49 protein-coding genes (1 of these 49 running past the window's edge) are annotated in these 57,671 nt (G+C 71.4%); 16 read left to right on the top strand and 33 right to left on the bottom strand.

The genetic code is table 11. The features are described from left to right. From ACFQUZ_RS23925 to ACFQUZ_RS23910, 4 genes are all read right to left on the bottom strand, one after another. On the bottom strand, window positions 1-372 hold the 5' portion of the coding sequence (locus ACFQUZ_RS23925; RefSeq protein WP_377446030.1) for a carbohydrate ABC transporter permease. 540 nt of this gene lie to the left of the window's left edge; 372 of the gene's 912 nt are visible here — the first part of the coding sequence; the start codon lies at window positions 370-372; its stop codon lies beyond the left edge, outside the window. A 15-nt stretch (window positions 373-387) separates the two neighbouring features. Beyond that, a complete protein-coding gene (gene ngcE / locus ACFQUZ_RS23920) occupies window positions 388-1,824 on the bottom strand; it encodes an N-acetylglucosamine/diacetylchitobiose ABC transporter substrate-binding protein (RefSeq protein ID WP_377446029.1) in 1,437 nt (478 codons plus the stop codon). 101 nt (window positions 1,825-1,925) lie between these two features. Next, window positions 1,926-2,846 carry a MurR/RpiR family transcriptional regulator gene (locus tag ACFQUZ_RS23915; RefSeq protein WP_377446027.1) on the bottom strand — a complete coding sequence of 307 codons (921 nt, stop codon included), beginning with the start codon at window positions 2,844-2,846 and terminating at the stop codon, window positions 1,926-1,928. Window positions 2,847-3,362: 516 nt separating this feature from the next. Next, window positions 3,363-3,992 carry a hypothetical protein gene (locus ACFQUZ_RS23910; RefSeq protein WP_377446025.1) on the bottom strand — a complete coding sequence of 210 codons (630 nt, stop codon included), beginning with the start codon at window positions 3,990-3,992 and terminating at the stop codon, window positions 3,363-3,365. A gap of 96 nt (window positions 3,993-4,088) precedes the next feature. Between ACFQUZ_RS23910 and ACFQUZ_RS23905 the strand changes: the two genes are divergently transcribed. Further along, a complete protein-coding gene (locus ACFQUZ_RS23905) occupies window positions 4,089-5,072 on the top strand; it encodes an N-acetylglucosamine kinase (protein WP_377446102.1) in 984 nt (327 codons plus the stop codon). 80 nt (window positions 5,073-5,152) lie between these two features. Here ACFQUZ_RS23905 and ACFQUZ_RS23900 read toward each other — a convergent pair whose 3' ends face one another. After that, window positions 5,153-5,995 carry an NAD(P)H-binding protein gene (locus tag ACFQUZ_RS23900; protein WP_377446024.1) on the bottom strand — a complete coding sequence of 281 codons (843 nt, stop codon included), beginning with the start codon at window positions 5,993-5,995 and terminating at the stop codon, window positions 5,153-5,155. An 81-nt stretch (window positions 5,996-6,076) separates the two neighbouring features. On the opposite strand from ACFQUZ_RS23900, the gene ACFQUZ_RS23895 reads away from it, so the two are divergent. Further along, the gene (locus tag ACFQUZ_RS23895; protein WP_377446023.1) at window positions 6,077-6,484 is read left to right on the top strand and encodes a winged helix-turn-helix transcriptional regulator; all 408 of its coding nucleotides are present in this window, start codon (window positions 6,077-6,079) and stop codon (window positions 6,482-6,484) included. On the opposite strand, the gene ACFQUZ_RS23890 is transcribed toward ACFQUZ_RS23895, so the two are convergent. The 3 genes from ACFQUZ_RS23890 to ngcE (ACFQUZ_RS23880) form a co-directional block, all read right to left on the bottom strand. Then, a complete protein-coding gene (locus ACFQUZ_RS23890; protein WP_377446021.1) occupies window positions 6,477-7,388 on the bottom strand; it encodes a carbohydrate ABC transporter permease in 912 nt (303 codons plus the stop codon). The two genes, ACFQUZ_RS23895 and ACFQUZ_RS23890, sit on opposite strands and share 8 nt — an antisense overlap. Beyond that, window positions 7,385-8,299, bottom strand: a complete 915-nt coding sequence (locus ACFQUZ_RS23885; RefSeq protein WP_377446020.1) for a carbohydrate ABC transporter permease — start codon at window positions 8,297-8,299, stop codon at window positions 7,385-7,387. Before ACFQUZ_RS23885 ends, ACFQUZ_RS23890 begins: the two co-directional genes overlap by 4 nt. 115 nt (window positions 8,300-8,414) lie before the next feature. Further along, window positions 8,415-9,827, bottom strand: coding sequence for an N-acetylglucosamine/diacetylchitobiose ABC transporter substrate-binding protein (gene ngcE, locus ACFQUZ_RS23880; protein WP_377446018.1), 1,413 nt, complete (start codon window positions 9,825-9,827; stop codon window positions 8,415-8,417). Window positions 9,828-10,022: 195 nt separating this feature from the next. Between ngcE (ACFQUZ_RS23880) and ACFQUZ_RS23875 the strand changes: the two genes are divergently transcribed. Then, on the top strand, window positions 10,023-11,351 hold the full coding sequence (locus ACFQUZ_RS23875) for an acyltransferase (RefSeq protein WP_377446100.1): 1,329 nt from the start codon (window positions 10,023-10,025) through the stop codon (window positions 11,349-11,351). Window positions 11,352-11,360: 9 nt separating this feature from the next. Here ACFQUZ_RS23875 and lepB read toward each other — a convergent pair whose 3' ends face one another. The 7 genes from lepB to ACFQUZ_RS23840 all read right to left on the bottom strand — a co-directional run bounded on the left by lepB (window position 11,361) and on the right by ACFQUZ_RS23840 (window position 19,501). After that, window positions 11,361-11,789, bottom strand: a complete 429-nt coding sequence (gene lepB, locus ACFQUZ_RS23870; RefSeq protein ID WP_377446017.1) for a signal peptidase I — start codon at window positions 11,787-11,789, stop codon at window positions 11,361-11,363. Window positions 11,790-11,791: 2 nt separating this feature from the next. After that, on the bottom strand, window positions 11,792-13,681 hold the full coding sequence (locus ACFQUZ_RS23865; protein WP_377446016.1) for an ABC transporter ATP-binding protein: 1,890 nt from the start codon (window positions 13,679-13,681) through the stop codon (window positions 11,792-11,794). A gap of 1 nt (window position 13,682) precedes the next feature. Next, window positions 13,683-14,252: a TlpA family protein disulfide reductase gene (locus ACFQUZ_RS23860; RefSeq protein ID WP_377446015.1), complete on the bottom strand. Its 570-nt coding sequence runs from the start codon at window positions 14,250-14,252 to the stop codon at window positions 13,683-13,685. Between the two features lie 48 nt (window positions 14,253-14,300). Next, window positions 14,301-17,141 (bottom strand): FtsX-like permease family protein, encoded by a 2,841-nt coding sequence (locus ACFQUZ_RS23855; protein WP_377446013.1) that lies wholly within the window; start codon window positions 17,139-17,141, stop codon window positions 14,301-14,303. Window positions 17,142-17,233: 92 nt separating this feature from the next. Beyond that, window positions 17,234-17,437 (bottom strand): hypothetical protein, encoded by a 204-nt coding sequence (locus tag ACFQUZ_RS23850; RefSeq protein ID WP_377446011.1) that lies wholly within the window; start codon window positions 17,435-17,437, stop codon window positions 17,234-17,236. Between the two features lie 103 nt (window positions 17,438-17,540). Continuing rightward, on the bottom strand, window positions 17,541-18,236 hold the full coding sequence (locus ACFQUZ_RS23845) for an ABC transporter ATP-binding protein (protein WP_377446010.1): 696 nt from the start codon (window positions 18,234-18,236) through the stop codon (window positions 17,541-17,543). A gap of 308 nt (window positions 18,237-18,544) precedes the next feature. Then, window positions 18,545-19,501: an ArsR/SmtB family transcription factor gene (locus ACFQUZ_RS23840; RefSeq protein WP_377446009.1), complete on the bottom strand. Its 957-nt coding sequence runs from the start codon at window positions 19,499-19,501 to the stop codon at window positions 18,545-18,547. A 60-nt stretch (window positions 19,502-19,561) separates the two neighbouring features. On the opposite strand from ACFQUZ_RS23840, the gene ACFQUZ_RS23835 reads away from it, so the two are divergent. The 3 genes from ACFQUZ_RS23835 to ACFQUZ_RS23825 all read left to right on the top strand — a co-directional run bounded on the left by ACFQUZ_RS23835 (window position 19,562) and on the right by ACFQUZ_RS23825 (window position 24,269). Next, window positions 19,562-20,779 carry an MFS transporter gene (locus tag ACFQUZ_RS23835; RefSeq protein WP_377446007.1) on the top strand — a complete coding sequence of 406 codons (1,218 nt, stop codon included), beginning with the start codon at window positions 19,562-19,564 and terminating at the stop codon, window positions 20,777-20,779. A gap of 137 nt (window positions 20,780-20,916) precedes the next feature. Further along, window positions 20,917-21,357, top strand: a complete 441-nt coding sequence (locus ACFQUZ_RS23830; RefSeq protein ID WP_377446006.1) for a hypothetical protein — start codon at window positions 20,917-20,919, stop codon at window positions 21,355-21,357. 5 nt (window positions 21,358-21,362) lie between these two features. Continuing rightward, entirely contained in the window at window positions 21,363-24,269 is a 2,907-nt protein-coding gene (locus ACFQUZ_RS23825; protein WP_377446004.1) for a M64 family metallopeptidase, read from the top strand. A 157-nt stretch (window positions 24,270-24,426) separates the two neighbouring features. On the opposite strand, the gene murD is transcribed toward ACFQUZ_RS23825, so the two are convergent. Then, complete coding sequence (gene murD / locus ACFQUZ_RS23820; protein WP_377446003.1) at window positions 24,427-25,776, bottom strand: UDP-N-acetylmuramoyl-L-alanine--D-glutamate ligase; 1,350 nt, start codon at window positions 25,774-25,776, stop codon at window positions 24,427-24,429. Window positions 25,777-25,827: 51 nt separating this feature from the next. Between murD and ACFQUZ_RS23815 the strand changes: the two genes are divergently transcribed. Then, window positions 25,828-27,183 (top strand): hypothetical protein, encoded by a 1,356-nt coding sequence (locus ACFQUZ_RS23815; protein WP_377446002.1) that lies wholly within the window; start codon window positions 25,828-25,830, stop codon window positions 27,181-27,183. A gap of 104 nt (window positions 27,184-27,287) precedes the next feature. On the opposite strand, the gene ACFQUZ_RS23810 is transcribed toward ACFQUZ_RS23815, so the two are convergent. Further along, entirely contained in the window at window positions 27,288-28,982 is a 1,695-nt protein-coding gene (locus tag ACFQUZ_RS23810; protein ID WP_377446001.1) for a PucR family transcriptional regulator, read from the bottom strand. A gap of 179 nt (window positions 28,983-29,161) precedes the next feature. Between ACFQUZ_RS23810 and ACFQUZ_RS23805 the strand changes: the two genes are divergently transcribed. Together ACFQUZ_RS23805 and ACFQUZ_RS23800 are read left to right on the top strand one after the other, a co-directional pair. Continuing rightward, window positions 29,162-29,728, top strand: coding sequence for a MarR family winged helix-turn-helix transcriptional regulator (locus ACFQUZ_RS23805; protein ID WP_377446000.1), 567 nt, complete (start codon window positions 29,162-29,164; stop codon window positions 29,726-29,728). Then, window positions 29,725-31,047 (top strand): MFS transporter, encoded by a 1,323-nt coding sequence (locus ACFQUZ_RS23800; protein WP_377445999.1) that lies wholly within the window; start codon window positions 29,725-29,727, stop codon window positions 31,045-31,047. Before ACFQUZ_RS23805 ends, ACFQUZ_RS23800 begins: the two co-directional genes overlap by 4 nt. A gap of 54 nt (window positions 31,048-31,101) precedes the next feature. Here the strand turns inward: ACFQUZ_RS23800 and ACFQUZ_RS23795 are convergent, their stop codons facing one another. From ACFQUZ_RS23795 to ACFQUZ_RS23785, 3 genes are all read right to left on the bottom strand, one after another. Then, complete coding sequence (locus ACFQUZ_RS23795; protein WP_377445997.1) at window positions 31,102-31,911, bottom strand: TrmH family RNA methyltransferase; 810 nt, start codon at window positions 31,909-31,911, stop codon at window positions 31,102-31,104. Between the two features lie 55 nt (window positions 31,912-31,966). Then, window positions 31,967-32,752 carry an rRNA methyltransferase gene (locus ACFQUZ_RS23790; protein WP_377445996.1) on the bottom strand — a complete coding sequence of 262 codons (786 nt, stop codon included), beginning with the start codon at window positions 32,750-32,752 and terminating at the stop codon, window positions 31,967-31,969. A 76-nt stretch (window positions 32,753-32,828) separates the two neighbouring features. Beyond that, a complete protein-coding gene (locus ACFQUZ_RS23785) occupies window positions 32,829-33,116 on the bottom strand; it encodes a hypothetical protein (protein WP_377445995.1) in 288 nt (95 codons plus the stop codon). Between the two features lie 127 nt (window positions 33,117-33,243). On the opposite strand from ACFQUZ_RS23785, the gene ACFQUZ_RS23780 reads away from it, so the two are divergent. Both ACFQUZ_RS23780 and ACFQUZ_RS23775 read left to right on the top strand, forming a co-directional pair. After that, a complete protein-coding gene (locus ACFQUZ_RS23780) occupies window positions 33,244-33,831 on the top strand; it encodes a GNAT family N-acetyltransferase (protein ID WP_377445994.1) in 588 nt (195 codons plus the stop codon). 208 nt (window positions 33,832-34,039) lie between these two features. Continuing rightward, window positions 34,040-34,885, top strand: a complete 846-nt coding sequence (locus ACFQUZ_RS23775) for a class I SAM-dependent methyltransferase (RefSeq protein ID WP_377445993.1) — start codon at window positions 34,040-34,042, stop codon at window positions 34,883-34,885. 47 nt (window positions 34,886-34,932) lie between these two features. On the opposite strand, the gene ACFQUZ_RS23770 is transcribed toward ACFQUZ_RS23775, so the two are convergent. The 8 genes from ACFQUZ_RS23770 to ACFQUZ_RS23735 form a co-directional block, all read right to left on the bottom strand. Further along, window positions 34,933-35,364, bottom strand: a complete 432-nt coding sequence (locus ACFQUZ_RS23770; protein ID WP_377445992.1) for a uridine kinase — start codon at window positions 35,362-35,364, stop codon at window positions 34,933-34,935. 308 nt (window positions 35,365-35,672) lie between these two features. Then, the gene (locus ACFQUZ_RS23765; RefSeq protein ID WP_377445991.1) at window positions 35,673-36,347 is read right to left on the bottom strand and encodes a cytidylate kinase family protein; all 675 of its coding nucleotides are present in this window, start codon (window positions 36,345-36,347) and stop codon (window positions 35,673-35,675) included. A gap of 52 nt (window positions 36,348-36,399) precedes the next feature. Next, window positions 36,400-36,618, bottom strand: coding sequence for a hypothetical protein (locus ACFQUZ_RS23760; RefSeq protein WP_377446108.1), 219 nt, complete (start codon window positions 36,616-36,618; stop codon window positions 36,400-36,402). Window positions 36,619-36,953: 335 nt separating this feature from the next. Beyond that, window positions 36,954-38,243, bottom strand: a complete 1,290-nt coding sequence (locus ACFQUZ_RS23755; RefSeq protein WP_377445989.1) for a TniQ family protein — start codon at window positions 38,241-38,243, stop codon at window positions 36,954-36,956. After that, the gene (locus ACFQUZ_RS23750; protein ID WP_377445988.1) at window positions 38,243-41,314 is read right to left on the bottom strand and encodes a TniB family NTP-binding protein; all 3,072 of its coding nucleotides are present in this window, start codon (window positions 41,312-41,314) and stop codon (window positions 38,243-38,245) included. The genes ACFQUZ_RS23755 and ACFQUZ_RS23750 overlap by 1 nt, the downstream gene beginning before the upstream one ends. Then, window positions 41,314-42,069, bottom strand: a complete 756-nt coding sequence (locus tag ACFQUZ_RS23745) for a TnsA-like heteromeric transposase endonuclease subunit (protein WP_377445986.1) — start codon at window positions 42,067-42,069, stop codon at window positions 41,314-41,316. The genes ACFQUZ_RS23750 and ACFQUZ_RS23745 overlap by 1 nt, the downstream gene beginning before the upstream one ends. Then, window positions 42,066-42,509 (bottom strand): relaxase/mobilization nuclease domain-containing protein, encoded by a 444-nt coding sequence (locus tag ACFQUZ_RS23740; protein WP_377445984.1) that lies wholly within the window; start codon window positions 42,507-42,509, stop codon window positions 42,066-42,068. Before ACFQUZ_RS23740 ends, ACFQUZ_RS23745 begins: the two co-directional genes overlap by 4 nt. Window positions 42,510-42,601: 92 nt before the next feature. Continuing rightward, complete coding sequence (locus tag ACFQUZ_RS23735) at window positions 42,602-42,991, bottom strand: hypothetical protein (protein WP_377445983.1); 390 nt, start codon at window positions 42,989-42,991, stop codon at window positions 42,602-42,604. A gap of 208 nt (window positions 42,992-43,199) precedes the next feature. Between ACFQUZ_RS23735 and ACFQUZ_RS23730 the strand changes: the two genes are divergently transcribed. Continuing rightward, a complete protein-coding gene (locus ACFQUZ_RS23730) occupies window positions 43,200-43,850 on the top strand; it encodes a hypothetical protein (RefSeq protein ID WP_377445982.1) in 651 nt (216 codons plus the stop codon). A gap of 93 nt (window positions 43,851-43,943) precedes the next feature. Here the strand turns inward: ACFQUZ_RS23730 and ACFQUZ_RS23725 are convergent, their stop codons facing one another. The 3 genes from ACFQUZ_RS23725 to ACFQUZ_RS23715 form a co-directional block, all read right to left on the bottom strand. After that, window positions 43,944-45,863, bottom strand: coding sequence for a multicopper oxidase family protein (locus ACFQUZ_RS23725; protein ID WP_377445980.1), 1,920 nt, complete (start codon window positions 45,861-45,863; stop codon window positions 43,944-43,946). 185 nt (window positions 45,864-46,048) lie between these two features. Then, the gene (locus ACFQUZ_RS23720) at window positions 46,049-46,909 is read right to left on the bottom strand and encodes an endonuclease domain-containing protein (protein WP_377445978.1); all 861 of its coding nucleotides are present in this window, start codon (window positions 46,907-46,909) and stop codon (window positions 46,049-46,051) included. 349 nt (window positions 46,910-47,258) lie between these two features. Beyond that, window positions 47,259-47,633 (bottom strand): cytidine deaminase family protein, encoded by a 375-nt coding sequence (locus ACFQUZ_RS23715; protein WP_377445976.1) that lies wholly within the window; start codon window positions 47,631-47,633, stop codon window positions 47,259-47,261. A gap of 195 nt (window positions 47,634-47,828) precedes the next feature. Here ACFQUZ_RS23715 and hrpA point away from each other — a divergent pair, with 195 nt between their 5' ends. Beyond that, the gene (gene hrpA, locus ACFQUZ_RS23710; RefSeq protein WP_377445974.1) at window positions 47,829-51,938 is read left to right on the top strand and encodes an ATP-dependent RNA helicase HrpA; all 4,110 of its coding nucleotides are present in this window, start codon (window positions 47,829-47,831) and stop codon (window positions 51,936-51,938) included. Here hrpA and rfbB read toward each other — a convergent pair. Next, the gene (rfbB, locus tag ACFQUZ_RS23705) at window positions 51,905-52,975 is read right to left on the bottom strand and encodes a dTDP-glucose 4,6-dehydratase (RefSeq protein WP_377445973.1); all 1,071 of its coding nucleotides are present in this window, start codon (window positions 52,973-52,975) and stop codon (window positions 51,905-51,907) included. The two genes, hrpA and rfbB, sit on opposite strands and share 34 nt — an antisense overlap. A 246-nt stretch (window positions 52,976-53,221) precedes the next feature. After that, window positions 53,222-54,151, bottom strand: a complete 930-nt coding sequence (locus ACFQUZ_RS23700; RefSeq protein WP_377445971.1) for a LysR family transcriptional regulator — start codon at window positions 54,149-54,151, stop codon at window positions 53,222-53,224. 78 nt (window positions 54,152-54,229) lie between these two features. Here ACFQUZ_RS23700 and ACFQUZ_RS23695 point away from each other — a divergent pair, with 78 nt between their 5' ends. Genes ACFQUZ_RS23695 through ACFQUZ_RS23685 form a run of 3 tightly spaced genes read left to right on the top strand, consistent with a single transcriptional unit; the run spans window position 54,230 to window position 57,610 of the window. Continuing rightward, on the top strand, window positions 54,230-54,916 hold the full coding sequence (locus ACFQUZ_RS23695; protein ID WP_377445969.1) for a succinate dehydrogenase cytochrome b subunit: 687 nt from the start codon (window positions 54,230-54,232) through the stop codon (window positions 54,914-54,916). A gap of 1 nt (window position 54,917) precedes the next feature. Next, window positions 54,918-56,852 (top strand): fumarate reductase/succinate dehydrogenase flavoprotein subunit, encoded by a 1,935-nt coding sequence (locus ACFQUZ_RS23690; protein ID WP_377445968.1) that lies wholly within the window; start codon window positions 54,918-54,920, stop codon window positions 56,850-56,852. Beyond that, window positions 56,849-57,610: a succinate dehydrogenase/fumarate reductase iron-sulfur subunit gene (locus tag ACFQUZ_RS23685; RefSeq protein WP_377445966.1), complete on the top strand. Its 762-nt coding sequence runs from the start codon at window positions 56,849-56,851 to the stop codon at window positions 57,608-57,610. The genes ACFQUZ_RS23690 and ACFQUZ_RS23685 overlap by 4 nt, the downstream gene beginning before the upstream one ends. The last annotated feature ends 61 nt before the right edge of the window (window positions 57,611-57,671 follow it).

The raw sequence follows: 57,671 nt of genomic DNA, 5'->3' as shown, positions 1-57,671 counted from the left end.
GGCCACGGCGAGGACCTGGGGAAAGAAGAACACCACCCGGTAGAACGACGAGCCCCACACGCCTCGCCGGTCTCCCCCGCTGCCGCCGCCACCGACGTTGAGCAGGAACGAGAAGAACAACGCGATGGCGATGGTGATCAGCGGCAGGGCGAGCAGCAGGATCCCGTGGTGCTGGATCGCCTTCCAGAAGGCGGTGTCGTCAAGCAGCCGCCGGAAGTTGTCCAGCCCCACCCAGTTCGGCGCCGACAACCCGTGCCAGTCGGTCAACGCGATGTAGAACGCCTGGCCGTACGGCCCCACCACGAAAACCGAGTACAACACCACCGGTACGAAGAGGAAGCCGATGATGAAGGGATACCTGCCGTGCCGCATGGGTGACCGCCCCGATCAGCGCGTGAACTTGGTGACGGAGTCGTCCTTGGCGATGGCGTCGGCCCGCTGCTGCATCCGCTCGCAGAACTGGTCAGCCTTGATCCGACCGAACATCAGCTCGTTGGTGGCGGTCCGCGCCTCCTTGTCCAGCTCCTTGTACCAGCCGTCGAAGAAGAGGTTTACGACGTTCTGCCCGGCCGCCGCGAGCGCGTCCTGGGAACTCTTCACCCCCGGTGGGAAGGCGTAGCCGGCCGTGGCGGCGGGCACCACGGTGGCCGCCCGGACCGTCTCGGTGAAGCCCTTCGCGCCCTCCGTGGAGAGCATCTGGCGCATGTACTCCAGGCCACCGCGCGGATTCTTGCTCTTGGCCGAGACGAAATACCCCTCGGCGGCGGTGGCGCGCAGCGTGCCGGCCGGCAGCTTGTCCGAGGACGTCAGGCCGGGCAGCGTCGCCATCTGGTACTGGAAGTCCGGCGGGGTGTTCTGCTTCTGCTCGTTCTCCAGCCAGTCGCCGCTGGGGTAGAGCCCCACCTTGTACTGGTTCTGCAGCAGTTGGACGTCGGTGTGCTTGAGCCCTTCGAAGCTCTTGTCGCTGTACTTCGCGCCCACCTCGGCCCAGGCGGCGGCGGCCTGCCGGACCGGGTCCGCCGTCCACGCCCCGGCCGCCAGGTTGTCGATGTTCTTCAGCACCTCCTCGCCACCGATCTTCGCGGCGTGGGTGAGGATGACGTTCCACTGGTAGTAGGCCGCGTTGGCGCCGGCGTAGCCGTACGGGGTGACGCCCTTGGACTTCAGCTTGTCGAGCAGTGACATGAACTCGTCCCAGGTCTTCGCCGGCTGCAGCCCGCTGCCGCTGAAGAGCTTGCCCGAGTACCACAGCCCGAACACCGTCGAGACGTAATACAGGACGTACGGCTTGCCGTTGAACGAGCCGACATCGACGGTGCCCGGCACGACGGTGTCGCGGACCTTCTTGTTCGGGTCGTCGACCGACGGCGCGTCCCACAGCTCGGTGAGGTCCAGCAACTGGCCGTCGGCGACCAGCGCACCGAAGTCCATCGACTTCTCGCCGGAGTTGTTGACGAACTCCGGCGGGTTTCCCGAGGCGAACCGGGGCTGGAGCACCGTCGAGATCGCCTGGCTGGCCTGGTGTTTGACCTCCGCGTTGGGGAACTTCTTCCGGTACAGCGGCTCGTGCACGTCGGTGGCGTACTTGTCGCCGTACCCGCCGTTGAAGATGACCACCTCCAGCGGCGCGTCCTCCTTGACGCCGAAGGGGTTCTCGGCCGACTTGGTGCCGGTCGCCTGCTCGGTGTCGCCGCCGTCGCCGCCGCTGGTGGCGCAGGCGCCGAGCAGGCCGGCGGCGGGGGTGGCAAGCAGGCCGGCGGCGGCGGTGCGGCCGAGCAGCGTACGGCGGCTCAGCTCCGCCGGCCGGTCGGGGATAGCGGACATCATGGTCTCCTCAAGGTGGGATCCGGGTCGGGCGGCGGACCGCGGCCGGCCGCGGTCGTCCGGTTGCGGGACTGTCTGGTACGGCAACAGCGGCGGGTTCGTCACGACGGCGCCCCCCGCAGCGACTTGTGGCCGTCGACGGCCTGCGCGGTGCGCTGGAAGGCGGCGTGTGCCCGGGCGTGGGTGCGCTGCGCGACGGCGATGTAGAGCAGATCGAGCACCACCAGCTGCGGGTGCCGGGCGGAGAGCGCGTCCGGCCGGAAGGTGGTGGCCTGGCTGGCGGTGAGCAGCACGATGTCGGCGAGTTCGGCCAGCGGCGACCGGGGGAAGCCGGTCAGCGCCACGGTGGTGGCGCCGTGGCCGCCGGCCTCGGCGAGCAGTTCGATGGTTTCCCGGGTCTCGCCACTGTGCGACACGCCCAGCGCCACGTCACCCGGGCCGAGCAGCGCCGCCCCGGCCAGTCCTTCGTGAAGGTCCCGCCAGGCCCACGCGGCAACGCCGATGCGGTGCAGGCTGAACCGCATCTCCTCACCGACCAGGGCGCTCCCGCTGGCGCCGAAGACGTTGACCCGGGCCGCGGCGGCGATCGCGGCCGCCGCCCGTTCGACCGCGCCGAGGTCGAGCAGCGCGGCGGTGTCGTGCATGGCGCGGGTGTCGGCCGCCATGATCTGGTCGAGCACCCGGTCGAGGGGGTCTCCGGGCTGGATCTCCCGGCCGATGTCCACCGTCCAGCCCGCCAACCGGGCCCGGCCGGTCTCGGCCGCGATGGCCAGCCGCAGCCCGGCGTAGCCCTCGAAGCCGAGCGCCCGGCAGAACCGGGTGACGGTCGCGGGCGAGGTTCCGCTGCGTTCGGCAAGCTCCACGATGGTGGCCCGGGCGGCTGCCGCCGGATCGGCGAGCACCTGGTCGGCGACCCGGCGCAGTGCCCCGGTGAACGCCGGCAGCCGGGACCGGACCCGGGCCAGCACGCTGTCGGGCCGGCCGGCGCCATCCCCGGCGGCCTCCGTCACGTGCTGCGCCATCGACACTCCTTCATAGGAAAGGTTTGTTAACTGTTAGTGGTAAAAGTTCTTACTAAAGGGCAGCTCCTGTCAAGACCGTGGGCGAAGTTTTCGCAACTGTGACCTCAACCGGCAGCGGCCGGCAGCAGTCGCCAGCGCGGCATTTCGTTCACCGGGCCGACCGAGTGTGGCGACACATTGACGGTGAACGCGGAGCGTGACAACGGCACACAGGTCTCCGGACGCCTACATTGGGTGACGGCTTGGTGGATCGCCTGGGCGGCGCCGGCGGCCTTTGCGCTGCTGTAGCCCACGCAACACCCGAGTTCATCTGGATTTATAGCAAATAGTCGATGTTCATTGTCGATCGCCACGGTTACCCAGGGCAGCTGTTGCGTGGGCTACAGCAGCGCAAAGCCGGCGACGGTGCGGCCGTGCGGGCGCGTCGTCGGTGACTGTGGGTGTTCATGATTGACGGGGCCCCTTGCGCGCCGCAAACCCCGTTCGTGGACCTCGCACCGGCTGGCTAGGCGCCGATCACTCCGCATCCCAGGCCAGGCCAAGCGTCTCCTGCCAGTGCGAGGAAGGACCGCCAACGGCCCCGCACTCCAGGTGGGCGGATGCGTCCGCCGCCGCAGCGGCGTGCATCGCCGACACCGGTACCCCGTACCGAGCAGCCACGGTGGCACGCGCGACCGGTCCGTCGGCCAGCACACCGGGGTCGATGACGACCGTCGGCTTCTCGATCACCGGAACCTCGGCCAGCACACCCGGCCCGCCCTCGGTGTAGTACTCGCCGGTCTCCTCGTCCCGAGGAAAGGCGAAGTAGTGGTACGCCCGCCGAACCTCGCCCGCGGCGGCATCCAGGACGACGTGTTCCGCACCGAACTCGTCGTGGTCGAGTGCCACGAAGGCACGGAACACCATGCCGGTTTCCGCCGCGAAGCTCACCACCGCGGTGGCGAGCTCGGCGTAGTCGCGCTCCGCGAACGATTGGATCCGGCAACGACCATCGGCCAGTTCGTGACTGCCGGCCCCCGCGTCGAAGAGATCCAGGTAGGGAGATCGCCGCACCCGCTCCACCACGGCGTCGAACGCGGCCAGCCCCGCATCCGCGGCCACATCCGGGCACAAATCGATCCAGGCCATCCCCATGAATGTCGACATGGCGCGGAAGCGTACGGCGGGAGTCGGACAACCTCCCGGTTCTTGCCGGACGGCACCGGGTCGGCCAGCATGGACCAATCACGAGAGGCGGGTGCGATGGCCGAGGATCTGGTGTTGGGGCTGGACGTCGGCGGCACGGCCACCCGTGCCGCGGTGGTGTCGCTGGCCGGTGCGGTCGTCGGCACCGGCCGGGCGGGCGGAGGCAACCCCACCAGCCACGGCGCCGAACCGGCGGCCCGCGAGCTGGGCAATGCCCTACGGGCGGCGCTCGCGGGAACAGACGCCGGCCGGGTCCGTGCCGGCTTCATCGGGCTCGCCGGCCTCGGCCGGGTGCTTTCCGATCCCGGCGGTCGGGCCGCCTTCGACCGCGCCTGGGCCGACGCCGGGCTGCGCTGCCCGTACACGATGGACAGCGACGCCCTGGTCGCGTACGCCTCGGCAACCTCCGCCGCCACCGGGACCGTCCTGATCGCCGGCACCGGGGCGGTCGCCGCCGCGGTCCACGACCTGTGCCTGGTCCACACCGCCGACGGGCACGGCTGGCTGCTCGGCGACGCCGGATCCGGGTTCTGGCTCGGCCGGGAGGCGGTGCGCCACAGTCTGCTGCACCTCGACACCGGCCGGCAGCCGGGACCGCTCATCCGTGCCCTCCTCACCGACCTGGTGGGCCCGGCGGAGCCGGACGGGCGACGTACCACGGATCTGATCGTCCAGGCGGTGACCCGCCGCCAACCGATCGAGCTGGCCCGGCTCGCGCCGGTGGTGCTCGCCGCCCACACCGATGGCGACCCGCTCGCCACCCAGATCGTCACCGAGGCCGCCGGCCTGCTGACCGGCAGCGTCGCCGTGGTGCGCGCCCCCGACCAGACGGGCCCGGTGGTCCTCGCGGGCGGCCTGCTCGCCGGCACCGCCCTGGCCGACGCGGTAGGCGCCGCCCTGAGCACCCGCTGGCCGTCGGCGCCGCTGCTGCCCGCCGGCGATGGCGCGGTCGGCGCCGCCTGGCTGGCCGCCCGCGCGTTGCCGGACATGGATCCCGACCGGGCCGCCGCCCTGCACGCCCGGTTGACCGGAGCCGCCTGACATGGGACTCCCACCTGTTCCAGCGGATCCTCAACGATCGGCCGCCGAGCGCCGGATCGGGAGGAGACGCAGCCCGCTTGTTACCGGCCAACTGTCGGTGACGGCGCGCTCCGCGCCGCCGAGGAGGCTGCCGCCACGGCGATGGGGAGCGGGTCGCGCGGCGGCCGGCCCAGCAGCGGTTCGAGGTCACCGCCGGTGCCGCTGAGGAACCCGGCGGCCGTGGCGGAGTAGATGCCCATCAGCATCGGCGGCTGGAACGGCAGCAGGTCCGCAGCGGCGAGGGCGGACCGCCGCTCGGCCAACGTCACCGGGGCGTACCGGACACCCAACGCGGTGGCCAGGTCGGCGGCCGTGACGGCGGCCGGACCGACCAGTTCGTACACCTGGTTCCGGTGCGGCGTGGGTTCGGCCGCGACCCGGACCGCCGCGTCCGCGAGATCCTGGCGGGCCACGGCGGCGATCCCGCCGTCGCCCCACGGAGCGGAGATCACCCCGCCGCGCGGGGCGGCGAGTTGCCCGGCCAACTCCGCGTACAGGCCGTTGCGCAGGATGGTCCAGGCCAGCGCGCTGGCCCGTAGCCGGCGTTCGGTCCACCGGTGGGCGATGGCGATGGCGAGATGGTCACCGGCGGCGGCCAGGCTGGTGTAGACGACGTGCTCCACACCGGCCTTCTCGGCGGCGGTGATGACGCGGTCGTGGCGGGCGATGACGACGTCGTCCTCGGCGTAGCCCGCGGAGATCAGCACCAGGGTCCGGACGCCGGAGAGGTCCGGTCCGGCCGGGTCGTCGAAATCGATCCACCGGCCCTGGACGCCGAGGTGGTCCGGTGTCCGGCTGCCGGCCAGCGGGGTGAGACCCCGAACGGTCAGCCCTCGGTGGATGAGCGAGCCGAGCGCTCCGGAGGCGCCGGTGACCAGCAACATGTGGTGTGCCCTTCGACGTGGTGGTCCCTGTTCGGCTTTTATCGTTGAGGCGACGACCCACCCCCACAAGGAGGCACTGTGGTGTCGGCAGGGAACACCGGGGTAACCATGCTGGAGCCGTGTGGGTCGCCCACGCATCCGGACTGCGGCCTGCGGGACGTCCTGGACCGGCTGGGCGACCGGTGGTCGGTGCTGGTGATCGCCGAGTTGTCCGGCGGCACCCGCCGGTTCCGGGAACTCCAGCGCAACGTCCACGGCGTTTCGCAACGCATGCTCACGCTGACCGTGCGGCGGCTGGAACGTGACGGCCTGGTGTTGCGCACCGCGTACCCGACCGTTCCGATGACCGTGACGTACGAGCTGACCGATCGCGGTCGCAGCCTGAGCGAACTGCTCAGGAGCCTGGCCGACTGGTCATCGGCCAACCGCGAAGCGGTCGCGCAGTCCCGGCACCGGTGGGACGCCGAACATCCGACGGACGTTACTTGAGCTGACCCGCGGTGAGACCCGCCTGGATCTGCCGCTGGAACAGGACGTACACCGCGAGGACCGGCAGCATGGCGATGGTGAGTCCGGCGAACAGCCCGCCGTAGTCACCCTCGTAGCCCTGGCTTACGGCCAGCTTCGTCAGCCCCTGGGCGAGCACCTGCCGGGACTCGTCGCCGGGCATGAGAACCTGCGGCAGGATGAACTGGTTCCAGTGGCTGAGGAAGTTGAAGATCGCCACGCTGATCAGACCGGGCTTGGCCATCGGCAGCATGACCCGGAAGAAGAGCCGGAAGTGCCCGCACCCGTCGACGAGCGCCGCCTCGGCGATCGACGTCGGCAGGGTCCGGAAGAACGCGGTGAGGAAGAAGACCGTGAACGGCAGCGAGTAGGCCGCGTAGACCAGCATCAGGCCGGGCCAGGTGGCAAGCAGACCGACGTTGCGCACCACCAGGAACAGCGGCACCAGGGCCAGGAACACCGGAAACATCATGCCGCCGACGAACAGGTAGTAGGCGATCTGCCGGCCGGGGAACTCGTAGCGGGCGAAGACGTACGCCGCGAGCGCGCCGAGGAGCATGGTGACGGTCAGCGAGCCGGCGACGACGATCGCGCTGTTCAGGAAGTACCGGCCGATGTTCGCCTCGGTCCAGGCCCGTACCCAGTTGTCGAACCGCAGGTCACCGGGGAATCCCCACGGGTCGCTGAGGATCTCGCCGTCGCTCTTGAACGAGCTGATCACCACCCAGAGCAGCGGCAGCACCGTCATCGCCGCCCACAGCAGCAGGAAGCCGTGCGAGAAGACGTTGACGACGCCCAGTTCGCCGCGCGGCGGACGGTCGGCGGGACGCGTGGCACCGGCGGCCTCGGCCACGGTAGCCGGTGCGGAACGGTCGACGGTGGTCATGAGAACTCGATCCGGTCACGTCGGGTGGCGCGCAGGGCGAGCACCGCCACCGACAGGGTCAGGAAGAACATCACCACGCCGATCGCGCTGGCATAGCCGAACTTGGTCTCGCCACCGAACGCCGTTTCGTACATCCGCAGTCCGATGACGTCGGAGGAGAAGTTCGGCCCCCCGTTCGTCATCAACTGGACCAGGATGAACCCGTCCAGCGCGGCGATGGCCAGGTAGATCCAGGCGACCTGCACGGTGTCCCAGAGCAGCGGAATGGTGATCCTGATCAGGGTCACCCAGCGGGACGCTCCGTCGAGCATGACCGCCTCGTAGATGTCGCGCGGGATGGCCGCCATCGCCGCGCCGAACAGCACGACGTAGAAGCCGACGTTGCTCCACACCATCACGGCCAGCACGCACCAGAAGGCGGTCCGCGGATCGCCCAGCCAGGTGGCCGCCACGGCGTCCAGACCGACCCCGCGCAGCATGCCGTTGAGCAGGCCGTTGTTGGGGTGGTAGATCTCCTTCCAGATGAACGCGATGATCACCACCGAGAGCACCTGCGGGAAGAAGTAGACCAACCGGTACGCGGCCGTGCCGCTCACCCCGACCACGCCCGCGCGGCCACGGCGGCCACCCATGTTCAGCATGGTCGAGAAGAACAGGCCCAGCCCGATGGTGAACACCGGCAGCAGGGCCAGCAGGATCGCGTTGTTCTTTATCGCGTTCCAGATCAGGTCGTCGCGCCACAGCCGGGCGAAGTTGTCGAAGCCGACGTAGTTGTAGTTCGGCGAGTAGCCCAGCCAGTCGGTGGTGGAGATCTGGAACGCCTGCAGGTACGGCGAGAGCACGAACACGCCGTACAACAGCAGGGGCGGCACCAGGAAGGTGATGATCAGCGGATACTTGCCGTGTCTCACGAGATCGATCCTCCACACCGACCGGCGCAGGCGCCCTGCCTGCCTGGATACCCGGGCTGCCTGAACACCCGGGCGGTGGAGACCGACAGGTGGGTCGGCCTCCACCGGCGGACGCTCAGGCGGACCGCTTGTACTTCTTCACCGAGGAGTCCTGGGCGATCGAGTCGGCGCCCTTCTGGCACTGGTCCAGGAAGTCGGCCGGGCCGATCCGGCCGCTGAAGAACTCGCCGCAGGCCGCGTCCACAAGCGTGCGCTCCAGCTTGCGGTAGTAGTTGTTGTACACCCAGTTGAACCCGTTGTCGCCGGAGTCGGCGAGGGCCTTGGTGACGCTGGTCAGCCCGAACGGCAGTTCGATGCCCTCGGTCGAGCCGGCGACCACCGTGAGGCTGGCGACCTTGCGGGTGAAGTCCTGCGCGCCCTTCATGGACAGCATGGTGCGGAAGTACTCCAGCCCACCGGCCACGTTCTTGGCCTTGGCCGGGACGATGAACGGTTCGCCCGCGGTGCCGCGGATCGCCTCGAACGGCAGCTTGTCGGAGGAGCCGAGGCTGGGTGTCGGGGCCACCGCCATGTTGAACCCGGGCGGGGTTACCTTCTTCTGCTCGCTCTCCAGCCACGACCCGGAGGAGACCAGCGCGGCCTTGCCCTGGCACCACGCGGTCTGCGCCTGCACGTGGTCGAGGCCGGGTGAGCCGGGCATGATGTAGCCGTCCTTGACGATCTGATGCCACGCGTCGGCGGCGGCCTTCATCGCGTCGGACTTCCACGCGTTCGGTTCGAGGTTGTCGATGTTCATGGCGACGTCGGTGCCGCCAAATTTGACGGCGGTGGCGATCAGCGGCCAGCTCATGTACCGCGGATGTAGGCCGGCGTAGGTCCAGGGCGCCATGCCGGCGGCCTTGATCTGCTTGCACAACGCGATGTGCTCGTCCCAGGTCTTCGGGTACTGCCAGCCCCGCTCGGTGAACAGTTTGGTGGAGTACCAGATCCCGTACACGGTGTAGGTGTAGTTCAGGACCATGAACTTGCCGTCGTAGGAGCCCACCTCGACCGCGCCGGGCAGCAGGGTGTCCCGCACCTTCTTGCCGGCGATGTCGAGGCTCGGCGCGTCGAGCAGTTCGTTGAGGTCGGTGAGCGCACCCTGGGAGACCAGGCCGTTGGGGTCGATCTGGTCCTTGCCGGAGTTGTTCACCACGTCCGGCGGGCTGCCGTCGACGAACCGTGGCTGAAGCGTCTTGCCGATCTCCTGGGTGGCCGAGTGCTTGATCTCGGCCTTCGGGTACTTCTCCCGGTACATGGCCTCGTGGGCCTTGGCGTAGTCCTCGCCGAACCCACCGTTGAAGATCACCACATCGAGTGGCGCGTCCTCCTTCACCCCGAACGGGTTCTGCTCGGTCTTCTCACCCCGGCCGGCCGAGTCGCCGGCCGAGTCGTCACCGCCGCCCGTCGCGCAGCCCGGCAGCAGGCTCGCGGAGCCCGCCAGGACGCCGGCCGCGGCGGTACGACGGAGGATGTCACGCCTGTTCATGGGGTCTCCTCGGATCGGCGAAACGGGGTAACCGGTTGCTCATCTTCATCTGATCCAACGTTCCTGAAGAATTTCTACGACAGTGCGGCGGACACATCAAGACCCGGCGGCCGAACCGTTATCACCCGGCACCGGCCACCGCGTCGATAACCTGGGCTCATGCGCCGCCTCCGGCAGCTCGCCCGGCGCACGCCGATCCACCGCTTCCGGCAGCTCGCCCGGCACACGCCGGCCAGCCGCGAGCGGTACGTCGACCTTCTCCGGGCCATCGCGATCATCACCGTGATCACCGGGCACTGGCTGATGACCGTGATCCAACCCCTGCCGTCCGGCGGTCTGGTCGGGCGCAACGCCCTGCAGGACCTCGTCGACCTCCGGGCAGTCACCTGGCTGTTCCAGGTACTGCCGCTGTTCTTCCTGGTCGGCGGCTACGCCAACGCCGCCTCGCTGACCAACCGGCTGGCCCGCGACGGTGACCGGGCCGGCTGGCTCGCCGACCGCAGTGCCCGGCTGCTCGGCCCGACCACCCTGTTCCTGGTGATCGCCGCGACCGTGTCCCTGATCGCCTGGCTGGCCGGCGTGGACCCGCGGCAGATCCGCCTCGCGGTCTGGTTCGTCACCGTCCCGCTCTGGTTCCTCGCCCCGTACCTGCTGGTGGTACTGCTGACCCCGGTGATGTTCGCGCTGCACCAGCGGGCCGGCTTCGCCGTCCCGCTGGTACTGCTCGGCCTCGTCGGCCTGGGCGACGCCGCCCGGCTGCTCGACCTGCACTGGTGGGGAGCCGGCAACTACGTGTTCGGCTGGCTGCTGATGCACCAGCTCGGCTTCGCCTGGCGGACCGGGACGCTCCGGTCCCGGCCACCGGCGGCCACGGCACTCCTCCTGGCCGGGCTGATCGCCCTGCTGCTGCTCACCGTTCCCGGCCCGTACCCGGTCGGCATGATCAACCTGCCCGGCCAGCGGCTGCAGAACATGTCCCCGCCCAGTCTGGCGCTGATCAGCCTCGCCATCGCGCAACTGGGGCTGGTGCTGCTGCTGCGCGGGCCGGCCGAGCGAATGCTGCGACGCGCCGGTCCATGGACCGCCGTGGTCGCGGTGAACGCCGTGGTGCTGACCATCTTCCTGTGGCACCTCACCGCCGTGACGCTGCTCGCCGGCGCCATGAACGCGCTCGGCGTCCTGCCCACACCGCCCGCCGGCAGCACCGAATGGTGGCTCTGGCGCGTCCCCTGGGTGGTGCTGGCCGCCGTGCTGCTCACCCCGCTGGTGCTGCTCTTCGGACCCGTGGAGGCACGCGCCGGCCGCCGGCTGGGCCGCCGGCTGCTCCGACCGCCGCCACACCTGCGAGGTCTCCTCGTCGTCCTCGGATACCTCACCGCGATCGGCGGCCTGCTCGGCAACAGCAACTACCCGCGCGATCGAGTGGCCCCGCTCGGCATCCCGATCGGCGCGCTGGCCGCGTACCTGGCCGGGGCCGGACTGCTGCGCCTGCTGCGCGGCGGCAACCCGCGACCCGGGCCCTGACGGGCGACGTCAGCGGCGGCGAACCCGCCGGACGACCACGCCCAGCAACCGGTCGGCCGGGAAGAATCCCCGTTGACGGGAGTCGAGGCTGCCACTCGGGTTGTCCCCGAGCAGCACCAGGTGCCCGGGAGGCACCCAGGTCGGCTCCGGCCAGTGCTGGAAGGCGCACACCTCGATCGGCACCCGGTCGCCGGGCAGCGCCGCGACGCGTTTGATCATCCGCTGCTGCACCCGGTCGGCCCGTTCCACCACCACGACATCGCCGATCCGGAGGGTCGCCGACCGTCGCCGGTCGACAAGCACCTGGTCGCCGTGCCGGTGGGCGGGTTCCATGCTGCGACCCTCGACCGTGACGAGCAGGAACCGGCGCCGGACCCGCCACCCGACGAGAACGACGAGAACGACGACCAGCAGCACCACCGGAGCCGCCCACGCCACGGTCACTCGGTGCCCGGGTGGTGCGCCGGCTCGGGCTCGCGGTAGCCGCTGGCCTGCCGCCCGAACATCCTGGCGTACTCCGTGTCCGCGGCCAGCAGGTCCTGGTGCCGGCCGGCCTCCGCGACCCGGCCGTCGCGCAGCACGACGATCAGGTCGGCCTCCCGGACCGTGCCGAGCCGATGGGTGATCAACAAGGTGGTGCGGCCGGTCCGGTGGGCCCGCATCGCCTGGTGGATCTCCGCCTCCGCGTCCGGGTCCAGACCGGCACTCGGTTCGTCCAGGATCAACAGGTCGGACCGGTCCCGCAGGAACGCGCGGGCCAGGGCGAGCCGCTGCCACTGTCCACCGGAGAGCGTCACCCCCACCGTGGCGGTGTTGTTCTCCGCGCCGCTCATGAAGGTGCGGCTGAGCAGCGTGTCGTAGCCGTACGGCAGAGCGCGCAACGCGCCGTGGACGCCGGCCATCCGGGCGGCCGACTCGATCCGTGGCCGGTCGTGCAGGCCATCCAGATCGCCGAGGCCGATGTTCTCCGCCCCGGTCAGGTCGTAGTGCATGTAGTCCTGGAAAGTCACCCCGATCCGCCGACGCAGGTCCGCCACGGGCACGTCCCGCAGGTCCACCCCGTCCCACCGGATGGTGCCCCGGGTCGGATCGTAGAACCGGCAGAGCAGCTTGACCATTGTGCTCTTGCCGGCGCCGTTCGCGCCGACCAGGGCGAGCGTCTCGCCGTAGGTGATCCGCAGGCTCACCCCGCGCAGCACCCACGGATGATCGTCGCCGTACCGGAACCAGACGTCGTGGAACTCGATGCCGGTGCGCAGCGACGGCAGGGTGGCCACCCGCTTCGGGACCGGCAGGTCCGGTGCGGCCCGCACCACAGCCTGGTAGTGGGTGAACATCAGCAGGTTGTGGTGGGTCGTGGTGACGTCGGCGACCAGGCCGGCCAGGCCGCCCTGGACGGCCGCGAGCGCCGCGACGAACATCGGGACGTCGCCGATGGTCAGCCGGCCGGCGGCGGCCGCCTGGACCACCCACACCAGACCCGCCCCGGCGATACCCGCTGCCAGCAGGCCCAGCGAACTCTGCACCAGCGCCTCCCGCCGATCCATCTGCCGCCGGGCCCGGTCCGAGCGGATCCGCTCGGCCAGCATCCGCTCGCGCAGGAAGTCGCCGATACCGAAGATGCGGATCTCCTTCGCCGCCTGCAGGCTGGACAGCAGGGTGCGGTAGAAGAACTCGCGCCGGTCGTACGGGCTCACCCGCAGTTCGGTGTCCGCCCGGCGGCGGGACAGCCACAGTTCGGCCAGCAGCACCGGCACCGCCCCGAGGGAGACCGCCACCGCCATGGTCGGGCTGATCGTGACGACGGAACCGAGGAATCCGCTCACCAGGACGAGACCGCGCAGCAGGTTCGCCCCGCCGGCGACAAGCTGCTCCGGCGTGCCCGCGCCGGCCTGCTGGGCCAGTTGCAGCCGGTCGAGGAACCTGGGGTCCTCGAAGCGGGCCAGTCCGGCGAATCCGTTGACCGCGCGGTACAACCGGTCCTGGGCGGACCGCGCGATCCGCCGCCCCAACTCGGCGTGCAGGTATCTGAGCAGGTGCGGAATCACCCCGGCGACCAGACTGGTGGCGGCCAGGGCCAACGCGAACGCGACGAGGTCTCCCGTCGCCCGATTGTCGACGATCCGGTCGAGGATGAGCTTGGTCAACCAGGCGATCGCGATCGGGAGGCCACCGGAGAACAGGGTGAGCACCAGCACGATCACCAGCACCGGCGGCGAGGAGCGGGCCGCGAGCGCCGCGGCGGCCGTCCCGGCCCGCCACAGTGCTCCGGCCCGGTCGCCGTTGCCGTCGCCGCCCCGGCCGGACCGGCGGAGGCTCAGCCGAGCCACCTCAGATCGCCGGTCCGGTCGTCGACCCGACCGGTGTCTCCGCCGGTGGCAGCTGGTGGAAGTCGAACGAACTGGCGGCGATCCGGCCGTCCCGGACCAGCACGAACGCCGGGAAGCCGGTCAACGCGAACGCCCGGCCCACCGACCCGCCCATCTCCTCCGTCAGCACCGCACCGGCAGACCGCAGCTCGGTGACCAGGTCAGCCGATTCGGCCGGGTCACCGACGACCACGGCGAGCACGTTCCAGCCGGCCGCGGCGTACCGTGGCGCGCCGGCCAGGAAGTCCGGCTTGCGTTCCCGGCAGGCCGGACATTGGACGGAGAAGAAGCCGAACAGGGTGGCGGCTCCGACGGATTCCCGGGACACCGGGTCCCCGTCGACGGTCGTGGTGGCGAACTCCCCCACCGGCGACCCGACGGGGCGCACCAGGTCCCGCTCTCCCGCGTCGTGCCCGGGCCGGTTGAGCAGTTCGGTGTGCTGGCGCAGCCGGCGGATGACGCCAAACGACAGCACCAGGTTGACCAGGCACAGCAGCGCCAGGACGGCCACCGCGGTCACCAGGTATGACATCGTTCCTCCCCGTGGTCCGGTTCCGGCCACCCGGCCGGCACCTCGTCCTCATTGGTCGGTGAGCAGGCGGGCCGTCGGCAGCCGCCGGATCAGGATCGCCGGGATCAGCGCGGCGAGCACGGTCAGCAGCAGCCCCGCCCCGGTCACGGCCAGCGCGAGGACGGCCAGCCGGCCGTCCACCTGACCGACCAGCAGGGCGGCCGAGGCGAACCCGGCCGCGACCCCGAGGGCGCTGCCGAACGCGCCGATGCCGAGGGCTTCGTATACCAGCAGCCGGTTGAGCGCCGAGTCCGGCCAGCCGACGGCACGCAGGGTGGCGAACTCGGACGCCCGTTCCCGGACGTTGAGGTACAGCACGTCGGCCACGCCGAGCAGCCCGAACAGCAGGACCCCGCCGAGCGCCACCAGGTCCACCGCGCGGACCTGCACGGAGACCGCCTGTCCGAGCAGTGAGCCGACCATGCCGTCGGTGAACGCCCAGAGCGCGGCGGTGATCAGGGTGAGCGCGCCGACGCCGAGAGCCAGACTGACCGCCCCCGCGAGGGTGCGCGCCGGTGCGCGGACCAGATTTGCGACCGCGAGGCCGGCGAAGGTCCGACCCGCGACGGCCCGGCGGGCCGCCGCCGCGCCCGGCTGGAGCGCCTCCGCCGAGCGGACCCGAGCGGCGCGCCAGGCGGGCAGCGCACCGGCGACGGCGGTCAGCAACACCGCGATCGGCACGCACAGCAGCGCCACCGTGCCGGAGACCCGCACGCCGGCCAGCCCGCCGAGCGGTCCGGACAGTCCGGCGCCGACCAGTCCGGCGGCCAGCCCGAGCACGGTGGTCTCGGCGAGGACCAGCAGGCTCAGTCGCCAACCGGGCCAGCCGACGCAGGCCAGGACGGCCAGCTCCCGCCGCCGGGCGCGGACCGCCGTGGACACCGCGTTGCCGACCAGCAGCGCGCAGACCACCAGCAGCAGCCCGAGCAGCGTGACGTTCTTACGGTCGACGGATGTGACGATCTCGGCCGCGACGCCCTTGCGGGTGCGCGCCTCCAGCAGCGTCAGGTCGGGACGGCCGTGCGGGCCGGCGGACAGCACCACCGGGTCACGCACCGTGGACGCGCCAAGCACGATCTCGACGGTGAGGCCGGTCTGTCGGACGATCTCGTCCGCGACCATCCGGACCCGCTCCCGCGCCACCTCGTCGAACCTGTCGATGCCGGCGACCCGGACCCGCACCGAACTCAGTGGCGGGGTCGACCCCGACCCGAGCACGGTGGCCAGGTCGTTGGCCGCCGACAGGGTGGTCAGCAGACTCGGCGGGCGGTGTGGATAGCCCACCGGGTCGTCATTGGGCAGCAGCGTACGGTCGCCGAGCAGCTCTCGGGAGCGCGCGTCGGCGCCCACCAGCGGGGCCGGACGGTAGAGGTCGAGGGCCTGGTGCGCGGTCTGGGCGGCGGGGCCGACCGCGTCCGGCGCGAAGCTGCCCACCGGGGTCACCGTCCACTGTTCCGGCAACGCGTCCAGACTCACCGGGCTGCCCGTCGCGAGGCCGTCCGGGCCGAGCCAGGATTCCCGCCAGATGTCCTCGATCGTCTGGTCGGTCGAGCCGGGCTCGCCGGCCCGGGGCAGCACCCGGTCGGGCCCCTCAGGTTGGGGCGCGCGGGTCGGCGGCGCGGGCCGCAGCAGGGACCGGACGCTGGAGAGCGGGGCCGGTCCGGCCAGTGCGGTGTCGAGCCGGGCGCGGTACAGCTCCGCGAGGTCGTACCGGGCCTGCCGGGGTGGCGTCCTGCCGGCGTTTCGCAGCAACGGCCAGAGCGCCTCGGTCGCGGTGCCGGGCACCCGGTCGGCGGTCGGGCCGGTGAGCCGGGACACCGCGACGTCGATCCGTTCGTCCAGGGCGAGGTCGGTGGCGGCGAGCACCGGCAGGGTCCGGCCGGGTGAGCCGGAGGTGGGGAACGGGGAGAACGGGGCGTACGGCTCCGCCGGGGCGACGGTGTCGGTGCCGGTCAGGTAGCGACCCTGGCGCACCGCCCGGTCCAGGCCGACCAGGCGTTTCTCGGCCGTCGGGTCGATCCCGGCGACGAGCACCGGCAGCACCGCCGGCAACCGGACCTCCAGCCGGGCGGTGGCGGCGACCGCGGTCGCCGGCCGCCCGGAGGTGAACACGGAGGCCATCCGGAAGGTGCCGTCCGGCAGCAACTGGTACGCCTGCACCTCGCTGACCTGGGTCCGTCGCTGGCTCGGCACGAAGCTGCCCACCGCCGTCTCGCACACCTGCCGGCGCCGGCCGTCGGGCTGCACCTCCAGGACGCCCCCACCGCCCGTGCCGGGACACTCGGCGGCGGAGACGGGCTGCTCGACACGGGTGCCGTCGGCGTACACGTAGAGCTGCTTGGCGCCGCTGGCGTATCCGGCCAGCGGCACCAACTGGTGCCGGGACACGTACACGTAGCTGGGCGCGGCGGTCAGGGTGCTCAGCCCCCGGTCCCCGCTGATCCTGGGAGCGACCTCGACGACCTGCCGCCACGCCGACCGGTCGACCTGGTCGGTCACGTCCACCCGCAGCTCCGGCCGGATGTCGGCGACGCCCAGCACCGCCAGGGGGGCGGCGACCTCGACACCGGGAATACGTTCGACGCGTCGCCACTGGTCCAGCTCGATACCGCCGTACGCGGCGAGAGGCCGATCCTGCTGCAGCGGCTCGTCGGTCGGCGCCGCGGGATGCACCAGGATGTCGTACGACGACCGGAAGTTCGCGTCGACGGCGCCGCGAGCGACCAGCCGGGAGGTGCTGGCGGCACCCGTGAGCACGGTAAATCCGGTGGTGGCGACCAGCACGGCGGCGAATACCGCCAGGCTCCGGCCGGGCGTGTTCCGCAGTTGCGACCAGACCATCCGCAACATGGTTGATGCTTCTCCACTCGGGCAGGACGGACCGTCCCGGCCGGCCCCGTTCGGCCGGCCGGGACGGTGTCATCGTCGGGACCGCTCGCCGGTCAGCAGCGCGTCGTGGTGGTGCGGCAGTAGCCGCAGGTGGTGCCGCCGCTGTCGCAACCCCGGCAGCAGTCCCGCACCTGTACCCGGCCGCCCGAGCAGCCGCAGTACTCGGTCCAGCAGGTGCAGCCGGCCGCCTGCGCCGTGAGCCGTGGGACGAACAGCGCGAGTACGCGGTCCGCTGCCGCTTCGAACATTCTGACCATTTCCACTCCTTCTCGATCAAGCTGTCGACTGATCCGATAGGGACGGTTTCCGCCTCCGATCTCCGATCGCCTCACCCCCGTTTCCGCGCCGGTGTCGTCGGCGCTAGACGATCCGTCCGTCGTGGATCCGGACGGTCCGTTCGCAGCGGTCCGCCAGCGACGCCTCGTGGGTCGCCATGAGCAGGGTCATGCCGTGCTCGTCGCGGAGCCGCCAGAGCAGATTCATGATCTCGTCGCCGGTGGCCGAGTCCAGGTTCCCGGTCGGTTCGTCGGCGAGCAGCAACCGGGGCTGACCGACCAGGGCCCGGGCGATGGCCACCCGCTGCTGCTGGCCACCGGACAACTGGCCGGGTTGGGCCCGTTCCCGATCGCCCAACCCCACCTCGGCGAGCAGTCCCCGGGCCCGTTCGACCTTGTCGAAGCCGGTCCGGATCGGCAGCAGCGGCGCCAGGACGTTGTCCAGCGCGGACAGCGCGGGAAGCAGGTGGAAGCGTTGGAAGACGAATCCGATCCCGCTGCGGTAGCGGGCCAGCCGCCGGCCGGACAGACCGGTCACCTCGATATCGTCGACCTCGATGCGACCTTCGTCGGCGCGCTCGATCGCGCCGATCAGGTGCAGCAGGGTGGATTTTCCCGAGCCGCTCGGACCGGTCACCGCGACCGTGGCGCCGGCCGGCACCGTGAGGTCGATCTGGTCGGCCCCGACGATCGTCCCACCACCCGACCGGAATCGCTTGACCAGACCGGTCACCCGGATGTTCGCGCCGGACCGGGTCGAACCCCGCGGGAGGGCGCTCATCCGGCGTCGGGCGCCGGTGCCACGGCAGGCGCACGCCCCGGTGGACCCGCTTCGGGTGGCGCGGCGACCAGCGAGGCGGACATCACGGATGCCGAGTACAGAAGTCGAACAGCCGAATCTGAATGCTCCATCGCCTAGCCCCCGTAATGCTCAGCGCGGATATCGAAGTTACCTGATCGGTCGTGACACAGGCAACCCATGGTCGACTGAGGACGTAACAGCCGGCGGCGTCCCCCACCGGTCTGCTGGACATCGACCCGGCTCACCCCGAGCACGGGGCGACCGGCGTCGACCACCCGGACCCGGTGTCACCGGGTGGCGGCCACCATGGCGTCACCCAACGCGGTCCGCCAGTAGAGCACCTCCCGGCCGGAGCGCCGTCTGGTCACCGCGCCCGCGTCGAGCAGCACCCGCAGGTGGTCACCGACCGTGCCGAGCGAGAGCCCGGTCACCGCCACCAGGTGCGAGGTGCTCTGCGGGACCTCCAGGCGGACCAGGATGACGGCGCGGTTGGCGCCGATCAGCCGGTCCAACCCGTCCGGAGCCACCGCGCCGGTGTCGGCCAGCAGCCCGCTCGCCGGATAGACCATCCCGAACCGGGTCGGCGGATCCCACACCACCCAGCCCCGGCGGCAGTGGGCCGGGACGAAGATCAACTGGTCCGCCCGGTCCAGCGGCAGCGGCGGAGCCGGGTAGTCGTTCACCCGCAGCTGGCCGTCACCCAGCCACCGCAGCTGGCTGTCGAGATCGGTGAACACCTCGGCCCACCCCCGCGCGCTCAGCCGGGCGGTCCGCGCCACGATGTCGGCCCGCAGCCGCCGCTCCCGCGTCGACCACTCCGGTTCGACAGTGTGCGTCCACACCCACCGCAACAGGCCGGCGGCGTGGTCGACGAGGCCGTCGCGCAGCAGCACGTCGGCGAGCGGCCCCGGGCGGGTGGCCCGCAGGTCCGCCCGGATCCCCTCGTCACCGCGCCGCTCCACGGCCGCGAGTTCCTCGGCGAACGTCGGCTCCGCCGAGGCCGGGGCCAGCGTGAGGAAGTCCGCGGTCCACCGGGGCGCGAACGACGCGGCCAGCAGCGCCCGCACCACCGGCCGGTCCGCCAGCATCTCCTGGTACGCCTCGACGTGCGGCCGTCGCCAGGCGTGCTGCCACGGGCTGCGCGGGTTGAGCAGGGCGCGTAGCGCGCTCACCGTGTCGGTCAACGGCGACACCGTGAACCGGCTCCGCGCCAGCAGGTCCGCCGGCACCCGCCAGACGCTCATGTTTCGCCTCCCGACGTAACTCTACGGGTCACCGGGGCGCCGCCCACAGGATGACGTCTCGTGAGGACGTACTCAGAACTGTTCGCCGTCCGGGAATTCCGGAACCTGTTCCTGGCCAACTGCGCCGGCATCGCCGCGCACACCACGTCGGCGCTGGCGCTCGGCGCCCTTACCTACGCGACCACCGGGTCGGCCCTGCTCACCGCGCTCAGCATGTTCGGCGCGCCGCTGGCCAGCGTGCTCGGCAGCCTGACCCTGCTGTCCGCCGCCGACAGCATCCCGCCCCGCCGCGCGCTGACCATCACCGCGCTGCTGGCGTGCGCCGGAGCGGTGATCCAGGCGGTCCCGGGACTGCCGTTGTGGGCCCGGTTCGCCGTCCTCTTCGGCACCGCCTACCTGGGCTCCATCACCGGTGGTGCCAAGTGGGCACTAGTCAACGACATGCTGCCGGCCGGTGCCTACGTGCTGGGCCGGTCCACCATGAACGCCAGCGTCGGCGTCATGCAGATCACCGGCTTCGGGCTCGGCGGCGTGCTGCTGATCTGGCTCAGCCCGTACCAGGTGTTCCTGATCGCGGCGGTGCTGCGGGCCGTCTCGGCGGCGGTGGGCTGGTTCGGCATCACGGAACGCCAGGCCCGGGCCACCGAACGGGCGTCGACCGCCCGCACCATGCGGATCAACCGCGAACTGTGGGCACACCCGGGCCGCCGGTCGCTCTACCTGAACCTGTGGTTGCCGAACGGCCTGGTGGTGGGCTGCGAGGCGCTGTTCGTGCCGTACGCCGGGGAACGGGCCGGCTTCCTGTTCGCCGCCGCGGCGGCCGGCATGCTGGCCGGGGACGTGGTGGTGGGCCGGTTCCTGTCCGCCGCCGCCCGGGAACGGTGGATCCGCCCGCTGCGGCTGCTGCTCGCACTGCCGTACCTGGCCTTCGCGCTGCATCCGGCGCTGCCGCTGGCCGCGCTGCTGGCGCTTGTCGCCTCGGCCGGCTACGCGGCGGCACTGCCGCTGCAGGACCGGCTGATCACCCACTCCCCGGCGGAGGCCCGCGGCCAGGCACTCGGCCTGCAACAGAACGGCATGATGGCCGGTCAGGCGGTGTTCGCGGCACTGGCCGGAGTGATCGCCGACCGGATGCCGTTGAACTGGGCGATCACCGTGCTGGCCGCCCTCTCCCTGATCGCCACCCTGCTGCTCACCCGGGGACTACGACACACCACGCCCGGGAATGAGCCCCTTTCCCCGCCTAGCGTTACCCGCACCACGGAGCCGACCCGATGAACCGTTGGCTACTATCTGTGTCCACTTCGTGACGACACCATCGACAGGGGCTGTGATTTAGCGATAGGACGGGTGCATCCGGCGGAGAAGGCGTCAACCGGGCGAGCCTCGCCGCCGGCCCGCGCGGGAGGTGCCCCATGGCTGGTACGGGACCACGGGCGGCGTTACGCATCAGGGTCCGCCGCCGGCACGACGAATGGTCGATCGAGAAGCAGACGAGGGTGGCGGCGATGACCCTGCCGCCCTCCCGTCCGCTCCCGGCGACCGGCGGTCGCCCGTACTCCGGCGCCTGGTGCGAACTCGTCGACGCGTCGGGTGAGGTCCTGCACCGGACCCCACTGCCGCTCGCTCCCGATGGCGGTATGGAGGTGGTGGCCGAGGGGGGCGGCGTGCACCGGGTGGTTGCCGAACACGCCGAGAACGTCTTCCACGTCCTTGTCCCGGACGACGCGCGGGCCCGGGACCTGCTGGTCTTCGTGTCCGAGCCACGGGCCGGTGACACCACCGCGGGCGTCGCCCGGTCCCGGACACCGGTGGCCCGGCTGGGTCTGCGCCCGCAGCCCGACGAGCGGGGCTGACGGCCATGGGCGCTGGCGACGGCTCCGTGCAGGGCCACACCATCATTCTCGACAACGGCCCGGTCACGCAACGACTCAACGTGGTGCTCGTGGCGGAGGGCTTCCAGGCCGGCGAGTTGGACAGCTTCGCCGACGCGTGCGACGACTTCGTGGCCGCGTTGCAGGCCGAGCCCTGGTTCCCGGTACTCGGTCAGGCGATCAACGTACACCGGGTGGATGTCGCGTCCGACGAGTCGGGAGCGGACGACCCCGCGTCCTGCGGCGACGGATCGCCGGGCAGCGGCGCCACGCCGGCGACGTACTTCGACGCCACCTTCTGCAACGGCGGCATCCGGCGCTGTCTCAGCGGCGACGAGTCGCTTGTCGGCGACGTGCTGGACGCGGAGATCCCCGAGTGGCACTCGGCCGCCGTCCTGGTCAACACCTCGCAACGCGGCGGTTGCGCGAGCGGCGACGTGTTCTGGACGGCGTTGAGTTCCGACTGGCGCGAGGTCGTGCTGCACGAGCTGGGTCACTCCGCGTTCGGCCTGGCCGACGAGTACAACTACTGGGCCGGCTGCGGTGACGACACCGACCGGGACAACGCCCCCGTCGGGGAACCGATCGAACCCAACGTCACGGCCGACACCACCGCGGCGAAGTGGCGCGACCTGCTCACCCCCGGCGCACCGGTGCCGACAATGCTCAACCCCGACTGCACCGACTGCGACGACCGGGCCAACGTGCTGCTCGACGACACCGCCATCGGCCTGTACGAAGGCGCGAAGTACTACCACTGTGGCCGGTTCCGGCCGGCGTACATCTGCCGCATGCGCGACTCGTCCGAGGCGTTCTGCCGGGTGTGCCTGGAGGCCCTCACCGCGGCGTTGGGGGAGTTCATCACCCCCGACGTGTCGCTGGAGGTCGAGCCCACCACGCTCGACTTCGGCGACGTCCCGTTCGGGATGACGATGTACCGGGCGGTGACCGTGCGGAACCGGCGCGGAGCCTTCCCGGGAGCGATGGACGTGACGCTCGATCCGCCCGGTGCACCGTTCGCGTTGCCGCCCGGCGCACCCACCGCCTTCCGGCTGCCGGCGCCCGTCCTGGAGGACGCCACCGAGCGGCTGGTCTTCGTCGCGTTCACCGCACCCGACGCGCCGGGCGTGGCCGCCGGTGTCCTGGAGTTGTCCAGTCCCGACGATCCCGGCGGATCACCCGTACCCGTGAATCTGACCGGCACGGCGGTGGAGCCCCCGCCGGTCGACACCGTGCTGGTGATCGACAGGTCCGGCAGCATGAGCGAACCGGCAAGCGTCGCCGGGGAGACCAAGACGCAGTACGCGATCGCGGCGGCCAACCTGTACGTGTCGCTGCTCAAGGAGAACGACCGGATCGGGTTGGTCCGGTTCAACGACGAGTCGGACGCCGGTGACGTGCTTCTCCCGATGCAGGTGGCCGGCGAGGAGGAGACCGGCGCGGGCCGGGTCGCCGCCTGGGCGGAGCTGACACCGGCCAACCTGACACCGGACGGCCTCACCTCCATCGGCGCCGGGATGATCAACGGCAGTAACGTCCTCGACGACGGTACGGCGGACGCCCGCGCGATCGTCGTGCTCACCGACGGCCTGCAGAACACCGATCCGGACGTGCTGGACGCGATCCCGGTGGTGAGCGCCACGTCGCCCCGGCAGCGGGTGTTCGCGGTCGGTCTCGGGCTCAACCAACTTGAGGACACCCTCCAGCAGATCGCCAGCGTCACCGACGGGGTCGCTCAGATCACCGGTGACCTGGTCGCCGACAAGGAGTTCCTGCTGCAGAAGCTCTACGTCCAGATTCTCGCCGACGTCAGCGACGAGGCGTTCGTCCGGGACCCGACGAGCACCCTGCTGCCCGGTCAGCGCCGCGCCACAAGCGTGCTCATCGGCGAGGTGGACGTGGCCGCCGACTTCGTCGTCGCGTACCGGCCGGCCGCCACCTTCCCGAAGTACCTGCGGGCCTGGCTGGAGGCCCCGGACGGGACGATCATCCAGCCGTCGGACGCCGGATCGGTGAACATGAGCTATCACGAGGCACCGGCGAATGTCTTCTTCCGGGTCGTCTTCCCGGTCGTACCGAACCGTCCAGGGACCCACGCCGGGCGCTGGCGGCTGTGGGTGGAGAACTACCGGGGCGGGTCCGACGTCCCCGGCGTGTCGTCGAACGCCGCCGGCTCGTCCTTCAACGGTCCCGTGCTGACCTACGCGACAATGGTCAAGGCGCGCAGCGACCTGCGGCTCGACGGCCACGTCGAGCAGCCGGCCTACCTGCCCGGCTCACCCATGACGGTGGTGCTGGTGCCGACGCTGTACGGCCTGCCGGTGTCGCTGGATCCACCGGTCCGGGTCTCCGTGCGGCGGCCGAACGGCGCCTCCAGCGTGATCACGCTCGCCCGCTCGGGTGACACCTACCGGGGGGACTTCCTCGACACCGGGCAACTCGGGGCGTACCTGTTCAGCGCCGACGTGGCCGCGACGACGCCGCAGGGCAACCGGGTGACCCGCTACCGCACCCTCACCGGAATCATCTACCGGCCCGGCACCGGCGGTGGCGGCGGCCAGGGTGGCGGTGGTGGTGGTGGCCAGGGTGGTGGTGGCGGCGGTGGTGGCGGCCAGGGCGGCGGTGGTGGCGGCCAGGGTGGTGGTGGCGGCGGCGGCCAGGGCGGCGGTGGTGGCGGCCAGGGTGGTGGTGGCGGCGGTGGTGGCGGCCACGGCGGTGGCGGTGGCGGTGACTCGCCGTGCGGATGCGGCTGCGGCGCCCCCAGGTGCCAATGCCGGTGCCAGCGCCAATGCCGGTGCCAGCGCGCCCCACGGCGCGATCCCGTGTCCACGGTGTCCGTGTCGTCGCGCCCGGACGCGACGACGCCGTCCTCGGCGCGGAAGACCCATCGCTAGTTCGGTGGACACCGCACGAGCCGGGCCGGTGCACCCGAGGCGACCTCGGCGTTGTGCCACGGCGGCGGACAGGGTGCCAACCCTTCGTCGCGACCGGCGGGCCGGCAGCACCGACAGGGTGCCGCGCGGCGCGCCGGTGCACGCGTTGTGGCTCCCCTCACCTCGGAACGGTCTCGGCGATCGCGGCGGCGTATGCCTCGGAGCGGTGCTCCCAGTTGCGGAACCTGCCGTAGCTCGGCGCCGCCGGTGACAGCAGCACCACCCCGCCGACCGGGGTCAGATCGCGGGCCAGCCGCACCGCGGCCGCCAGATCGTCGGCCACCTCGACACGCACCCCGGGCAGCTCGCGCAGCGCCTCGACGATGCGCGGCCCGCTGTCCGGAATGCCGATCACGGTCACCGGGCGCCCGGCCAGGTGCTCGCGCAGCGGAGCGTAGTCCAATCCACGATCGGCGCCACCGACGATGACGGTGAGCCGCCGGTCCGGGTACGCGTCGATCGCGTGCATCGTCGCGTACGGGCTGGTGGCCAGGGTGTCGTCGACGAAGGTGAGGCCGGACGGATCGGCGATCTCGCTGAGCCGGTGCGGCAGGCCACGAAACGCTGCCGCCGCGTCGGCCAGCTCCCCCCGGCGGGCCACCACGTCGATGCCGAGCGACTGGAGCACCGCGAGCGCCACGCAGAGGTTGCCCGCGTTGTGCCGCCCCGCCAGCGGGAACACCGACCGGGCGAACAACGGCTCCGCACCTGCGTACACCGTCTCCGCGCCGTCCGGTCCGGGCGCGAGATGGACGCTGTCCGGCAGCCCGGCGCGGATCGCCGGCCGGTCCCCCAGTTCGGCGGCCAGCCGGGGGTCGGTGCCGTTGACCACCACGGTCTCCGGACCGTGGGCGAGCAGGTTCAGCTTGTCCCGGTAGTACTCCCGCTCGCCGCCGTGCGCGTCCAGGTGCTCGGGGAACAGCGAGGTCACCACCGCCACCCGGGGCGAGTCGGTCAGGTCGCTGCACTGGTAGCTGGACAGCTCCAGCACGTAACATTCGGCCTCCGGTAGGTCCAGCAGCGGAACGCCGATGTTGCCGCCGAACACGTTCGGCCGCCCGAGGCTGGTCAGCAGGTGACTGATCAGACTGGAGGTGGTGCTCTTGCCCTTGCTGCCGGTCACCCCGATGGTCCGGGCGGCGTGGTCGGCGAGCCACAACGCCGATCCGCCGGTGATCGGCACGCCGTGCCGGCGCAGCTCGGCCACCCAGGGATGGGTCTGCGGCACCCCTGGCGACCGCACCACCACGTCGGCCGCCAGCAGCCGCTCGCGCGCCGCCTCGCCGGTGACCAGCGGCGCGGCGGTCGCCGGCGGACCCTCCCAGGAGCCCGCCGCCCCCGCCGGACCGTCATCGACCACCACCAGGTCGGCCGGGCCGTGCGCGGCTATCGCGACCACCGCGGCCCGCCCCTCCCGGCCGGTGCCCCAGACGGCGACGGCGCGTCCGCGCAGGTCAGACAGGCGCACAGGTGATCTCCTTACTCGGCGGGGAACAAATCCGACTAGCTAGTATGGCGTGTGCTCAACGACCAGCTCCGGCAGATGGACTCCTTCTCGTTCCCGTCGTACTCCATCGATGCGGGCACCGGCGCGGTGGCGCTCGACTACGTGCTGCGCGGGCCCGGGGGTGAGCTGCGGTTCACCGAGCGGATCACGCTACCGGCACCGGTCCGGCCACCAGCGGAGGCGACCGTCGCCGCGCTACACCGGGTCGTCGAGCTGCTGCACCTCGTCGCCGGCGTGAGCTACTACAAGGCGGCGGCGCCGCCCCGGCTGGTGCTGCCCCGGCCGCTGGGACCGGCCGCCACGGCGCTGGTCACCGCCGTCTACACCAAGGGCCTGGCCGAGTACGCCTACCGCAACGAGCTGCCGCACGTGCTGGAGCTGGTGCCCGAGGTGCCGGCCGGCTCGCCGGAGCCGGCCCCGGCGGTGGTGGACGCCACCGGCGGCCGTCCGTTGTCGGCGGTCGGCGGGGGCAAGGACTCGATCGTCACGCTTGAGGTGCTGCGCCGGGCCGGCCTCGACCCGGTGCCGTTCTCGGTCAACCCGAACCCGGTGATCGTCTCGGTGAACGAGGCGTCCGGGCTGCCGGCGCTCGCCGCCCGTCGGATCCTCGACCCGGAACTGTTCGCGCTTAACAAGGCCGGCGCGCTGAACGGGCACATCCCGGTGACCGCGATCAACTCCCTGATCGCGGTGGCCACCGCCGTACTCCACGAGCTGGGCCCGGTGGTGATGTCCAACGAGCGGTCGGCCTCCGACCCCAACCTGATCTGGAACGGCCACCAGGTCAACCACCAGTGGTCCAAGGGCGTCGAGGCGGAGGCGCTGCTGCGGGACGCGGTGACCGAGCACGCTGGCCGCGTCGAGCCGTACTTCTCCCTGCTCCGTTCGCTCTCCGAGCTGCACATCGCCCGGCTGTTCGCCCAGTTCACCCGGTACGACGACGTGGTGACCAGCTGCAACCGGGCGTTCCGGCTGCACGACCCCAGCGTTCGCTGGTGCGGTGACTGCCCCAAGTGCCGGTTCGTCTTCCTGGCGCTGGCGCCCTTCATGTCCCGGGAGCGGTTGACCCACATCTTCGGGACGGATCTCCTCGCCGATCTGGACCAGGTGCCGGGTTACCTGGAGCTGCTCGGCATCGACGCGCACAAGCCGTTCGAGTGCGTCGGCGAGGTGGAGGAGTCGACCGTGGCGCTGGGGCTGCTCGCCGAGCAGGAGCAGTGGCGGGACGCCCCCGTGGTGCGGGCTCTGGTGGCGGCGGTGCCGTCGCAGGGCTGGGTGGCCGCGGCCGACTCCGACGTCTTCACCCCGGCCGGCACCACATTCGTCCCGCCCCCATACGCCAAGGCCCTAACCGCCGCCCTCCGCTGACTGCCCCCCACACCTCGCGGCGTTGATCAAGAGGTTCGCGTCACAGATCGCGCCGAATTCTGACGCGAATCTCTTGATCAACGGGCGTAGCAGGGTGCCTGTGGTCAGGTGGTGTCGTGGATGGCGTCCAGGGCCAGCAGGGCTACGTGGAGGGAGAGGCAGGCCGGGACGGAGTCCAGGTCGGTGTCGAGGATCCGGCCGATCCGGGTGAGTCGCTCGTAGAACGCGGGCCGGGACAGGTGGGCCGCCGACGCCGCCGCCGACTTGTTGCGTCCGTGCTCCAGGTACGCCCGCAGGGTGTCGAACAACTGTTCCCGCGGATGTTCGGCCTGGTGGGCCAGCAGGGCCCCGAGTTCCCGCTCGACGAAGGTCTGGATCCGCGGATCGTCCCGAAGCAGGTGTAGCAGGCCCGCCAGCCCGACCGTGGCGAGCCGGAACACCGGCAGGTCCCGCCGTCCGCGTCGGGCCGCGTCGGCCACCTGGCGCGCCTCGACGAGGGACCGGCGGGCCTCCCGGACGCTCGTCACGGTGGAGCCGGCGGCCACCACCACGGGTGGGCCACCGCCCGGCCAACCCGGCCCGGCCGCCCGTACCCGTTCCAGGGCCGCCGCGAACTCGCTGAGGGCCGCGTCGTCCGTCGCGTCGGGGGCGAGGGCCAGCAGCGCACCCACCGCCTGGTCGTCGACGGCGCTCGCCAGCCCGGTCAGACCAGCCTCGCGGACCGCCCGGCCGACCTCCTCGGCCAGGTCGTGCAGCCGGGCCTGGGCCGCCTCGGCGGCCAGCTCGGCACCGGGCTCGTCGGCCCGGTGCCGCACCACCACGCCGACCAGCCGACGGCGTTCCAGCGGTACGCCGAGCGCGCGGGCCCGCAACGCCACCTCGTCCACCGGCCGGCCGTGGTCCAGCAGCGCGGTGAGCAGGTTGCGGTGGATCTGCCGTTCCAACCCCTCGGCGTCGCGCCGGATCAACCGGCCCAGGGCGAGCGTCGACGCGGCCCGCTCCAGCAGGATCGTCAACCGGCTGGGTGGTTGGGGCGGAACGTCGGGATGGTCCGCCGCCTGCTCGGCGGTGGGCGGCCAGCGCAGCAGGAGCCGCCCCCAGTCCTGGCCGCGGGCCCCGACGGTGGTCACCAACCAGCCCGCATCCGGGTCGTACGCGGTGCGCCCGGCCGGACGGATGCGGCGCGAGTGCCGCTCCCACCCGTCCAGCAGCGGACCCGCGCTCTGCCCCGCCGGATGGTACGCGAGCACCTGGCGGGCCAGGTTCTCCAGCACCACCGGACAGCCGGACAGTTCGGCCGCCTGCCGGACCACCTCGGCCGGTTCGGCCCCCTCGACGGACAGTTCGGTGAACCGCTGGTGGATCTCCTCGGTCGCCCGCAGCTCGCTGAGCTGGGCGTCGACGATCAGTCCGTGCACGGCCTCGGTGATCGGCACGAACGGCGTGGCCCGGCGCAGTTCGACAAGCGGCAGTCCGCGCCGGTGCGCGGCGGCCACCATGCTGCGCGGCACGGCGGCCGGGTAGCGCCGGCCGAGTTCCACGACCAGGCCGGAGGCGTCGACGTCGGCGAGAGCGTCGACGAAGGTCCGCAGCCCGGCGTCGTCGGCCGGTAGCCCGATGCCGGTGGTGAGGACGAGTTCACCGCCGTTGAGCAGGGTCGCGATGTCCGGCACCTCGGCGACGTGCACCCAGCGGACCCGCCGACCCAGTCCGGATTCGCCGGCGACCACCCGCGGTTCGCCGTGGCGTACCGGGTCGAGGGCGAGCACCTCGCGGACGGTGGGGAACACGGCCGTCACGCTACCGGGCGGTGGGGTGCCCGCCGCCGGCAGTTGGTTGTCGTGATCCACTCGACATGCGGGAAGTCGTGGACTTGGCGCCACCGCGACCCCCGCGACTTCCCGCATGTCGAGTGGATCAGTCGGTACCGGCCAATCCTACTTGACAGCACTTATATAAGTACTGTCACAATCGGGCGATGAGCAACTCCCCCGCCACCGACCCGTTGGACGGCAGTCACTGGGGGCCGGTGTGGCGCCTGCTGCACTCGCTGGACAACGACATCGCCGAGCTGTACCGCCGGGCCGGGGTGGACGGCGTGCGCACCCGGTTCGTCGGTCCCCTGATCCAAATCGACCGGCACGGTCCGCAGAGCATCCAGGAGCTGGCCGATCGGATGGAGGTCACGCACTCCGCCATGAGCCAGACGGTCGCCGCGATGCGCCACGCCGGCCTCGTGGACCACTCCCCCGGTGCCGACGCCCGCACCCGCCGGATCACCCTCACCAAGCGGGCCCGGGAGCTGGTGCCGTTCCTGCGGGCCGAGTGGCGGGCCACCGAGGCGAGCATCCGGGAGCTGGAGAGCGAGCTGCCGTACCCGCTGACCCGGGTGGTCGCCGACATCCAGGCGGCCCTGGCCCGGCGCCCGTTCCGCGACCGGCTGGCCGCGCACCTGCCGCCCGAACACGCCACCGAGCCACGCCGGCAGCACGCCACCGAGCCACGCCGAGGGCAGGCCACCGAGCCCGAGGGACGGGCCGGATGAGCCTGCGCACGGCGCTTGTCGACGTCCGCCCGCTGGCCCGGGCGCCGGCGTTCCGGCGGCTCTGGCTCGGTGGCGTGGTCTCCGGGTTCGGTGGTCAGCTCACCTCGTTCGCGATCACGTTCCACGTCTGGGACCGCACCCGCGATCCCGCCATGGTGGGTCTCATCGGCCTGTTCACCGCCGCGCCGCTGATCGCCTTCGCGCTGATCGGCGGCACGGCGGCGGACCGCGTCGACCGACGCCGGCTCGTTCTGGCCAGCACCTGGGGTCAGGTCGGCACCAGCCTCGGGCTGGCCGGGGTCGCGGCGTTCGCCGGTGACGCCGTCTGGGCGATGCTGGCCATCGCGGCCGTGGCGTCGGCCCTGTCGGCGCTCGGCGCGCCGGCCCGCCGGGCGCTGGTCCCCACCCTGCTGCCGGGCGACCAGCTCGCCGCCGGGCTGGCCCTGACCCACCTGTCCTTCCAGGCGTCGCTGCTGCTCGGGCCGGCGGCGGCCGGCGCGCTCGTCGCGCTGTGGGGCACCGCCGTGTGCTTCGTCATCGACGCCGGCACGTTCGTCCTCGCGCTGATCGCCCTCGCCGGCCTGCCGACGCTGGCAGCCGGCACGCGCCCAGCCGGCAGCCAACCGGGCGGCACCGGAGCCGGTGGCGAACCGGGCGGCACCGGACCAGCCGGCAGCCAACCGGGGGGCACGCCCTCGCCGGGCGGCCGGGCCGTGGGGGCCGGGATCCGCTTCGCCGCCGGGAACCCGGTCGTCCGGGGCGCCTTCCTCACCGACCTGTGCGCCACCGTGCTGGCCATGCCAGTTGCCCTGTTCCCGGTGCTCAACGCCGAGAAGTTCGGCGGTTCCCCGGCCGTACTGGGACTGTTCACCACGGCGCTGGCGGTCGGCGGGGTGCTCGCCTCGGCCGTTTCCGGGTTCACCACCCGGCAGCCGCGGCCGGGCCGGCTGCTGCTGGCCTGCGTCACCGTCTGGGGCGCGGCGCTGGCCGGGGTCGGGCTGGCCGACCAGCTCCCGGTCGTTCTCGGGCTGATCGCCGTCGCCGGTGCTGCCGACACCTGGTCGGTGGTCGCCCGCGGCACCGTCGTCCAGCATGTCACCCCGGAGGCGTACCGGGGCCGGGTGTCCGCCCTGGAACACGTCGTCGGCGTCGCCGGGCCGCAGCTCGGCGGGCTGCGGGCCGGCCTGGTCGCCGCCGGCACCGGCGGCGGCGTGGCGCTCCTGCTCGGCGGGTTCGGCTGCCTGGCCGGCGTGGGACTGATCGCCGCCCGCATCCCGCAGCTACGCCGGCTCACCATCGGGCCGGCGCCCCCGGCTTGATCCAGGCCGCTCGGCGCGGTGCCCGGCGACCTCGCGATGGCGGGCTCGGCTCCGTCAGAGCGGGTCGTCGCGGCCCAGCTCCCAGAAGGCCACCGCGGCCGCCGCCGCCACGTTCAGCGAGTCCACCCCGCGCCGCATCGGGATCACCACCCGGGCATCGCTGGCCCGCTGCGCCGCCGCGGACAGGCCCGGTCCCTCGGCGCCGAGCAGCAGCGCCGCCCGTCGCCGCTGCTCGGGTCCGAGCCGCTGGATCGGCACCGCGTCCGGCGCCGGGGTCAACGCCAGCACCGTGAAACCGGCGGCGCGCAGCGTGTCCAGGCCGTCCGGCCAGGGCGCGAGCCGGGCGTAGGGTACGGCGAACACCTCCCCCATGCTGACCCGCACGCTGCGCCGGTAGAGCGGGTCGGCGCAGGATGGGGAGAGCAGCACCGCATCCACGCCGAGGGCCGCCGCGCCTCGGAACAGCGCGCCCAGATTGGTGTGGTTGTTCACGTCCTCCAGCACCGCCACCCGATGCGCGGCGGCCAACACGTCGGTCGGGTCCGGCACCGGCTTGCGGTGGAACGAGGCCAGGATGCCCCGGTGCACGTGGAACCCGGTGGCCCGCTGGAGCACCTCCGGCGGGGCGGCATAGACCGGCGCCCCACCCACGGCAAGCTCGCCGATCTGGTCCACCCGTTTCGCGTCGACCAGGAACGACCGGGGTGGATAGCCGGCCCGCAACGCCCGCCGCAGCACCAGCTCGCCTTCCGCGATGAACAGACCGTGCGGCGGCTCCCACCGGGTCCGCAGTTCCACGTCGGTCAGGGCGCGGTAGTCGGCGATCCGGTCGTCCTCCGGGTCGGTGATCTCCTCGACGAGCACGCCGCCGATTCTGCCCCGCCGCCGGGTACGGTGCCCGGCCACCCCGGCACACCAGCTACGGCGCGCCCGGCGGTGACGCCCCGGCGTGCCATCGGTCGGCACCGGCCACGTCCCCGAGCCGGACCAGCGCGACCGCTCGCGTGCCGACCTTGAACCGCGCCCTCGCCCGAACCCCGTCCGGAAGCGGAACGCGACGCCCACGGGTGGTCACGGCGAGCATGGTGGCGGCGGGCAGCGCGGTCGCCAGGCACCGCGACAGACCGGGCACTCCCCCGGCCCGACCCGCCCCCCGCCACGCGGTCTGTTCGCCGTACGGCACGTCGGTAAGCACCAGCCCGGGCTGCGGTGCCCCCGCCAGGAGCACAGCCACCTGCTCCCGGTCGAACACGTCGGCCCGCCCGACCAGGGTGGGCAGGTCCCCGCCGCTCCGGGACAGCGACGCGCGCAGCCGTCCGGCGGCCGCCCCGGCCTCCCGGTAGGACGACCGGCCGAAGCGCCGGGCTGACTCGTCCAGCTCCGCGGCTCGCCGCCGCAGGCCCTCGATGGACAGCAGCGCGAGGTTCGCCCGAGCCAACCGGAGCGCGTCCTCGGCGATGTCGGAGGCGACCACCGAAGCGATCTTGTCTCGGTGCAGCAGGCCCAGCACGGTGAGCAGGTATCCGCTGCCGCAGCACGGATCCCACACCGTCAGCCGGGGTTGCCGCAAAATGTGCCAGGCCCGCAGGAACACCTCCGAGGCGAGGCGTACGGGAAAGGCCGGATGACCCGGCGCCGACCGCAGCACCGACCCGCTGGCCAGGTCGGAATGGTCGCGCCGCGCCACGGCGAACCGGTACGTCACCACACCTCCGCGCCGGCCACCACCGACGGGGAGATGATGTGGGACGACCCACCTAATGATCAACCGATTTCCGGGATCAGCGCGGGTGGGCGGCCGGGCGGACCCGACGCACGCAGGCCACGAAGCCTTGGTCCATGCTCACCAGTTCCCAGCCGCGGGTCTCCAGGAACTCCACCGCCGTCAGCACCTCGTCGAGCATCGAGTTCTCCCCGGCCGCCCGGTTGAAGGCGGCACCGACCAGCGACGACGCCGACGTCGCCGGCCCGATGACGAGGTACCGGAACGGATAGCCGTCGAGCACGACGCGGCCGGTGAGGATGTCGTTGGCGCGGAAGACGCGGGGCGGCCGTGGCGGAGGTGGCATCGACGCATCATCACATTCCCGGGCGCGCGGCATGAGCCGCCTCAGTCATCGCGCGAGTATCGCAGCCCGGCTCAGCGCCGCCGTTATTCGTTCGTCTGCCCAGACGGCGTCACATACTGTCGCGGTCATGCTGATCCGGGACGAGCGTCTCGATGACCATGAGGCGGTGCGCTCGCTCCACCGCCGCGCCTTCGGTGGCGCGCACGGCGACGTGGTGGCCGGCCTGGTCGACGCCCTGCGGCGGGACGATCCGGCCACATCGTCCGCCTCCTCGACTGCCTCGTCGATGGCGTCGCCGGTGGCGTCATTCGTCGCGGAGGAAGCCGGTGACGTCGTGGGGCACGTCATGTTCAGCCGGTGCCTGCTGGACGCGCCGCGACGGCTCGTCGAGGTGGCGTCGCTGAGCCCGCTCGCCGTCGACCCAAGGCAGCAGCGCCGCGGGGTCGGCTCCGCCCTGATCCACCACGGTCTGCGGGACCTCGACAAACGCGGGGTGCCGCTGGTGTTCCTGGAAGGGGATCCCCGGTACTACTCCCGCGCCGGCTTCCGCCCCGCGGTCGAGCACGGGTTCCGCAAGCCCTCGCTACGCATCCCCGACGCCGCGTTCCAGGTGGTCATGCTGTCCGGGTACGAGCCGTGGATGGCCGGGACGTTCGTCTACTCCGACACGTTCTGGCGGCTCGACTGCGTCGGGCTCCGCGACGAGAGCACCTGAACCGCCCCCGGTGGTCCGGGTGAGATCGAGGCCGTCGGCTGGCGTCTTGCCCACGACTTGGACACCGAACTGGTCATCGCCCCCCGATACCGCTGGCCGACCCGGCCGATCAGTGCCGGGTTCAGTACCGCTCAGTCGACACGGATCACCCGGCTGGTCGCGGAAAAGTGAGTTGCCGGCCCGAATCGCCGGTCATAGCTTGGGCTGCGTGACCGGCCTCCCCACGCCTCGCGTCATGCGCAGCATCGACGACGTCTACGGCGATCCGTTCGACGACGAGGAGTTCGATGCGGCCCTGAACGAAAGCCTGGCACCACGGAACCTGAACCGGCTGTTGTTCGACCTGGTCGCCGGGACCGGTCTGCCGCCAGGTTCGATAGCACTCGATGTCGGTGCCCGCGACGGGCGGCACAGCTTCGAGCTGTCGCGGCGCTTCGGGTTCGTGGTCCGGGGCGTCGAGCCGGTCCGCCGCAACCTGGACAACGCGGCCCGTGACCTGGCCGCGTTCGCGGTCGCGGAGCCCGAGGCCGCCGCCCGTGTCCGCGTCGAGGAGGGGGTCGCCGAGAAGCTGACCGATCCCACCGGCTCGGTCGATCTCATCTGGTGCAGGGACGTGCTCGTGCACGTGGCGGATCTGGAGACAGTGTTCGGCGAGTTCCGCCGGGTCCTCAAGCCCGGTGGCCGTGCGCTGGTCTACCAGATGACCGCCACGGACTGGCTCACGCCCGCGGAGGCGGCGTTCATGTGGCCGCCGGCCGGGATCCACGCCGCCAGCCTCGATCCGCAGCGGTTCGAGGCCGCGATCCTCGGCGCCGGTCTGGTCATCGAGCAGTGCATCCAGTTGCATGGTGAGGCCCGCGAACGCCTCGAGGAGGACGGCGTCGCGGTCAGCTCCAAGCAGTTGCTACAGGTGTCGCGGATGCTCCGGAACCGGGCGGCGTACGAGGAACGGTTCGGCACCGTGGCGTACGAGTACATGCTCACCGACTGCCTGTGGGGCGTGTACCAGATGATCGGCAAGCTGAACCCGCGTATCTACCTGCTGTCGGCCTGACGGCTCTGGAGTTCCCCCCACCTGCGACGAGTCAGTTGACGACGTGGTCAACCGTGCTGGGACGTGTCGATGATGAGGTCGGCGCGGTCACGACTGCCGTCGGAGGCGAAGAATGCCGCTTCCTCGGCCATCCATTTCTGCCAGAGCTGCTCGGCGCCGGCGAAGGCGCTGTCTCGGGCGAGGCCGCGCGCCAGTCGTAGGGGCGCTGGCGCATCGACCCAGATGGCGTAGGCGAGTCGACCGATCGTCTCGCGGCGGGTGCAGGTGACGCCTTCGAGAATGATGGTGGATGCCCAGGGCTGGGTCCTCCACTCGCCGAGGGTGTTGCCGTACCAGTCCGTCCAGTCTCTGGTCTGGTAGTGGGCATCCTCGCCGCGAAGAAGCGGCAAGAGCACCTGGACCTCGAAGCGTGGCCACCATCCGGCGAAGTCGTCCCACGATACGAAGTCGTCGATCGCGATGATCGGAGCGTCGAGCACCTCGGCGAGGTCGCGGGCGAGGTGGCTTTTCCGGAGCCGCTCGGCCCATCGATACCGACGATGCGTATGCCGTCGACCGGCTCGCGGCAGGCCACGGCGGCGGCGATCCGATCCACGAGGTCGATGGCCACGGACGGCAGTCTAGGCAATGCCCAGCCCTGCCTCGCGGCGCCGCTGCCACGTGTCCTGTCCAGCCGAAGGCTGCGGACGGCAGGCCGTTGACCAGCGGTTCGAAGGGTAGATTTGGACGATCGTCGGCGTGACCGTCCAGATCTACTTTTCGGATTTGTCGGGTCGCGTGAGTGTGGTCAGGGTGTGCGGGTCTCCCAGACTGGCTGTTGGGGTTCGTCGTTGTGCACGATGATGTCGGCGCGGTCGGCCGGGTGGGCCGTAGCGAAGTAGAGCTGTTGGGAGGGGATGTAACGCTCGCGCCAGCGGCGTTCGACTTCGTCCTGAGATGACATCTGGCGCTCTCGGATCACGGCACGATCCACGATTTTCTCGAGTGCGGTCGACACGAAGATGCGCAGCTCCCATCGGTCGACCAGTTCCGGGCGCATAAGGAAGACGCCGTCGAAGAGCAGCACGGCGTTGACAGAGGCAGTTGCGGCCGGCGAGGACAACACGGTATCTGCCGTCCGGTCGTAGACCGCGTGCTGGAAGCGCCGATCTCCACCTGGACCGAGCGGATCGAGCAGGACTCGGTTCAGCGCGTCGTAGTCATGGGTGTCGAAGTAGCAGCCTTCGGCCGAGTACTCGCCGCGTGGATAGCGCTGTGCCCGGGGGAAGAGGAAGTCGTCGATCGTCGCGCGGATGACGTCGTAACCTTGTGCGCGCAGGACGAGGGCCAGTTCGTCGGCGAGGGTGGTCTTGCCCGCGGCGGGCGGCCCGTCGATGGCGACCCTCGTCGGATGCTCGACTGAGACGGAGCCGACGGCCGCAGCCAGGCGGTCGAGCAAATCCTCGCGAGTGCCTTGGTTCATGTCCTGCCCCCGTCCCTGTCTGGACATTGCTCGTGGAAATCTGCTGCCTGAGTTACTTGTCCAGCAGCTCCCACTGCGGGGCCATCGGGAGTCCGGCCAAGGCGGCGATGGCGCGCGGTGGGAAGTCAGGCCAACTGTCACGTCGAGTGTCATGCCGGCGGTTGAGGTGCCGGTCGAGGAACAACTGCGTTCGGCGTAACCCGTCCATGCCGGTGGCGACGTCGAGGTCGCCCGACTCGATCGCGTCGGCGTACTCCTCAAGGTCGAGCACTCGGTATGGATGGTCGGGCGGCCCGACGATGACGTCGATCCAATGGTCATCGACGTGCACGGTGTCGCCGTTGTCGACGACTCTGACAAGGTCGCAATACCACCAACCGCGCTGCTGCCCGGGAAGATCACCGGCTGGTTGATCTGAAATCCGGTGTCGAGCAGTACGAAGCTGCGTTGCTCCCGATCGACTCCCTCCCAGGTGAATCCCCAGTCGTAGACGGTGGCGTCGCCGTCGCGGTAACCACGTGCGCGGATGCCGCCGTCGCGGATGACGGTCACGGTGGTTGGCATGGGCCGATAATGCCATCGCCCGGGATTTCTGGGTGACCAAGATCAGCAGCCCGCCGCGGTGCGGAAGATCTTGCGTTCGCGTCCGAGCAGCGGTCGTCCTCCGCGCTCTGGTGGCGCGTCGCGGCTCGGCCAAGGTGCGGGGTTGACGGCGGTGGCGAGGTAATCGGACTGCACTGCGGTGGGTCTCATGTAGTCGGCGATCCTGGGTTCGGATGTGTCATCGACGCTGACAGCCGGGGTGTTCGAGTCGGAGTAGGTGGTTGCTTCGGCGCTGGCGGCGACGGTGCCGATGAACAGGTCCATGCGGCGTGACCAGTCGCGGGCGAGGACGGACCCGACGTGGCGGTGGTAGAGGATTCCGCGTCCGCCGAGGCGGTTGCGGGCGAACCAGCGGGCGCTGCGGGCGTGCCGGTCGAGGCTGTGCTGATGGGCTTTCGGCGCGCTTTGGCCGCCGAAACCGCGCTGGGTGCGGTAGGTGGTTCGGGGCAGGCTGGGTGGTCGCCAGCAGTCGTCGTCGATCCAGTGGGCGATCGGGTCTTTGGCGACTTTGGGCTGGTAGTCGGATTGGCCGAGGCGGCGGCCGATCTCCTTGGCGAAGCGTTGTTGTCCGCCGGGGCCGCTCGCGGCGAGGCGCCGCCAGTGCAGGGAGCCGATGAGCGCGGCGAGTTTGACGGCTTCGGGGTAGGTCGCGGCGAACAGCCGGGAGGTGCTGAAGGAGGTCTCGGCAGTGTCGTGCGGGATGAGTTGGACGGCCCGGTCGTCCCAGTCGAGCTGCGCGTATTCGGGTTCGTGCGCGGGTTGGTCCCAGCGGTGCCCGCAGATGAGGAAGCCGGTGAGCACGGCGTCGTAGGTGGCGGCGGGGCCGAGGCGGTGCAGCAGCCGTAGGTGCGCGCGTTGCGCGGCGACGATCTCGGGCAGTTCGTCGAGGGTCGGGTAGGGCTGGTCGATCACGTCCGGCGGGCCGATCCAGATGCGGTGGCGGACGCAGACGTAGCGGTGGTGCGGCAGCAGTTGCCGGACTGGGCCGCCGGGGTGCCGGGCGGTGCAGCGGGGGCAGCCGTTCTGCGGTTCGTGGCGGTAGGCCAGCCAGTCGGGTTCGGGTCGGCGGATTTCGATGACGGCGCGGGTCAGCCGTTGTTCGGGGATGCCGGTGACGGCGGCGAGCAGGTCCGCGGCGATGAACCGGGCTGGGCTGGCCGGGGTGCGAGGCCGGCTGACTTGCTGCCAGAGTTCGCCGAAGGACAGGCCGTGCAGGTCGGCGAGCCGGGTGACGTAGGAGACGGCGGTCTCGTCGCGTGCGGGCGCGACAGCGATGGGCAGACGCGAGTGCATCAGGCGCTCGCGGCGGGCGTCTTCGCGCGTTCGCGGGTGCGTTGGCGGGGCTGGTCGGGCCGGGTGGCCCGTTCGGCGGCGTAGTCGACTGGGACCAGGTCGAGCAGGTCGCGGGTGATCTGTTCGGTGCCGTCCTCGATGGCCAGGATCGCGGCGCCACGGATGAGCTGGGAGAGGCTGCCGATCATGCCGGAGGTGCGCCGGTAGAGGTATTCGTCGAGTCCGACCAGCGTTCCGGGGGTGTGCTGGTGCAGGCGCAGGGCGGTTTCGAGAGTGGAGATCAGCGCCCGCCAGGCAGCGCGTTGTTCGCTGGTGCCGTAGGCGAACGGGGTGGACGCAATCAGGGTGAACCGGCCGGCGATCTGCCGTCCGCGGACGCCGGTGAACAGCCCTTCGGCTTCGACGTCGATGCCCGCATAGACGAACGTTGCCGGAAGCCGCTCGGCGAAGTATTTGAGCTGGTCGGACACCTCAGCCCCGGCGCGGGTGGTGAGGTTGAGGTTGTGGATCTCGTCCACCAGCACCAGCTCGACACCGGTGTTGGCGGCGGTCGCGCAGACCGCGTTGACGATGTCGGGCATGTTGGCCCGGGCGGAGAACTCCAGGCCGTAGAAGCGTGCGAACTCGACGGCGAGCATCTTCGCGGTCGCGGCCGGCGGGACGGTGACGTAGGCGACCGGGAGCCGGTGCCGGCTGTCCGGGTGACGTCGGCGGACGGCGCGTTCGTGGGTGCGGCCGAGCAGGGTCAATGCGGTGGTCTTGCCGGTGCCGGAGGCGCCGGACAGGATCAGGCCGCGCCGAGCGGAGATCTGTCGCCGGTTGAGCTGGACCAGGAGGCGGCCGGTGCCGAGCACCTGCCGGATGGTCGGGGTGTTCACCAGCGGCAGTTCGGCATGGTATTCGCGGCGGGCTTCGTCGTGGGCGACGCGTTGCCGCTGGTCCAGCGCCAACAGTTGCTTGGTGGTGAGCGTGGCTGGTGCTTCCGGCTGGTAGTCCACGAATCGGCGCCAGCCCTCTTTGGTGGTGGGCGGATCGTCCGGCGTGATGTCGTCGGAGGCCGGGTTCATATCCATCTTTCTGCTTCGGCGTCGGCGTCGAAGACCCCGAACGAGATGATGTCGGCGTCCGGTCCGGTGGGCTCGTCCGGTGGGGCAACGGCAGGTGTGGGGGCCGGGGGCCGGGGGCCGGTGACCGGCTTGGGCGGCGCGGGTGCGGGCGGCGATTCGGGCGCTGGCCTTGTCCGGTCCGTGCTCGGCGCGGGTGAGTAGTTCGTCGAGGATCCGGGCGGTCTCGGTCTCGGTGGCGCCGCGGCCGGCCAGGCGGCGGGCGTGGCGCCAGGTGAAGTCGGCGAACGGCGCGGAAACCATCGGCAGATAGGTCCAGGGGACGGTGATCCAGCCGTCCTGGGTGCGGATGAACACCTGGGAGACGTCGTAGGGGTCGTAGTGCACTTCCCAGAGACCGCGCCGGGCGGTCACTCCGGAGTGCTCCCGGCGCCAACGGCCGAGCGCCGGGCAGTCGTAGGTGCGGTTGTCGATCCGGATGCCGTAGTCGTTGATCTGGCGCCATTCGACCGGCAGGAGTTCGAGGTAGTCGTCGCTGCTGAGGGTGAGCGGGAGATAGCCTGCGACGGCGACCAGGGCCGAGTATTTCTCGTTTGGTGTCAGCATCCGTCGGGGCTGGTGCGGATCGCGTAGCGCGTCGTGCGGCCGGTGCTGCCAGCCGACGATCAACCACTCGTCGAGCAGGTCCTGCAGCTCATCGATGGTCCATTCGGCGGCGAGATTACGGCCGCGCAGGGTCGGGTTCGCTCCGGTGTAGCCGGCGACGTGCTGCGCGAACAGCGTCTTAATCGATTTGTGGGTGGCCTCGACGACACCTTTGTCGGTCGGGGTGTCCTTGCGAGCCGGCTGGACGGAGATGCCGAGGCGGTTGCAGGCCCGGTCGAACGTCTCGGAGACGAAGACGCGGCCGTGATCGATCACGATCTGGTCCGGGACGATGACCGGCCGGGCGGCGGCCTCACGCATCCGGGCATCGACGTCGAGCAGCCGGGCATGCGGCATCCGGGAGGCGGACAGTCGCAGCGCGTTGGCCCAGCCCGGCCGCATCGGTTCCGGGACCAGCATTTTGGCCAGCAGCAGTGCCGCGTCGACGGCCTTGGTGCCGACCGGGCGCAGCACTGCGGCGCAGACAGTGCGGGTGGCGACGTCGACGGCGATGGTCATGTCGGCGCGGACCGGCAGGCCGTCGTCGAGCAGCACCATCACGTCGATCGGGGTGGAGTCGATCTGGACCTGTTCGCCGGGCCGCGCGGCGAACGTCGGGGTGAACATCCCGGCCGGCCGGTTCGCTGTCTGCCGGCGGGTGACCGCCGAGCCGAAGGTGTGCTTGCCCGTGGTGAGCCGGTCCATCAGGGCGTAGAACGTCGAGCGTCCGGGCAGCGGCACTTCCCCGACGCCGTGGAGTTCTTCGACGCGTTTGACGGCCCGGCGCATCAGCCGCGACCGGGTGCCGGTCGAGATGTCCGTCTCGGCGTCGATCACCTCGCGCAGGGCATCCACCAGCCGGGCGTCGGCCCTGCCGGTCGCTTCCCAAGCGCGCACTGCCCGCTGATCGACCAGGCCCCAAAGCCCCTGCGCGAGGTAGCGGGCGCGGCGGCTCTCGATCGTGCGGGAGGTGACGCCCAGCTCGGCGGCTTTGGCCCGCTGCCGGGCCGCGAGGCTGTGGAGGGCCGGGTCGTATTCGGGACGCGCGGCTGTGCCGGGCGCCGCGGCGGGCGGCAGCCCGGTCTCGACCTCGACGAGGTGCCGTTCCCACTGCTTGGCGGCAGCGAGCACGTCGTCCGCGACGGCGTCGAGCAGACCGAACGGCTCGACCGCCGGCATCGGGTCGGCGTCGATGACCGCGAACCCTGGCGAGGCCATCAGATGTCCCGCCAGGATGATCTGCTCCGTGCCCGAGCCCGAGCGCAGCCGGACCGAGGTGCCGGCCAGCCCGACGACCTGGTGGTCCTCGCCGTCGAAGTGGACGGTGTCGCCGGGGCGCAGCGCCGGCCGGTCGATCGCCATCAGCTCATCGCCTGCGTGATCACGGCGTCCGGATGCAGCGGCGTCGACAGGTCGATGTCGAGGTCGTGGCGCCAGAGCAGGTGGAACAGAACCGGCAGCACCGCGATCGGTTCGCCGACCGCTTCGGCCGCGGTCATTAGCGGTAGCGGCGCGGCGCATGCTTCGCGGAGCGCGGCGGCGATCGGCGCGATGTCATGACGCGGGTGTCGGTAGCCGGCCAGCCAGCGGACGTTCGCGGTCAGGATCGCGTTGGTGGCCCCGGCCAGCCGGTAGCGCCAGCCGATCTGCTCGCAGGCCGCCCGGGTGACCTCGAAGATGGCCGCGTCCTTCGGCTTGATCCGTTCGACGGGCCGGCAGTCCACCACCAAGGCGCTGCCGTCGTGCAGCCGGGCGAAGTAGTCCGGCGCGTGGGAACGGGTCTTGCCGTTCTCGGCGGTCCAAAACAGCCAGAACGGCTGCGAGGACACGGCCGCCACCGCCGGGTCGAAGTCGAGCAGCATCAGGTTGTCGCGTTCCAGCCACGACTCGAACCCGACGTGCGCGCCCATCGTGGCCGACCACCACCGGCCCGGATAGTGCCTCTGGCCCTTGTAGGAGGGAAACCGGCGCACCGGCAGGCAACGCTCGAACTCCATCGACCAGGCATCCCGCAGCAAGATCCGTCGTTCGACGCCGTCCTCGGTGACGAACCCGATCTCGAACCCGTCACCGAGCGGACCGGTAACACCGCCCGTCAGCGCGCGGAGCGCCGTCATGCCGGAGCCTGCTCGCTGGTAACGCCGAGCTGATGCAGTCCGAGGCGACGCTCAAGCTGCCGCGCCAAGTTCTGGCATCGGCGAAAGTCGTTACGAGCCCAGACCGTCGGCCCATCCTGCCGGACCAGCGTCGCAACGATGTGAATGTGCTCGTCGGCATGACGAACCGCCACCCACCGCGCCCCGCCCGGGTCGCCGGACGGTGCCACCCCGACCGCGTCAACGAACTCGGCCGCGATCGAACCCCACTGCTCGTCAGACAAGATTCGATCCGCCGGATGGTTGTACACCGAGCAGTGCCAGACCGGCCGCCGCGGCGGCCGGATCCCGGCGACGACGGGCTGTTCCAGCAGCCTCGAAAGCCGGCCCACCGAAACACCCGAGGCCGGCCCCAGCGCGGCCACGCCACCGACAGCGGCCCACGGCCAGGCACCGACCAACCGAGGATCATCGTGTTCGCCCTGATCACCAGGGCCGAACAGATAGCGCAGAAGATCACCCACGCCTGTGCTGCGGGCACGAACCCGGCAGATCACGACCGCTTGAGCAGCCCGTGCAGCCGGTCGGCCAGCTCGTCCACCCGATCCACCGCAGCGGCGCACCGGTTGGCGTCGAGTACGGCGACTGCGCTGACCAGCGCGGTCCGGACGGCGAAAAGGTCGCGTTGCAGACACGCCAGCTCAGGACCGGATCCAGGGGCGGCGGTGCCGGTCGCCGAGCGAGCGGCAGCGACCGTGACCTCACCCGCGTACCCTGACGGCGTCAGCCCGGCCAGCCCAGCAGCGGCCTCGACCTGCTGAAACTCCTCGTCCGACAGGCGGACGAAGACCCTGCGCGGCCGACCAGGCGAAACATGCCCACGATGCCGAGCTGCCGGGGTCTCCAAAGCAGCCCCAGACAATGCGGAGAGATCAACATCCACGCCGGGATTCTGCACCCTCGACGATCTTCATCCACAGTCGACCCCCGAAGAGTTGGTCCGGACACCGAAGCGACCACCGAAAGGTAAGTCCGGACACCGAAGGGTTCGCGTGGACAGGACACCACGGGCCACCAGATTCGCTGGGCGAAGCGGCCTCGGTCGATTAGAATGTATGTACTAATTCGGCTCCTGATCAGGGAGGACGGCCGTGACCGCACCCGCTCCCGCCACCACCTCACCCCTCCCCTACGCAACTCTCCTGGCCTTCACCCGGTACGTCGACCGCAGCGGCCCCGCCAAGGCGTCGTTCGTGGGCGGGCTGCGCAAGCAGCGGGCCAGCGGCTCCGGCTTCAACCCGCACGGCCAGCTCGTCAAGGCACTCAAGGCGGACATCACGTTCCGCACCGGTGGCCAGCATCTCGCCGAGATCGCCGACCAGGTCAAGCCGCGGTGGAAGCCGTTGTACGAGGCACTCGTGCCCGGAGCGGTGGCCTTCCTGCACTCGCTAGGCGACCCTGCCGAGGTGGATCTGGCGCAGACCCGGGACGCCCTCGGTATGGTGGGCGACCTACCCGTCAAGATCAACCCGCATTTCGGGCTGCGCTACGCCGACGGCCACGGCGAGGCCGTCCGGCTCTACTTCGACGAGACCCCGCCCAGCCAGGAGCAGACGCTGGCGACGCTGCACCTGATGGGCCGGCACATGGACCAGGTGCTGCCGCACGCCGAGCCGGTGCTTGTCGACGTGCGCCGCGGCACGGTGCACCGACCGCCCGCCAGCACCCGGGCCGACCAGGTGGAACGCTGGCTCGCCGGCGAAGCCGCCGCCTTCCGGGCGATCTGGTCCACCGCCGCCTGACCGGACCGGTTCCGCACCGGTCCCGGCCAGCACAATCCGGCCCCGGCGGCGACCACGCCGCCGGGGCATGTGCCGTCCTGTCCGGTCGGCGCGTCACCCGACCTGGTACGGGCGCATCATCTCGTTGTCCTCGTGTTCCAGGATGTGGCAGTGCCAGACATACCGGCCGGCCACGTCGAACCGGGCGGCGATCCGGGTGATCTCCCCGGGTAGGGCGGTCACCGTGTCGTGGAAGCCACGCTCCTGCGGAGGCGGCGGCACCCGGCCGTCGACACCCCGGCCGAGCACCTGGAACTGCACCAGGTGCAGGTGGATCGGATGCGCGTCCATTGTGGTGTTGTGCAGTTCCCACACCTCGGTCGCGCCGAGCCGGGGGCACTCGGTAACCGTGTCGTGCCAGCGCAGCGGGGTCGGCACCCCGCCCCCCGACACGGTACCCAGCAGAGCGGCCACCGGTCCGACGTCATCCACCACCGTCGAGTCCTGCTCGGCCAGCAGCAGCCGGCGGACGGCCGACGGCCGGCCCAGCGGGGTGAATCGCGGCAGCCGGAGCCGGTCCGGCGGCACGCTCGGATCAGGTCCGTCACGCGGACCGACCACGAACTTGAGCACCTGGCCGGTCGTGTCCGCGTCCGCCGGCGGGAAGTCGACCCCGACCGCGCCCCCGGCGAACGGCCCGTCCGGGCCTTCGTTGATCAGATACAGTTCGGCACCCACCGGTACGCCGGAAAAGTCCACGATCGCGTCCACCCGCTGGGCCGGCGCCACCAGCACCGAGTCATGCTCGACCGGCGCCGGCAGGAAACCGCCGTCGCTACCGATCTGCCAGATCGGCAGGGCACTCGGCGCCGGCCGCGGCGCCAACGGGTCGGAGGCGATCCGCAGGATGAGGAACCGCGAGTTGCACCCGTTCAGCAGCCGGAGCCGGTAGCGCTGCCGCCCCACCGGCAGCACCGGCCAGGTCCGACCGTTGACCACGATGGTGTCGCCGAACACCTCCGGGTGCCAGATCGGCGGCACGTCGGTGACCGGCACGTACGGGCCGGGGTAGCCGTCGAACGTCGACCGGATCGCCGGGTAGTGCAGCGCCCCGGCCACGGTGAACGTGCGGTCCTGGATGGCGATCGGGATCTCGCGGTACCGCAGCCCCGGTGGATCACCGGGAGCCGGCGCCGGGCCGGGCAGCACCCCCGGCGCCAGGTCAGCGGCACCGCCGCGCAGCAGATAGAAGCCGGCGGGCCCGGCGTACACGTTCTGCCTGGTCATGCCGAGTGTGTGGTCGTGCAGCCACTCGGTGGCGGCCCGCTGGTCGTTGTCGTACTGGAAAGTCGCCGACCCGGGTGCCCACCGGACGCCGGTCCGGCGCTGGAACGCCGCCCGGAACTCGTCGTAGAAGCTGCCCACCCGGGCGTACCCGGCGGGGATGTCCACCGCGTTGGGCAACCACCACGCCTCCGGGTAGCCGTCGCTGTCCGGGCGGGTGTGCCCGCCGTGCAGGTGGACCACCATCGGCACCGGCCCCCGGTACGGCCCGGGGGTGCCGGTGAAGTCGGGCATCGAGTCCCGGCCGGTGACGCCGCCCGGCGGATTGGCCCAGTGCAGGGTGGGGTCGACCGGCAGCAGGTGCGGCAGGTACCGGCCCCGCCCATCGACAAGCTGGTTGAGCCAGGTCACCCGGACCGGCCGGCCGACCCGGGCCACGATCGTGAACGCCGGGTACGAGAAGGTGCCGCGGTGGGCAGCCGAGCCGTACCCCCAGACCGTGGTGGCCGGCAGGCCCACCGGCAGGATCTGCTGCCGGAACTGGCGGACGGCGATCAGGTACCGGTCGATCCCGCCGGCCCGGCTCACCGCCGGCATGGCCGGCGGGATCGGCAGCACCGAGCCGTACTTGGGCACGGCGGTCGGGTCGAGCAGCGGACCGGCGGCCCGCGGCGGGGCGGCCGGGCTCGGCGACCCCGCCGCCGCGCGCCGGCCGGGCAGCGCCCCGCCCAGCACCAACGCCCCCGCCACCCGCGAGGAGGATGCCTCGCCGACTGATCATGGCTACCTCCGCGGTACGACGGACTGGATACGCGACGCTGGCGGTCGAAAAATACCGCTATGTAGTGATCAGATGGGGCCGACTGTCGTTGATCCGGCTCCCGGGAGTTGAGACCCGATCAGGCGGCTCTCGGCGCCCGGGAGTTCGGAGCCGATCAGGCGGCTCGCGGCGCCCGGGAGCGGAGGGCGGCCCGCACTTCGGCGAGAAACCCGTCAAAGTCCTCCCGCAGCCGCTGGCCGGTGACGTGCAGGACGATCCAGTCGCCGCCGAGCAGCCGGTTCAGCCGCCGGCGGTCCCTGTGCAGCTGTTCGGCGGTGCTGTGCCAGACGCCGTCGTATTCGATCGCGATCCGAAGCTCGGGCCAGGCCAGGTCCACGCGGGCGAGGAACCGGCCGCCGTCGGTCACCACGTGCTGGGCCACCGGCCGAGGCAGGCCAGCCAGCACCAGCCGGACCCGCACCCGTGACTCCTGCGGCGACTCGGCTGCCGGGTCGGCCAGGTCGACGGCCCGGAGCAGCTTGCGCCAACCGCGTCGACCGGTCCACCCGAGGGCGTAATCGCGCAGCCCCGGCACGGTCACCAGGCGCCGGCCGAGCATCGCGTCGATGAGCACCACGGCCTCCACCGGATCCAACCAACTCGCCAGATCCCAGCAGGTCCGGACCGGTGACGTGGTGACCATGCCGGCCCGCTCCACCAACTCCGGCCCGGACAGCGTGGCCCGATGCACCCGCAACCCGTTGACCGGCTCGAACTGGCAGGCCGACGGCACCAGAACCTCGACCGGATCGGTGCCGGCCAGCCTGGTCACCTCGAACAGCGCCGCCGCCGATCGCCCGGCGATGGCACCGCCGGGCGGTAGCAGCAGGCGCGCGGCGGCGAGGCACCGCAGTCGGTGGGACGCCGGCACGTCCGCGTCCGCGTAGCCGTCGCGGAACAATGGCCGCCACGCCGAGCTGCGGAGTTCATCCCAGGTCAGCAGACCCTGGTCGACCGCTCTGGATCCACGGAACACCCGCCCCCCGGATCGGCGGCGGGCGGCGCGGAGAGACAGGCATGCCGAGCACGATGCCAACGAACGCCCGCGCCAGCCACCACCCCCTGTGGATATCGGCGACGGTGCTGACCGGGCCTGTGGACAACCGTCGGCACCTCGGCGGCATCCGCCGCAGGGCGCAACCTGCTTGACCACCCCCGACACACCGCTTGATCACCCTCGATCGGGCATTTAGGTGCCTGCGGGCGACTGCGAGGGCCCTGGATCCCGGAACGAGGGTGATCAGGGGTGGGGCGGCAGGGCGCGGGCGCGGGAGGCGGGCGCGGGAGGCGGGCGACGAGTGCGGGCGACCGGCGCGGGCGGCGGGTCAGGCCGGCGGTTCCGGCGGCAGGTCGGTGAGCGGTAGCGCGCGCAGCGCGTCCAGCGGGCCGATGATGACGGTGATCGACGGTGCGTGTTCGCGCAGCACGGCCCGGCAGCGACCGCAGGGCGGGAACACGGTGCGCCCGCCGTCGCCCACCGCGACGATCGCGACCGGGTCGCGTACCCCCTGGGTGGCCGCCGCGCCGAGCGCCACCACCTCGGCGCACGTCTCGCCGACCGGGTAGCGCAGGTTCACCCCGGTGAAGACCCGGCCGTCCGGGCCGAGCACCGCTGCGGCGACGGTGTGCGCCGCCCCCCGGCAGCGCAACCGGGCCACCGCCCCGGCCGCCTGGACCAGCGCCCGCTCGGTCGGTTCCATCGCCCTGCTCCCCTAAGGTCTGTGCCGCGTCCGCGGCCGGCCCGGCCGAGAACGTCGGCGCGGACCTCAGCCACCGTCATCCACCCCGGCCAAGCGTCCGCCCCCGACCCCGGGCGACACCGGGTTGCCGTGATCATCCACACCGAGGATAACCACGGGCCGTCCGGCCGCCCCGTGCCTATTCTTGGCGACGACATGCAGACTCCACCCGCCGCCGTCGACAGTCCGTCGCTGCCCGACCTGACCGCGCGGCTGACCGACCTCGCCTTCACCGACCAGCGCCGGATCCAGCGGCGACTGGACGGCGTGCGGCGCGTCCGCGATCCGGGGCGCCGGGCGGCCACCCTCGCCGAGATCGCCGGCGACATCGCCACAGCCGAGGACCGGTTGTCCAGGCGGCGCGCGGCGGTGCCCGTCATCACGTACCCGGAGGAGTTGCCGGTCAGCGAGCGCCGCGCGGAGATCGCGGCGGCGATCCGCGATCACCAGGTCGTCGTGGTGGCCGGTGAGACCGGTTCCGGCAAGACCACCCAGCTTCCCAAGATCTGCCTGGAGCTGGGACGCGGGATCCGCGGCCGGATCGGGCACACGCAACCCCGCCGGCTGGCCGCCCGCACGGTCGCCGACCGGATCGCCGAGGAACTCGGCACCGAGCTCGGCGAGGTGGTCGGCTACAAGGTCCGGTTCACCGACCAGGTCGGCGACCGGACGCTTGTCAAGCTGATGACCGACGGCATCCTGCTGGCCGAGTTGCAGCAGGACCGGATGCTGCGCCAGTACGACACGCTGATCATCGACGAGGCGCACGAACGTAGCCTCAACATCGATTTCATCCTGGGCTACCTCAGGCAACTGCTTCCCCGCCGGCCCGACCTCAAGGTGATCATTACATCGGCGACCATCGACCCGGAGCGCTTCGCCCGGCACTTCGCCGCGGACGTCGGCGGCGAACCCACGCCGGCGCCGATCGTCGAGGTGTCCGGTCGCACCTACCCGGTCGAGGTGCGCTACCGACCGCTGATCGAGGCGGCCGACGAGGATGCCGACGGCGACGAGGACACCGTCCGCGACCAGATCCAGGCCATCGGCGACGCCGTCGAGGAACTGGCCGCCGAGGGGCCCGGCGACATCCTGGTCTTCCTCAGCGGGGAACGGGAGATCCGGGACACCGCCGACGCGCTCGGCAAGCTCGTCGAAAAGAAGCGAGGGCTGCGCGGCACCGAGATCCTGCCGCTGTACGCCCGGTTGTCCAGCGCCGAGCAGCACCGGGTCTTCCAGCCCCACGGTGGACGGCGGGTCGTGCTGGCCACCAACGTCGCGGAGACCTCGCTCACCGTCCCCGGCATCCGGTACGTGGTGGACCCCGGCACCGCCCGGATCTCCCGCTACAGCAACCGGCTCAAGGTGCAGCGGCTACCCATCGAACCGATCTCCCAGGCCTCGGCCAACCAGCGCGCCGGCCGGTGCGGCCGGGTCGCCGCCGGCATCTGCGTCCGGCTCTACGACGAGCAGGACTACCTGGCCCGGCCCGAGTTCACCGACCCGGAGATCCTGCGAACCAGCCTCGCCTCGGTCATCCTCCAGATGACCGCGATCGGGCTCGGTGACATCGGCGCCTTCCCGTTCGTCGAGCCGCCCGAGCGGCGCAACGTCACCGACGGCGTCAACCTGCTGCACGAGCTGAACGCCCTGGACCCGGCCGGCACCGAGACCGACCGGCGGCTCACCCCGCTCGGCCGGCGGCTGGCCCAGTTGCCGGTCGACCCGCGGCTGGCCCGGATGGTGTTGGAGGGCGAGCGCAACGGCTGCCTCACCGAGGTCATGGTGATCGCCGCGGCGCTGTCCATCCAGGATCCCCGGGAGCGGCCGGCCGACAGGCAGGCTCAGGCCGACCAGGCACACGCCCGGTTCGCCGACAAGGAGTCGGACTTCGTCGCCTACCTGAACCTGTGGCGCCACCTGCGGGAGCGGCAGCGGGAACTGTCGTCAAGCGCGTTCCGCCGGATGTGCAAGGCGGAGTACCTGAACTACCTGCGGGTGCGCGAGTGGCAGGACATCGTCAGCCAGCTCCGCCAGGCGATGACCGCCGACGGCGGGCGGCGCGGGCGGCGTACTTCGGCGGCAGTGGACGGCGACCGGCGCGGCGCGGAGGTCGCGGACGCCGGGCGAGCGGATCGGCGGGCCGCGGACGCCGAGACCGGCGGGCGATCGGACCGGCGGCGCGCTGCCGGCGCTGACCTACCCACCGAGATCGACACGCCGCGGGTGCACCAGGCGCTGCTGGCCGGGCTGCTGTCACACGTCGGCCTCAAGGACGCCCAGAAGCACGAGTACCTGGGTGCCCGGGGGGCGAAGTTCGGCCTCTTCCCGGGCTCGGCGCTGTTCAGGAAGCCGCCGCGCTGGGTGATGTCCGCCGAACTGGTGGAGACCTCCCGGCTGTGGGGTCGGGTCAACGGCCGGATCGAGCCGGAGTGGGTCGAGCCGCTCGCCCAGCACCTGGTGAAACGCAGCTACAGCGAGCCGCACTGGGAGAAGAAGCAGGCGGCCGTGATGGCGTACGAGAAGGTGACGCTGTACGGCATCCCGCTTGTCACCTCCCGCAAGGTCAACTTCGGCCGGATCGACCCGGTGCTCAGCCGGGAGCTGTTCATCCGGCACGCCCTGGTGGAGGGGGACTGGCAGACGCACCACCAGTTCTGGCGGGACAACCAGCGGCTGCTCGCCGAGATCGAGGAACTGGAGCACCGGACTCGCCGCCGGGACATCCTTGTCGACGACGAGACCGTGTTCGCCTTCTACGACGAGCGGATCCCGGCCGACGTGGTCTCCGGTCGGCACTTCGACGCCTGGTGGAAGAAGACCCGCCGGGACCGGCCGGACCTGCTCACCTTCACCCGCGACCTGCTGACCAACGCCGGCCGGGGCGGTGTCGACCAGGCCGACTTCCCGGACGAGTGGCACTCCGACGGGATTGCGCTGCCATTGACGTACCGGTTCGAGCCGGGCACCGACGTCGACGGGGTGACCGTCGACATCCCGCTGCCGATGCTCAACCGGGTGTCCGCCGACAGCTTCGACTGGCAGGTGCCCGGGCTACGCGAGGAACTCGTGATCGCGTTGATCCGGTCGCTGCCCAAGGCGGTGCGGCGCAACTTCGTGCCGGTCCCGGACTTCGCCCGGGCGGCGCTCGCGGCGATCCGACCGGGCGCCGAACCGCTGCCGGACGCGCTCACCCGCGAACTACGCCGGATGACCGGGGTGACCGTGTCACGGGACGCCTGGGACCCGGCGAAACTGCCGGCCCACCTGCGGCTCAACTACCGGGTACTGGACGAGCGTAACCAGCCGGTCGCCGAGGGCCGGGACCTGCCGGCCCTGCAACGCCAGCTCCGCGCGGAGGTACGCCAGGTGGTGGCCGATGCCGCGCCGGAGGTGGCCCGCACCGGGCTGACCGAATGGAGCATCGGCACCCTGCCCCGCACCATCGAGCAGAACCGGGCCGGCTATCCGGTCACCGCGTACCCGGCGCTTGTGGACGAGGGGACGAGCGTCGGGGTGAAGGTCTTCGACACCCCCGCCGAGCAGGACGCGGCGCACTGGGCCGGCACCCGACGGCTGCTCCGGCTCACCGTGGCGTCGCCCGCGAAGATCCTCCAGGGGCGGCTGAGCAACGAGGCGAAGCTGGCGCTCAGCCGGAACCCGCACGGCGGGGTGCAGCAGCTCATCGAGGACGCGGCCGGGGCGGCCATCGACCAGCTGATGGCCGACGCGGGCGGGCCGGCCTGGGACGCGGCCGGCTTCGCAACGCTGCGGGACAAGGTCCGGGCCGGGCTTGTCGACACCGTGGTCGAGGTCATGGACCGGACCCGCGCGGTGCTCGCCGCCGCGTACGTCGTGGAGCAGCGCCTCGGCGCCACGAAGAACCTGGCGGTGGTGGCCGCGCTCGCCGACATCCGCGACCAGCTCGCCGGGCTGGTGCACGCCGGCTTCATCACCGAGACCGGGTACGCCCGGCTGCCGGACCTGCTGCGCTACCTCACCGCGATCGAGCGTCGGCTGGACCGGCTGCCCGGCAACCCGCAGCGGGACCGGCAGCAGCAGGAGCGGGTCGCGGTGGTGCGTAAGGAGTACGCGGACCTGCTCGCCGCTCTGCCGCCGGGGCGCCGGAACGATCCGGCGGTACGGCGGATCCGCTGGATGATCGAGGAGCTGCGGGTGAACGTCTTCGCCCAGGCGCTGGGCACCCCGTACCCGGTGTCGGAGCAGCGGATCTACCGGGCGATGGACGACGCCGAGGGCCGCTGAGCCGCCGTCCGGGCGACCGGCGCCGGCCGGCGCGCCTCGGGCCGTTCTTCGGGCTCAACGGGGGATGCGGTTTCCGGATACAGGTGTGCCCATCGCTGCCGGTTGTCCCGATACCAGGCGTACACCTCGGCGAGACCGTCGGCGAAACTGATCTGCGGCTCGAACCCCAACTCCTCCTGAACCTTGCGGAAGTCCAACGAGTAACGCTGGTCCTGGACCTTGCGGTCGGCCACGTACCGCACCCGGTCCCAGCCCGCCCCGTGTAGTTGGAGGATCCGTTCCGCGAGCGCCTGGTTCGTCAACTCGATGTCTCCGCCGATGTTGTAGATCTCGCCCGCCCGGCCCTTGCCCAGCACCAACGAGATGGCTCGACAATGGTCGTCCACATGGAGCCATTCCCGAACCGCGCGGCCGTCACCGTGCAGCGTGATGTCCTGACCGGCGAGCAGGCTCGTCACGAACTTCGGGATGACCTTCTCAACATGCTGGTACGGACCGTAGTTGTTGGCGCAGCGGGTAATTGAAAGGTCAAGGTCGTAGGTGCGCCAGTAGGCGCGGACCAGGCAGTCACTGGCCGCCTTGGACGCGGCATAGGGCGTGTTGGGTTCGAGCAGGCAGCGCTCGTCCCAGGAACCGCTGGCGATCGAGCCGTAGACCTCGTCGGTGGACACGTGGACCACCCGCGCCACGCCACTTCGTACACATTCGGCCATCAGCAGGTGGGAACCCATCACATTGGTCTCAATGAACTCCGTCGGATCGTCGATGGAGCGGTCGACGTGGGACTCGGCGGCGAAATGGACCACCGCGTCGTGACCGGGCACCACGTCGCCGAGCATTCGCCGGTCACAGACATCGCCCGCCACGAAGGTCAACCGGGGATGCGTCGCGGGGATGCTGCTCCGATCGCTGGCATAGGTCAGCTTGTCGACCACGGTCACCTCGCAGTCCTCCAAGCCGACGTACCGTCCGTCCAGCAGGCTCCGGGTGAAGTGCGACCCGATGAAACCCGCGCCGCCGGTCACCAGGATTCTCATGTAGGGCCTCCTGCCGCGCGAGCGTCTCGCGCACTCCTGTGCACCCCGCGGAGACCGCGCAGGCCACTGCCGTCAACGTCTCCGGCCATCTCGCCTCAAGCCGGCCAGACAGAATACGGATATTTGTCACGTAACTGACTATTGAGGACTAATAGTAGGTGACTTCGCCGTCCACGACGTGGATAACGGGACGTGGAGGTCAAACGACATCGCCAAACGGGAAACCCGGCATGGCTCCCGCTCGGCTCAGTACGGTTCGACGCCGTCGGGCAGGCGTCCCTGGGCGGCACTCTCCCGGACGAAGTCCAGCAGGATCCGGCGCAGCTCGCGGGCGGCGTGGGTGAGGGCGACCTCGCGCCGGCGGGCCAGCGCGATGGTTCGGTGGATGCCGGGCGGGGCGATCCGGGTGGTCCGTACGCGCCGCCGGCCGGACACCACGATCCCGGGCACCAGCGCCACGCCCAGTCCGGCCTCGACGAAGCTGAGCACCGCGTCCATCTCGCCGCCCTCGACGGCGAACCGGGGCTCGAAGCCGGCGGCCCGGCAGGCCGCGAGGGTGGCGTCGCGCAGGTCGTAGCCGGTCCGGAACATCACAAGCGGCTGCTCGCGCAGGTCGGTGATGGCGACCTGGCCAGTGGTCCCGGCCGCCGGCAGCGGATCGAGGGAGGCCACCACGAGGCTCTCCCGCAGCAGCGGCTCGGTACGCAGGCCCGGGTCGGCGCCGCGGGCGGACTGGATGACGAGGGCGAGGTCCAGTTCACCGCGCAGCAGGTCACGGACCAGGTCCTGCGAGCCGCCCTCCTCGATCCGCAGGTCGACGCCGGGGTGGGCGTCGCGGAACCGGCGCAGCACCGGCGGCGCCAGCGAGGTGCACAGGCTCGGGGTGGCCCCGAGCCGCAGCCGCCCCCGCCGGACGCCGACCACGTCGTTGACCTCGTGCCGGGCGGTCTCGACGTCGGCCAGGATCCGGGTGGCCAGCGGGAGCAGCACCTCCCCGGCGGCGGTCAGCGCGATGTTGCCGCGGACGCGTTCGAACAGCGCGGCGCCGAGGTCACGCTCAAGGGCGTGAATCTGTTTGCTCAGGGATGGCTGGGTGATGCCGACCAGATCGGCGGCATGAGTGAAATGCCGGGTTTCCGCCAGCGCGACGAAGTACTTCAACTGGTGAAGCTGCACGCTGTATAGCCTACAGCTATCAAATATGAGGGTTCGATGCATTGGACGACTGGTAAGGGCCGACCTAGCGTCGAGGGGGTGGTAGTAGCGAGCCGTACCCCGATCCGCTCCTCCGTGGGCCTCAAGGCCGTCATGGCGGTCTCCGGGATCATCCTGGTGCTCTTCCTCATCGCCCACATGCTGGGCAACCTCAAGATCTTCACGGGCGAGACGGCGTTCGACAGCTACGCCCACTGGCTGCGGACCATCGGCAGCCCGGTGCTACCGAACACCTGGTACCTGTGGCTGCAACGCGGCGTACTGACGGCCGCCGTGCTGGCGCACATCTGGGCGGCCACCGTGCTGGCGCTGCGGGCCCGCGCCGCCCGACCGGTCCGGTACGCCCACCGACGCCCGGTGCGGGGCAGCTACGCCGCCCGCACCATGCGCTGGGGCGGCGTGATCATCCTGCTCTTCGTGATCTACCACCTGCTGGACCTGACCACCGGCACCCTCAACCCGGTGGGCGACCCCAGCCGCCCGTACGCCCAGGTGGTCGCGGACTTCGCCCCGCACCGCTGGTACGTGACGCTGTTCTACACCCTGGCCGTCGTGGCCCTCGGCTTCCACCTGCGGCACGGCGTCTTCTCCGCGCTGCGCAGCCTCGGCCAGCAGCGCCCTCGCGGCGAGCGGACCGCCCGCGCGGTCGCCCTCGTTTTCGCCGTCGCGCTGAGCGCCGGCTACCTGGTGGTTCCGTTCGCCGTACTCACCGGATTGGTGTCCTGACATGCTCTACACCGAAGGCCGACCCATCGCCGACGGCACCGCGCCGGACGGTCCCATCGAGGACCGGTGGAGCCGCCGCCGGTTCGAGGCCAAGCTGGTCAACCCGGCGAACCGGCGCAAGCTACGGGTGATCGTGGTCGGCACCGGACTGGCCGGCGGCTCGGCCGCCGCCACCCTGGGCGAACTCGGCTACCAGGTCACCTCGTTCTGCTACCAGGACAGCCCGCGCCGGGCCCACTCGATCGCCGCCCAGGGCGGGATCAACGCGGCCAAGAACTACCGCAACGACGGCGACTCGATCCACCGGCTGTTCTACGACACCGTCAAGGGCGGCGACTTCCGCTCCCGGGAGTCCAACGTGCACCGGCTCGCCGAGGTCTCCGTGGAGATCATCGACCAGTGCGTCGCCCAGGGCGTGCCGTTCGCCCGCGAGTACGGCGGCCTGCTGGACACCCGGTCCTTCGGCGGCGCGCAGGTGCAACGCACCTTCTACGCCCGCGGGCAGACCGGCCAGCAACTGCTGCTCGGCGCCTACCAGGCCCTCGAACGGCAGATCGGGCTGGGCACCGTGACGATGCACTCCCGGCACGAGATGCTGGAACTGGTCGTCATCGACGGCCGGGCCCGTGGCGTGGTGGTCCGCGACCTGGTCACCGGCGAGATCGAGACGCACCTCGCGGACGCCGTGGTGCTCGCCACCGGTGGCTACGGCAACGTCTTCTACCTGTCCACAAACGCCAAGGGCTGCAACGTCACGGCCACCTGGCGGGCACACCGCAAGGGCGCGTACTTCGCCAACCCGTGCTACACCCAGATCCACCCCACCTGCATCCCCGTCTCCGGCGGGCACCAGTCGAAGCTCACCCTGATGAGCGAGTCGCTGCGCAACGACGGCCGGGTCTGGGTGCCGGCCCAGGCCGGCGACACCCGGCCGCCCCGGGAGATCCCCGAGGACGAGCGGGACTACTACCTCGAACGGATGTACCCGTCGTTCGGCAACCTGGTGCCCCGGGACATCGCCTCCCGGGCCGCGAAGAACGTCTGCGACTCCGGCCGCGGCGTCGGCACCACCGGGCTCGGCGTCTACCTCGACTTCGCCGACGCCATCGGCCGGCTGGGCCGGCAGGCCGTCGCCGACCGCTACGGCAACCTCTTCGAGATGTACGAGCGGATCACCGGCGAGGACCCGTACGAGGTGCCGATGCGGATCTATCCCGCGGTGCACTACACGATGGGCGGCCTGTGGGTGGACTACGACCTGCAGTCCACCATCCCCGGGCTGTTCGTCATCGGCGAGGCCAACTTCTCCGACCACGGTGCCAACCGGCTCGGCGCCTCGGCACTCATGCAGGGCCTGGCCGACGGCTACTTCGTCCTGCCGACCACCATCGGCGACTACCTCGCCGACGGACCGTTCGACCCGGTCGACGCAGACCACCCGGAGGCGGTCCGGGCCCGCGCCGACGTCGACGACCGGCTGCGCCGGCTGCTGGCTGTCGACGGCGACCGGACCGTCGACTCGTTCCACCGCGAGCTGGGTCAGCTCATGTGGGACCACTGCGGCATGGAACGCAGCGACGCCGGCCTGCGTAAGGCGCTCGGTGAGATCCGGGCGCTGCGCGAGCAGTTCTGGCGGCGGGTGAAGGTCCCCGGTGACGGCGAGGGCCTCAACCAGGCCCTGGAGAAGGCCGGCCGGGTGGCCGACTTCTTCGAGCTGGCCGAGCTGATGTGCGTCGACGCGCTGCACCGCGCCGAGTCCTGCGGCGGGCACTTCCGGTCCGAGAGCCAGACCCCCGACGGCGAGGCCGAACGCGACGACGAGCGGTTCAGCTACGTCGCCGCGTGGGAGTTCGCCGGCGCCGACCGGCCGCCGGTGCTGCACCGGGAAGACCTCACCTTCTCCTACGTCCACCCCAGCCAGCGGAGTTACAAGTGAATCTCACCCTGCGGATCTGGCGACAGTCCGGCCCGGACGAGCGCGGCCGGATGGTCACCTACCGGGTCCAGGACATCTCCCCGGACATGTCGTTCCTGGAGATGCTGGACGTACTCAACGAGCGGCTCACCCTGGACGGCGACGAGCCGGTGGCCTTCGACCACGACTGCCGGGAGGGCATCTGCGGCGCCTGCGGCATGGTGATCAACGGTGCCGCGCACGGCCCGGAGCGCGGCACCACCGCCTGCCAGTTGCACATGCGGCACTTCGCCGACGGCGACACCATCGACATCGAGCCGTGGCGGGCCCGGGCGTTCCCGGTGGTCAAGGACCTGGTGGTGGACCGGAGCGCGTTCGACGCCATCATCGCCGCCGGCGGCTACATCACCGCCCCCGCCGGCAGCGCCCCGGAGGCGCACGCCACCCCGGTGGCCAAGGCCAACGCGGACGTCGCCTTCGAGGCCGCCGCCTGCATCGGCTGCGGCGCCTGCGTCGCGGCCTGCCCGAACGGCTCGGGCATGCTGTTCACCGCCGCCAAGGTGACCCAGCTCAGCTTGCTGCCGCAGGGCCAGCCCGAGCGGTACACCCGGGTCATCGGCATGGTCGACGCACACGACGAGGCCGGCTTCGGTGGCTGCACCAACGCCGGTGAGTGCACCGCGGTGTGCCCGAAGGGCATTCCGCTGAGCACCATCGGCCGGCTCAACCGGGACTACCTGTCCGCCGCCGCCAAGCGCGACGACACCCCCGCCACCTAGCCTCCTTCCCCCCGCCCCCTGGTCTCCCGCCCCGGTGGCGGGAAACCCGGGCGGGGGCGGG

The sequence above is a fragment of the Plantactinospora sp. GCM10030261 genome, assembly GCF_042666615.1.
In the GTDB taxonomy this organism is placed as follows: domain Bacteria; phylum Actinomycetota; class Actinomycetes; order Mycobacteriales; family Micromonosporaceae; genus KBS50.
This window is presented reverse-complemented; position numbering and strand designations above follow the sequence as displayed.

Excerpts from the sequence above, each read along its gene's own strand:
- ngcE (WP_377446029.1), bottom strand. The coding sequence starts at position 1,824 with ATGTCCGCTATCCCCGACCGGCCGGCGGAGCTGAGCCGCCGTACGCTG.
- hrpA (WP_377445974.1), top strand. The coding sequence starts at position 47,829 with ATGCAGACTCCACCCGCCGCCGTCGACAGTCCGTCGCTGCCCGACCTG.
- ACFQUZ_RS23715 (WP_377445976.1), bottom strand. The coding sequence starts at position 47,633 with ATGGAACCGACCGAGCGGGCGCTGGTCCAGGCGGCCGGGGCGGTGGCC.
- ACFQUZ_RS23690 (WP_377445968.1), top strand. The coding sequence starts at position 54,918 with ATGCTCTACACCGAAGGCCGACCCATCGCCGACGGCACCGCGCCGGAC.
- ACFQUZ_RS23785 (WP_377445995.1), bottom strand. The coding sequence starts at position 33,116 with ATGCCACCTCCGCCACGGCCGCCCCGCGTCTTCCGCGCCAACGACATC.
- ACFQUZ_RS23745 (WP_377445986.1), bottom strand. The coding sequence starts at position 42,069 with ATGACGGCGCTCCGCGCGCTGACGGGCGGTGTTACCGGTCCGCTCGGT.
- ACFQUZ_RS23890 (WP_377446021.1), bottom strand. The coding sequence starts at position 7,388 with ATGACCACCGTCGACCGTTCCGCACCGGCTACCGTGGCCGAGGCCGCC.
- rfbB (WP_377445973.1), bottom strand. The coding sequence starts at position 52,975 with ATGAGAATCCTGGTGACCGGCGGCGCGGGTTTCATCGGGTCGCACTTC.
- ngcE (WP_377446018.1), bottom strand. The coding sequence starts at position 9,827 with ATGAACAGGCGTGACATCCTCCGTCGTACCGCCGCGGCCGGCGTCCTG.
- ACFQUZ_RS23845 (WP_377446010.1), bottom strand. The coding sequence starts at position 18,236 with ATGAGCGCCCTCCCGCGGGGTTCGACCCGGTCCGGCGCGAACATCCGG.
- ACFQUZ_RS23840 (WP_377446009.1), bottom strand. The coding sequence starts at position 19,501 with ATGAGCGTCTGGCGGGTGCCGGCGGACCTGCTGGCGCGGAGCCGGTTC.
- ACFQUZ_RS23755 (WP_377445989.1), bottom strand. The coding sequence starts at position 38,243 with ATGCACTCGCGTCTGCCCATCGCTGTCGCGCCCGCACGCGACGAGACC.
- ACFQUZ_RS23850 (WP_377446011.1), bottom strand. The coding sequence starts at position 17,437 with ATGGTCAGAATGTTCGAAGCGGCAGCGGACCGCGTACTCGCGCTGTTC.
- ACFQUZ_RS23855 (WP_377446013.1), bottom strand. The coding sequence starts at position 17,141 with ATGTTGCGGATGGTCTGGTCGCAACTGCGGAACACGCCCGGCCGGAGC.
- ACFQUZ_RS23900 (WP_377446024.1), bottom strand. The coding sequence starts at position 5,995 with ATGTTGCTGGTCACCGGCGCCTCCGGAGCGCTCGGCTCGCTCATCCAC.
- ACFQUZ_RS23750 (WP_377445988.1), bottom strand. The coding sequence starts at position 41,314 with ATGGCGATCGACCGGCCGGCGCTGCGCCCCGGCGACACCGTCCACTTC.
- ACFQUZ_RS23830 (WP_377446006.1), top strand. The coding sequence starts at position 20,917 with ATGGCTGGTACGGGACCACGGGCGGCGTTACGCATCAGGGTCCGCCGC.
- ACFQUZ_RS23825 (WP_377446004.1), top strand. The coding sequence starts at position 21,363 with ATGGGCGCTGGCGACGGCTCCGTGCAGGGCCACACCATCATTCTCGAC.
- ACFQUZ_RS23910 (WP_377446025.1), bottom strand. The coding sequence starts at position 3,992 with ATGTCGACATTCATGGGGATGGCCTGGATCGATTTGTGCCCGGATGTG.
- ACFQUZ_RS23805 (WP_377446000.1), top strand. The coding sequence starts at position 29,162 with ATGAGCAACTCCCCCGCCACCGACCCGTTGGACGGCAGTCACTGGGGG.
- ACFQUZ_RS23915 (WP_377446027.1), bottom strand. The coding sequence starts at position 2,846 with ATGGCGCAGCACGTGACGGAGGCCGCCGGGGATGGCGCCGGCCGGCCC.
- ACFQUZ_RS23765 (WP_377445991.1), bottom strand. The coding sequence starts at position 36,347 with ATGAACCAAGGCACTCGCGAGGATTTGCTCGACCGCCTGGCTGCGGCC.
- ACFQUZ_RS23780 (WP_377445994.1), top strand. The coding sequence starts at position 33,244 with ATGCTGATCCGGGACGAGCGTCTCGATGACCATGAGGCGGTGCGCTCG.
- ACFQUZ_RS23860 (WP_377446015.1), bottom strand. The coding sequence starts at position 14,252 with ATGTCATACCTGGTGACCGCGGTGGCCGTCCTGGCGCTGCTGTGCCTG.
- ACFQUZ_RS23905 (WP_377446102.1), top strand. The coding sequence starts at position 4,089 with ATGGCCGAGGATCTGGTGTTGGGGCTGGACGTCGGCGGCACGGCCACC.
- ACFQUZ_RS23800 (WP_377445999.1), top strand. The coding sequence starts at position 29,725 with ATGAGCCTGCGCACGGCGCTTGTCGACGTCCGCCCGCTGGCCCGGGCG.